The organism is Bartonella capreoli, assembly GCF_902813205.1.
In the GTDB taxonomy this organism is placed as follows: domain Bacteria; phylum Pseudomonadota; class Alphaproteobacteria; order Rhizobiales; family Rhizobiaceae; genus Bartonella; species Bartonella schoenbuchensis.
In genome coordinates this window covers 288,358-340,059 of sequence record NZ_CADDZX010000002.1, presented here as the reverse complement: position 1 = coordinate 340,059, position 51,702 = coordinate 288,358, and the positions used below count along the sequence as shown (strand labels likewise).

Sequence of the window (51,702 nt, the reverse complement as noted above, 5' to 3'; positions counted from 1 at the left end):
TAAGAGTAGCAATGTGCGCATTTCTTATCAGCTTAAAGAGGGAAAAACGCTTTCCTTTCTAGCCCCATTTAAGGGCCTAGGTGAGGCGCTTTTCTCTTTGCAATAATAAAATCAAAAAATATGATTTATTGGCGGAATCATAATGTTATCAATTATTGAATTTCATTTTATACAAAATTATCAGTAATTGAGTTTTTATATTTTTAATTAGTGCAAAACATTTTAAGCAATTATTGTACGATAAAAGCTTACTATTTTGACTGAACATAGCTAATTTACTCAATGAATTGTGTGTGAGGTTATAACCTTAAATTAGAGATTGTGAATCAGGTAACAGAAGTGTGTTGTTCTTTTTAAGATTTGGCATATTAATTAAGTTAAATACTCACACGATTGTGTTTTTTGATGTTGAAAGCAGATTGTTAAGAATTGTACTCCTTGATATTTCTCAAAAGTGCTCTTTGCATTTGACTAAGCGGATTACAATTTGAACATTTTTTATCGGTGTTATTTGTATTTTCTAGGCGTTTGAAAATAGGGATGTAAATTTAAGTAATTTTAAAAATCGTTAAAATGAAGAGATTTAGTCCATAATCTGAGGTTTTATATTTTGGAACTTTTGGAGCACTTATTGCTTTAAGGGATATGGCTTAATTTAGCACTTACAATCGAAATACATAATATTAGCATAGGTATAACTATAAGAGATTAGTTTTAGGTATTTGATGAATAATGTAGGTATTATTACTTTTAATAAAACGCTTATTGTCATGAGAGACCAGGAAACAAGAAATTGATCTTTGCAATGGTCTGGAAAGAGTAGTTTAATTTTAGATTTCTGTGTAATTTAAAACTTTATTTGAAAAGTTTAATCTTGCTAATGGTTGAAAGTTTCTAACTGTTGGGTAAAAGAAGGTACTTTGGCAGCATTATTGGTGCACTGTGGTGTAGGGTGTAGTTATAAGAAAAGAGATTGTAAGCGCTAGTAATTATCAAAATATAGAGATAATAAACGACCATGAAAAAAACTATAAAAACATCGACAGGTGGACGTGGTGGTGCGGGATCACATGAGTTATATCAGCGAGTCAAAAAAAAAGCAGGGACCATTAAAGCCTCGTCACGGCGGTGGTTAGAAAGGCATTTGAATGATCCTTATGTTCATCAGTCGAAAGTGGATGGTTATCGTTCACGTGCTGCTTATAAATTAATCGAAATTAATGAACGCTATAAGATACTCAAAAAAGGTCAAAAAATTATTGATTTAGGAGCAGCGCCTGGGGGGTGGTGCCAGGTGGCAGCGCGTATAGTGGGGTCAAATGATCAACGCCCTAGCGTAGTTGGAATTGATTATTTACACGTAGATCCACTACCTGGAGTTGTAATGTTAGAAATGGATTTTTTTCATGAAAATGCACCACAACAATTGATAAGTGCTTTAGGGGCAAAACCAGATGTAGTCCTTTCTGATATGGCAGCACCAACAACAGGTCATCGTCAGACAGATCATTTGAGAACAGTTTATTTATGTGAATCTGCTGCTGATTTTGCTATTTCAGTTCTCAAACCTGGCGGGCATTTTGTAGCAAAAACTTTTCAAGGAGGAGCAGAAAACGCTCTTCTTACGAAATTGAAACAGAATTTTAAAACAATCCATCATGTTAAACCACCTGCAAGTAGGGCTGAATCAGTTGAGCTATATCTTATAGCTCTTAAATTGAAGGAGAAAACCAAAACACAATAATAATTCTTTTTTTTTGAAAAAGTTGGAAATTATTTTACTGATTTGAATATAAAAACATTTCCAAATAATTTTGAATAATATTATGTGTGGTTTTCTTTTTTGAATGGAAAACTGGTAAAATTAATCCATTTTCTATAGAAATAAATATAATTAATTCCTCTGTGTGAGCACTGCCATGAAATTTCTTGATCAGGCTAAAGTTTATGTTCGTTCTGGTAATGGCGGAGCAGGAGCGGTATCGTTTCGTCGTGAAAAATATATAGAATTTGGAGGTCCTGATGGGGGCAATGGGGGGCGTGGGGGTGACGTTTGGGTTATTGTTGTTGATGGGCTCAACACATTGATTGATTATCGCTACCAGCAACATTTTAGAGCAAAAACGGGTGGGCATGGTAAAGGGCGTAATATGACGGGCGAAAAAGGTGAAGATGTTGTCCTTAAAGTACCGGTTGGAACACAAATTTTTGCAGAAGATAATGAGACGCTGATTTGTGATTTAAAAGAAGTTGGCCAACGATATTGTCTTGCAAAAGGGGGCAATGGCGGTTTTGGTAATCTTCATTTTGCTACATCTACAAATAGGGCGCCCCGCCATGCAAATCCTGGTTTAAGTGGAGAAGAGCATACATTGTGGCTGCGTTTGAAACTGATTGCTGATGGAGGATTGATTGGTTTGCCAAATGCTGGAAAATCGACCTTTTTATCGTCAGTAACGGCTGCAAAACCAAAAATTGCAAGCTATCCTTTTACCACGCTGTATCCTCACCTGGGTGTTGTGCGAATTGATGGTAGTGAGTTTGTTTTGGCTGATATTCCTGGCTTAATTGAAGGGGCGCATGAAGGTGTGGGAATTGGTGATCGTTTTTTAGGGCATGTAGAACGGTGCCGCGTTTTAATTCATTTAATTTCTGTTCAAGAAGAAGATGTGGTCAAGGCGTACCAAATTATTCGTACTGAACTTGAGGCGTATGGAAATAGTTTAAGCGAAAAAAATGAAATTGTCGCTTTAAGCCAGATAGATACTCTTTCTATTGAGGAGTGTAAGGCTAAACAGGAGATGTTGCAAAAGGCGATTGGTAAATCTGTTATGATGTTTTCTGCTGTTAGTCATGAAGGTTTAAACAATGTGTTACGCGGTGTCACTCATATGATTGAAATGGAGCGTAAAGGCAATATTAGTAAAGATGAGCAGGGTTAAAAAAGATGGCGGTTGGATTGCAAAAACTTGAGCAATATAAACGCATTGTAATTAAAGTTGGTTCTGCACTTTTAGTTGACCCCCAAATAGGTTTACGCGTTGAATGGCTTCAAAGTTTGATAAATGATATTGTTGTATTACACCAAAAGGGAGTTGAAATTTTATTGGTATCTTCTGGTGCTGTTGCTTTAGGGCGAACATTATTACATCTTCCTAACAGTGCTTTAAAATTAGAAGAAAGTCAGGCGTGTGCTGCTTTGGGGCAAATTGAACTTGCCAAGGCTTATACTGATATTCTTGCTCAACATGGGTTGAGAACAGGCCAAATTTTGCTGACATTATTCGATACAGAAGAACGTCGACGTTATCTCAATGCACGTGCTACGATTAATACGCTTTTACGCTTTAAAGCAATACCTGTTATTAATGAGAACGATACCATAGCAACAAGCGAAATTCGTTATGGTGATAATGATCGTTTAGCAGCACGTGTCGCAACTATGATGGGTTGTGATCTTTTAATACTTTTATCAGATATTGACGGCCTTTATACACAATCACCTCATCTCAATCCAAACGCTGAATTTATTCCTTTTATCGCATCCATTACAAGTGATATTGAGAAAATGGCAGGTGGTTCTGATTCACTTCTTTCTCGGGGTGGAATGAAAACAAAACTTGATGCTGGAAAAATAGCTAATTCTTCAGGAACGGCTATGGTCATTACTTCGGGAAAGCGTATGAATCCTCTTTCTACGCTTGACCAGGGAGAACGTAACAGTTTTTTTGCTCCAAGTAAAAAGCCAGTCAATGCGTGGAAAACGTGGATTTCCGGAAATTTAGATCCATCTGGTATTTTAATTATTGATCAAGGAGCTGTGAAGGCTCTTAAATCTGGAAAGTCATTATTGGCTGCGGGGGTTATAGCCGTTAAGGGAGTGTTTTCCCGTGGAGATACAGTCGCAATTGTTGATGAAAGTGGAGTTGAGATTGCTCGCGGTCTTGTAAGTTATGACAAAGATGAAGCAGCAAGCATTATAGGGCGTAAAAATGAAGAAATAGAACACATTCTCGGGTATGAGTCGCGCTCTGCTATGGTGCATCGCAATGATATGATTGTACGTAATTTAGTTAGTTTTTCTTAAAAGCTAATTTTAATGTATTAATTGCTTTTGATAAATGGATAATTGCATGACTTTAAAAGAAGAGATGAAAGCCATAGGGCAAAAAGCGCGTAATGCTGCTTCAAAGCTTGCAATTCTTTCTGCTGAACAAAAGAAAAATGCATTAGAAATGATAGCTTTGAGTTTGGAAGCTCAGTCAAGTGAGATTTTACGTGCTAATAGTCAAGATTTAGCAAATGCAGTTCAAAATAATCTAAAGCCAGCAATGATTGATCGGCTAAAGTTAGATGAATTACGTTTGCGCACAATAATAGACAGTGTCAGACAAATTGCACATTTTCCTGATCCTATCGGGCAAGTGACAAGCGAATGGACACGCCCCAATGGGTTACATATACGCCGTGTACGAACACCACTTGGTGTGATTGGTATTATTTATGAAAGTCGACCAAATGTAACAATTGATGCAAGTGCTCTGTGCTTAAAATCTGGAAATGCTGCAATTTTGCGTGGTGGTTCAGATAGTTTTCATTCTGCATATGCTCTTTATTTAGCGTTGGTAAAAGGGTTAGAGAAAGCTGGTTTACCTAAAGACGTTATTCAAATGGTTGAAACCACAGATCGTGCTGCTGTTGGAGAAATGCTCAAGGGATTAGATGGTGCAATTGATGTGATTATACCTCGTGGTGGAAAAAATCTTATCGCACGTATTCAATCTGATGCGCGTATTCCTGTTTTTGCACATTTAGAGGGTCTTTGTCATATTTATATTGATAAATCAGCAAATTTAGACATGGCACGTGATATTGTATTAAATGCAAAATTGCGACGTACAGGTATATGTGGAGCTGTTGAAACAGTTTTAATTGACCACCAGGCATTAGACAAATTTCTTCCTGTTCTTACTGCTTTACAAGAAAAAGGGTGTGAAATTCGTGCGACAGAAGATATTGTTTCAATGATGCCAGAAGCTAAATTAGCGGATGAGGAAGATTGGTCTTATGAATACCTTGATGCAATTCTTTCTGTCAAAACAGTTGATAGCGTAAAAGAAGCCATTGCACATATTAAACATTATTCATCAGGACATACTGAATCAATTATTGCTGAGGATATGAAAGCGGTGGAAATATTTTTTAAGCATTTAGATTCAGCTATTTTGCTTCATAATGCGTCGACACAATTTGCAGATGGAGGTGAATTCGGTTTTGGAGCAGAAATTGGAATCGCAACAGGAAAAATACATGCACGTGGACCAATTGGTGTTGAACAATTGACGTCATTTCAATATCAAATTACAGGAAATGGACAGGTTAGACCTTGAATCAATTCCGATGGGAAAATTGTATGCCATATATCGAAAGGTCGAGTGTTGTTGGCCTGTTTGGTGGTTCATTCAACCCACCGCATGCTGGGCATATTCTTGTTGCGAAAACTGCAATTCGGCGTTTACGTCTTGATCAATTATGGTGGATGGTAACTCCAGGAAATCCTTTAAAAGATTGTACACAATTACCATCTGTACACGAAAGAATGCGACTAAGTTTTGAGCTTATTGATCATCCAAAGATTCGTGTCACTGGTTTTGAGAAGGAGATAGGCAGCACGATATCGGTGGAAACGATTACTCATATTCTTGCACACTATAGAGGGATACGTTTTGTATGGGTTATAGGTGCAGATACTTTAGCAACGTTTCATCATTGGCATCGGTGGCGTGATATTATATCTATGCTTCCTATTGCGATTGTTGATCGCCCTTCGGTACGTACGCCAGCGCTTTCTTCTCCTGTGGCACGAACTTACCGTTATTTTCGTTTGGATGAAAGAAAAAGTGCACTTTTACCTTTTATGTCGCCACCAGCTTGGACTTATTTGCATGGACCTTTGTCTTTTCAGAGTTCAACACAACTTCGTTTAAAAGAAAATAATTTTTCTTGAACATTTTATAAGATTCTGCAAATCTCTGTAGGAAAGTTCCTCTTTTTTTTATATTTCGAATGATAAGAAAGGGTATTAACCTGGAAAAAAACTCACAAAAACGCCATCATCTCGCGGAAGTACCGGGAAAAGAAAAACTCTTTTTTGTATCTGATGGTCTTAAAATTATTCTCAATAGTTTAGAAAATGCAAAAGCAGAAGATATTGTTTCTATTGATATTCAGGGCAAATCATCTTTAGCTGATTATATAATTATTGCTTCGGCGCGCTCGCAACGTCATGTGTCAGCTATTGCTGATTATTTGTTATCGACTTGGAAAGATAGTGGATACGGCAAGGCAAAAGTAGAAGGGCTTTCTACGGGTGATTGGGTATTAATTGATACGGGAGATATTATAGTTCATCTTTTTCGTCCAGAAGTTCGTGCTTTTTATAATTTAGAAAAAATATGGCTTGCTCCAAATTTGGACGATATAAAGACGATTGTCTTTGGAGACAATTGATATGCAAATTTCTATTTTTGCTGTTGGACGCGTAAAAAAAGGAGCTGAACAGACATTAACTCATCGTTATTTGGATCGTTTTTCGAAAAGTTCTGGAGTTGTTGGATTTCATTTTAAAAAAATGCAAGAAATATCGGAGAGTCGTGCTCAAACAGCGTGCCAGCGCATGGAAGAAGAAGGTGCAAAACTTTTTGAGGCTTTGCCCGAAAAGAGCCGATTAATTGTATTGGATGAACGTGGAAAATTAATTTCATCACTTGCTTTTGCTGAAAAGTTGGCGTTTTATCGCGACGAAGGTATTCGTGATTTAATAATCGCTTTAGGAGGGCCTGATGGACATAGTGAGCATGTTAGAAATCGCGCTGACTTTCTTTTATCTTTTGGTTTGATGACATGGCCACATCAAATTGCACGTATATTACTTACAGAACAGCTTTATAGGGCTGTGACAATTATGAGTCATCATCCATATCATCGTTTCTAGCTTTTTGTGTGATTTTTGGTATCTATTATTCCAATTTATTAATATTGTTTTAGTTGACACCGTTTAAAGCGTTTTATTTGATATGATTGTGCTTAACAGTTAGGCAAATGAAGCAGATTCTTCATGAAAAAATGCGATATTTTATATAAGCCATACATAATATTTATACTACTGATGTTGAGTATAGGGTCTTACTCACCTGTATCATATGCTGAAGATAATGATAGTCGTGAAGCAGCGCATAAAATGTTGATAGAAATTCTCCAAAATATTTCTGTATCACGTGAGCGTATTGCTTTTCTTGAGCGCCGAGTTACTCGTTTAAAGAAAGATCAACGGACTTTAACTGATGAATTAGTAAAAGTAGCTAAAGCGGAATATGATATAGAGCGTAATATTACTGAAAAAAAAGAAAAGCTTGAGGAACTTATAAAGCAGCAGGCACAAGTACACAAAAATTTAAAAAACAGCCATACTGAATTTGCAGAAGTGTTAGCTATTTTGGAACGAATAGGGCTAAATCCACCTCCTGCTATTATAGTGCAGCCTGAGGATATATTGGCTTCTATACGTAGTTCTGTGCTATTGGGATCTGTCATTCCTAAGATGCAGGAAAAAACGCTGGTTTTATCCGCTAATCTCAAGAAATTAACCGATTTGAGCTATTCCATTACTGCAGAATGTACGGCTTTAAGAGATGAGATGCAAAATCAAGCTGAACAGCGAAAACATTTAGAGCTTTTATTAAGTGAAAAAGCAAAATTACAAAAAAAATCGGAAAAAGAACTTGTAGAACAACGACAGAAAAATAGTGTTCTTTCTAAGAAGGCTCAGTCTTTGGAAGAATTAATTTCACAGCTTGAATATGAATCACAGCTTAGCGCGGATTCATCAACACAAACGCAGAAGAATATTCGATTGTTAGAAAAGCTTAATTTTGAACGTCAAAAAGGCTCTTTGCTTTTACCTGTATCTGGAAAAAAAATTCAGCGGTTTAATAGCGGTTCTCATGCTACACGCTTTGGTGAAATAATTGAAACAGAACCAGCGGCTTTAGTAACAACCCCTACAAATGCTCTTGTTGCTTTTGCTGGAACATTCCGTTCTTATGGGCAGGTAATTATTCTCAATGTTGGAAGTGGTTATTATATCATTCTTGCTGGGATGGAAAAAATAAATGTAACTCAAGGACAATTTGTTTTTGCAGGTGAGCCTCTTGGAGTGATGAGTACACAATTTATTGCAAGCACAGTTACATTAGATATAGGTAAAAATGCTCTAATGCTTTACATTGAATTTAGAAAAGATGGAAAACCTGTGAATCCAACTCCTTGGTGGCGGACTGAAGAATTGAAAAGGGACCAAAATGATTCGTAAAGTTGTTTTTTTAGTTGTTGGGGTGTTACTCAGCGCCAGCTCGATGATTGTGGTACAATCTGTTTCTGCAAATAATGAAAATAATACTTATAAACAACTAGCTATATTTGGTGATATTTTTGAACGAGTGCGCGCCCAATATGTGACAGTTCCAGATGATAAAAAGCTTGTTGAAAATGCTATCAATGGTATGCTCTCATCGCTTGATCCACATTCGTCTTATATGGATGCTGAGAAAGCTAAGGACATGAGGGATTCTACTAAGGGGGAATTTGGTGGCCTTGGTATTGAGGTGACTATGGAGAAAAACTTAATAAAAGTTGTGTCTCCGATAGATGATACACCTGCTTCAAAAGCAGGTATTTTAGCAGGAGATATTATTTCAAAAATTGATGGCAAAGAAACGAACGGTCAAACATTAAGTGAAGCTGTCAATAAAATGCGGGGTGCCGTTGGAACACCAATTACGCTGACAATTATTCGCTCTGGTGTTGATGAACCGTTAGAGATTAAGATTGTTCGTGATGTCATAAAGGTGAAAGCAGTGAAATATCGTATTGAAAATGATATTGGTTATTTAAGACTCATTCAGTTTAGTGAACAAACTTTTGTTAATCTTAAAGCTGCAATTAAAGATATCCAGTCTAAAATTCCTCAAGATAATTTAAAAGGATATGTTCTTGATTTACGGCTTAATCCTGGTGGTTTATTAGATCAGGCTGTAAATGTTTCAGATGCTTTTCTCAATAAAGGTGAGATTGTATCAACACGTGGTCGTAAAAAAAGTGACGTAATGAGGTTTGATGCTAAGCAAGGTGATATAATTAATGGGAAACCTCTTATTGTTCTCATTAATGGTGGTTCAGCTAGTGCTTCTGAAATTGTTGCAGGTGCTTTACAAGATCATCGTCGCGCTACAATTTTAGGAACACAATCTTTTGGTAAAGGGTCTGTTCAAACTATTATTCCTTTGGGTGAAAATGGTGCTTTACGCTTAACGACAGCACTGTATTACACGCCATCTGGTACATCAATTCAAGGAACCGGAATCACTCCAGATATTATTGTAGAGCAGCCATTGCCTGAGAAATATAAGGGGTATAATGTAAAGCTTGGTGAATCTCAGTTAAAAGGGCATATTAAAGGGAAAAGGGAAAGTGATAAAGGGTCTGGTTCAGCTGCTTTTGTTCCAAAAGATCCTAAGGATGATGTTCAATTGAATCAAGCTTATAAACTTTTACGGGGTGAAATAGTGAATGCAGCATTTCCACCAGATCCTAATAAAGGTATTTTAAAGTAACAATAAATATTTATAATTTACACTTTTATATGGGCTATGCTCTTTTAAGAGGTTATTCAATGGATACAATTGTAGATTTCAAAGCTCTTCCTTATCGGAAAGGCGTTGGAATGCTTGTATTTAATCGTGAAGGTAAGGTTTGGATAGGGCGCCGTTTGATGACCTTTGCTTATGCAAACACTGATGTATCTAAACTTTGGCAGTTACCTCAAGGGGGGATTGATGAAGGCGAAAATCCACTAGATGCTGCACGACGTGAACTTTATGAAGAAACAGGTATCCGATCGATAGAGTTAATTAAAGAAGCACAAAGTTGGTTCTATTACGATTTTCCACAAGAACTTGCTGGGCACGTATTGGGTAGTAAATATCGTGGACAAACACAAAAATGGTTTGCTTTTCAGTTTATAGGAGAAAATTCTGAAATTAAAATTAATCCTCCACCTGATGGTAATAAAGCGGAATTTAACCAGTGGAAATGGGTTAATTTAGAAGAACTTCCATCACTTGTTATTTCTTTTAAGAAACATGTCTATATGCAAGTTGTTAATGAGTTTCGAAATAGTTTTAGATATTTATAAATGTATGATTACAAAAAGCTATTGTTTCGTTGAAATACTTTAGTATCATACACTGCTATTAGAAGTAGTTGAAATGATTCTATTTATGTGAGGAACTGAGTATAAGATGAAAAAATTACTAAATTTCTTTGTAATTTCTGCGTTATTAAGTATTTCTCCTGTAGCATTTGCCCAGAATTCAAAGCCGATTGCTAAGCCTTCTGTAACTACGTTGCCAAATGGTGCTTCTTCGTTAACAGAGACGTATGATTTGTGGAGCGTTAACTGTGGTATACAGGAGGGAAAGAAAGTTTGTTTCATGCTCCGTCAGGAAGTTAATGATCAGAATCGTGTTGTAGTGGCTATGAATATTGTGCTCGATGCTGATGATGTTGTGTCTGGAAATTTGACGGTTCCTTTTGGTATTTTAGTTTCTAAGCCTATTCGTTTACATGTAGATGATTCAAAAACTGTTATTGAAACCAGTGTTCGGACTTGTGTGCCAGCAGGTTGTGTTGTTCCAATAATTTTTGATAAAAGTTTTGTGGCAGCTTTACGCAGTGGAAAGCAGCTGAAATTATCTATGACGGTTGCTGCTCCAGGTGAACCACCTTTAAATGATTTATTCGTTCAACTGAATGGTTTTGGTGATGCACTTAATCGTTTAATCGTCTTGCAAAAATAATTTTCTTATCAAAGAGAAAACGGCCTTTTTATAGGCCGTTTCTAATTTAAAAACAGTTTTTTATAGAAAAAAGAACTGAAGTTACTTGATTAGTTAAGTAGAAGGCAATCGGGTAGTTTTTAAGACTCTTTTCCATTTGATTTTGCTCCTATTTAAAACTGGCTATTATCTTATCTAATATTTGTTGTTTAGTTTTATTATATGGTATGTATTAACGATTAAGCTGTTTAATCATTCTTTTTTTGTGAAAAAAGGGCTTAATTGTAGAGCCATTTTGATAGGTTTGTTGGCATGAATGCACTATATATGATCTTTTATTCTATTGGTTGGTAAAGGAATAAAGAATGATCTATGCATTGCTTCAAGTGATTGATCTCATTCTCAGTATTTATGTTGCTATTTTGATAGCTAATGTTGTCTTTTCTTGGCTTTGTGCATTTAATATCGTAAACATGCGTAATCCCTTTGTTACAATGATAGGGAATTTTCTTTATTGTGCTACAGAGCCAATTTTAGGGCGTATCCGGTATTTTTTGCCAAATCTTGGAGCAGTTGATATTTCGCCTCTTATAGTATTTCTGATTATTTATTTTATTCGTATTTTTATGTGGCGAGCTTATGTAGGTTTATTCTTATAAATATGAGAATATTACACCAGATAGATAAAGATGCTGTACCGTATTGATTCCAGTGGCTTAGTTTTATTCGTGCGTTTAATTCCAAAAGCTTCAATGGATAGCATAGTAGGGGTTGAGAGTAGAGATGGTGAAACACAGCATTTAGTTATACGTCTTCGTACTGTTCCTGAAGATGGCAAGGCAAACAAAGCATTAATTAAATTTTTAGGAAGGCAATGGAAAATACCGCCTTCTTATATTTCTCTTAAAAGTGGTATGACATCACGTTATAAACAGCTTCGTTTTTCAGGATATGTAGAAGAACTTGAACAGAAACTGCAACTTATGAGCAATAGTACATTCACAAAAATATGAATGAAAACTGTACAAGCCTGTTTGAACAACAGGCTTTGATTTATTAGAATTAATCTATTTTATTCCTTTGTTGCGTTTGCGATAGCTTCCTTAATCAATTCACGTGCAAAGTTTTTATCACGCCAACCTTCAATTTTAACCCATTTTTCAGGTTCGAGGTCCTTATAATGCTTAAAGAAATGTTCAATCTGCTTTAATGTGATTTTGGGAAGATCCGTATAATCATGAACATCAACATATCGCTGCGTTAATTTTGGGGTGGGGACAGCAATGATTTTTTCATCTTTACCACCATCATCTTCCATAATTAGGGCCCCAATTGGGCAAACATTGATGACACAACCAGGCATGAGTGGACGGGTGTTACAAATAAGAACGTCAAGTGGATCACCATCTTCTGAAAGTGTATGTGGGATGAACCCATAATTGCCAGGATAGACCATAGGTGTATAGAGAAAGCGATCAACAAATAATAATCCAGATTTTTTATCCATTTCATATTTTATTGGTTGGCTACCAACAGATACTTCGATGATAACATTAATATCTTCTGGTGGATTATTGCCAATAGGGATCTCTTTAATATTCATTGTAAATATCCTTTCCGGAGTGAAATCAAACCAAATGCACTAGAATATTTGGTTAAAAGAGTATTGATCAGGTTGAAATTGGTGAACGTGTTTTTTCAAAACGCTTACGTTCGTTCGGGTCTAAATAAAGTTTACGTAGACGAATATTTTTAGGGGTTACTTCAACAAGTTCATCATCTTGTATCCACGATAATGCACGTTCTAATGTCATTTTAATTGGAGGGGTCAATTTTACAGCTTCATCTTTACCAGAAGCACGCATATTGGTTAGTTTTTTTCCTTTTAGAACATTCACTTCTAAGTCGTTATCGCGTGAATGGATGCCAATAATCATACCTTGATAGACTTTAGCACCAGCATCGATCACCATAGGTCCTCGATCTTCGAGGTTAAAAAGTGCATAAGCAACAGCTTCACCATTATCATTTGAAATCATCACGCCATTAGTACGGCCGCTGATATCTCCTTTATAAGGTTCATAAGAATGGAAGAGGCGATTCATAATTGCTGTACCACGTGTATCGGTTAAAAGTTCGGATTGGTAACCAATAAGTCCACGAGTCGGTGCATGAAAGACAAGGCGTACACGATTACCACCAGATGGACGCAGTTCAATCATGTCTCCTTTGCGCTCTGACATTTTTTGAACAACAGTTCCGGAATATTCTTCATCAACATCGATCACAACTTCTTCGATTGGTTCAAGAGTTATTCCATTTTCATCCTTCTGCATAACTACACGTGGGCGTGAAACACTGAGCTCGAATCCTTCTCTGCGCATGTTTTCGATGAGCACTGCAAGTTGTAGTTCTCCTCGTCCTGAAACATAGAAAGAATCTTTATCGGTTGATTCCTCAATTTTAAGGGCTACATTACCTTCCGCTTCTTTCAACAAACGATCACGGATAATGCGGCTTGTCACTTTATCTCCTTCAGTACCAGCAAGGGGGCTATCGTTCACCAAAAAACTCATAGTCACAGTGGGAGGATCAATGGGTTGAGCAGTGAGTGGTTCATTGATGGTGGGGTCACAAAAAGTATCAGCAACAGTGCCTTTTTGTAGACCAGCAATTGCTACAATATCACCAGCAACGCTTTCTTCAATTGGTTGTCGTTCCAGTCCACGAAATGCCAAAATTTTTGAAATACGTCCAGTTTCTAAAAGCGTTCCATTTTGTCCAAGAACCTTAACGCTTTGATTGGGTTTAATAGAACCAGAATGAATTCGACCTGTGATGATTCGGCCTAAAAATGGATCTGCTTCCAGAATAGTGCCAATCATACGAAACGGTCCTTCCGCTACAGTAGGTTCAGGCACATGGCGGATCACAAGATCAAATAAGGAACTCAGTCCTTGATCTTTTGGTCCTTCAGAAGTTTCAGCCATCCATCCATCACGGCCTGATCCATAAAGAATAGGAAAATCAAGCTGTTCATCAGTTGCATTAAGAGCTACAAAAAGGTCGAAAACTTCATTAATGACTTCATCAGCGCGTGCATCAGATCGATCAATTTTATTGATAACAACAATAGGGCGTAATCCTACTTTTAATGCTTTCCCAACGACAAATTTAGTTTGCGGCATAGGACCTTCAGCTGCATCAACAAGCAAAATTGCTCCATCTACCATATTGAGAATACGCTCAACTTCTCCACCAAAATCAGCATGACCAGGGGTATCAACAATATTAATTCGGGTATCTTTCCAAACAACTGATGTAGCTTTTGCTAGTATTGTAATACCGCGTTCTTTTTCAATATCATTTGAATCCATCATACGCTCACTGGTGCGCTGATTATCGCGGAAATTTCCTGATTGTTTGAGAAGTTCGTCCACAAGTGTTGTTTTACCATGGTCGACATGGGCTATAATGGCAATATTACGCAATTGCATAAATTTTCTTCTTTTCGTTTAATGAAATTCCATTTCAGGCAAAGTTTTTGTATTTTTAACTTTGCAGTTTGAAGCCTTTTACAGTTTTTTTTATACTTTTGGAAGAGGAGAACTGTTTTTATAGAGAAGTAGTTGAGAAGATTTCTACAATTTTAAGCGAAAATGCTCAAAAACACCTTTTTATAAAATGGGCATTTTAAAGCATGTACAAAGAATAAATAACGCAAATTTAATTGCGTCATAAAAGAGCTTTAAAGAGCTTTTAGGTTGTTTTGAATATGTTTTTTCTTCTTATTTTAAAGTAAAATTCCAGATAAAATAAGAGAGGCAACAGAAAAATAGATTACAATACCTGTAACATCTACTAAGGTTGCTACTAAGGGAGCCGAAGCACTTGCTGGATCAAATTTTAAACGTTTAAGAATAAAAGGCAGCATGGAACCAGACAAGGAACCGAATGTAACGATTCCAACCAAAGTTGCACCCACTGTTATAGCAATGAAAATCCAATGTTCACCATAATTATAGATGCCCAGTTGTTGCCAGATAACAATGCGCATTATTCCAACGATTCCAAGTAAAAGACCAAGAGACATTCCTGTTGGGATCTCGCGAAGGATGACTCTCCACCAGTCTTTAAGTGTAAGTTCACGTAAAGCTAATGCACGAAGAATAAGTGATGTTGCTTGTGAGCCAGAGTTTCCTCCTGAACTCATAATAAGGGGAATGAATAGTGTAAGGGTGATAACTTTTTCAATCTCTGCTTCGAAATATTGCATGGCGCTGGCTGTTAACATTTCACCAAGAAAAAGCAGGGCAAGCCAGCCACCACGTTTTTTCATCATTCCAAGAAAATTTATCTGCATATAAGGTTTATCTAGAGCTTCCATACCCCCAAATTTATAAGCATCTTCACTCATTTCATCAACCATAGTATCAAGCACATCATCGACTGTTACAATACCAATAACATGGTTACTGTCATCAATAACTGGTACAGAAAGAAGATCATGGCGTTGGAAAAGACGAGCAATATCTTCATGATCTGTAAAGGGTGATATTGTGATAGGTGTATCATGTGTAGAGACATTGAGAATTTGATCATCAGGTGAGGCAAGAATGAGATTTCGTAATGAAACAGCTTTGAGAAGCACACCTGTTTTGGGATCAATGACATAGCTTGTGTAAACTGTTTCACGTGTTCGTTCAACGTCACGAATGTGATCTAGAGTTTTTTTGACAGTCCAATCTGCTGGGATGGCAATAAACTCGGTTGTCATTAATGCACCAGCTGTATGGTTGGGATAACTGGTGAGTTTTTTAAGTTCTGTTCGAGTTAAGGGTTTTAACAAGGCGTAAAGCCGTGTACGGGTCTTTCTATCCATTTCTTGAAAGACGTCTGCAGCAGCATCTGCGGACATACCCTCAAGAATTTCAACAGAACGATTAGTAGGTAGAAGTTCAAGAATAGCTGCTGGTTGTTCGAGTTCTGGTTTATCAAAGAGCTCAATAGCATAATCAAGAGGTAAAAGACTAAAAACAGTCACGCGTTCCATAATATCTAGATCATTGATGATATCAATTGAATCAGCAAAATGACGGTTTTTTAATTCTTCAGCGAGAGTTTCAGGAGAAAGATTTTTAAAGTTGAAGGTTGTTTTTATTTCAGTCATAGTAAAGCGCCTTCCAAAATTATAAGATTCAGGTATATGGATAGGATCAATCAAAGTGATAGAAAACTTAGAAACATCTCTCTGAATTGTTTTTGAGATTGTGAATATTTTAAATAAAGTCAAGGATAGATCACAGTCTATAAACAATTTCATTTTTCAGATAAATGGAGCTTGTTTGTTTTTATGTATCCTATAATAAAATAGTTTTTTGCTTTTTTATTTCTTCTATCAAAATATTGGATTTAAAAATTTGTTTCAGAGCATACTCGATAATTTTTCCAAGATGTTTGTATGCTGAAAGTAATCATTTTGTTTTAAAGCGTATAATGGAGGCGTAGATATTATGACAAAAACAGCAGTTTTAGATTGGAACGGATTTTCAGGACTTCCCGATTTTGCCTCAATAAATGACGATGATTTTAAACCCGCTTTTGAACAAGCTCTTAAAGAAGCCGAAAAAGAAATAGAGGCAATTGCATCTGTGGAAGAGCCTCCAACACTTGAGAATTTTTTGCAGCCTTTTGAGCTTTCTGGCAAGGCACTTGATCGTATATGTTCAATATTTTTCTTACGTTCAGGCGCACATAGTAATGTGTTGATTCAGAAGTTAGAACAAGAATTTACTGTACAACTATCTCGTTATTTTTCGAAAGTTATGATGGATGAGAGGATATTTGTAAAGATGGATACACTGTATATACAGTCGCAGCAGGGTATGTATGGCAGTGAAACGAAGCGCGTAATTGAATTATGGTGGAAGAAGTTTATTCGTAACGGTGCAAAACTTGATGCACAAGGTAAGAAACGTCTTGTCGAGATCAATGAAAAACTGGCTCTTTTAGGCACTACTTTTGGTCAACATGTATTAAAAGATGAAGCTGAATGGATTTTGTTTTTAGAACAAACGGATTTATCTGGCTTACCTGATGATCTTATTGCTTCAATGAAAGAAGTTGCTTGCGAAAAAGGTCGTGAAGGATTTTATGCATTAACATTAGCACGTTCGATTGTTGAACCTTTTTTAAAATTATCTAATCGCCGTGATTTGCGTGAGATAGCATTTCAGGCTTGGTCTAAACGTGGCGAAAATAATGATGATAATGATAATCGAGCGATTATTGTAGAAATGATCACGCTTCGGAATGAAAAAGCCAAATTGCTGGGATATGAATCTTTTGCAGATTTAAAACTTGATAATACCATGGCCAAGAGTGTTAATTCAGTTATGAATTTGCTCATGCCTATATGGGAACGAGCAAAAGTTAGAGCTGTTACTGAACAGACTGAATTACAAAATTTAGCAAAAAATCTAGGGAGCAATGAGCCTTTAGCAGCTTGGGATTGGCGTTATTATGCTGAAAAATTACGTGCTGAAAAATTTTCTTTTAATGAATCTGAGGTTAAACAATATTTTCAGCTAGATCGTATGATTGAAGCATCTTTTGCAGTGGCAAAGAAGCTCTTTGGAATTTCATTTGAAGAAAAAACAGCTGTTATACTTTGGCATCCTGATGTGCGTTTATGGGAGGTTAAACATTCTGATGGTAGTTTACTTGGGTATTTTATTGGCGATTATTTCGCACGTTCTTCAAAACGATCTGGCGCATGGATGAGTCAGCTGCAGTCGCAGCATAAATTGAATGGTGGACAAAAACCGATCATTTATAATATTTGCAATTTTGCAAAGCCTCCTAAAGGGGATGCTGCTCTTTTGTCGCTAGATGATGCGCGTACACTTTTCCATGAATTTGGGCACGCGTTACACGGTTTGCTTTCTGATGTAACATGGCCATCCGTGGCAGGAACATCTGTTTCGCGTGATTTTGTTGAACTTCCTTCTCAACTTTATGAGCATTGGTTGACTGTGTCAGAGGTGCTAAAATCTTATGCTACGCATGCAAAAACAGATATTCCCATGCCACAAACTTTGCTGGATAAGATTATGTCAGCACAGACATTTAATGCTGGTTTTTGTGCTGTTGAATATATTTCATCGGCTTTAATAGATATCGCTTTTCATAAAGGAGTAATAGTTTCTGATCCAATATTGTTTGAGTATAAGGAATTAGAAAAGTTAGAAATGCTTGACACAATTATTATGCGCCATCGTCCTCCACATTTTACACATGTGTTTTCAGGTGATAGTTATGCTGCTGGTTATTATTCTTATATGTGGTCAGAAGTGCTTGATGCTGATGCATTTCAAGCTTTTGAGGAAACTGGTGATGTTTTTAACCCAGAACTTGCTAGCCAATTGAAGCGTTTTATTTATTCTTCTGGAGGTAGTTGTGATCCAGAAGAGCTTTATAAAGCTTTTCGGGGAAGGTTACCTTCACCAGAAGCGATGATCAAAAAACGGGGGCTTTAAATCATACATAATACAGGGTAAGTCCATACCGATTTTTATATTTTAGGTGTTTTAGGTTATGTGCAAATTTTAAATTTATTATGATAGTGTAATAAAAAATTAGAGTTGATATTTTTAACGAGTTTATAGGGAAAATTGTCAGTTTGACTTACTTAGTAGCTATTTACGTGATTTGTATTTTATGAGGTTCTAATTTATTTTGTTGAGTAAATAGCTATTTTGTACCACCTCATAAAGAAGTTGTTGGTAATTTGCACTCAAGATTGTAAACTTAGCTTTTTCTTATAGCTTGAATAAAAGGCTTTGTTTGTCAATAAAATTGTTTCAAATATAGACAAAATATTCTCCTTATATTTCTAGGATTTTCATATAGAATACGTAAAAATTTATTTTTCGTCGTTCAAGGGCAGGTTAGTCTCTATCCATGTTCATAATTTTCCAGAATTATGAAAGTTTTTATCAATTTGATAGCTCTTTGCTCATAGAAATCTATTCATTTTGGCTAAATAATTGCTAAGAATGTTATTGGATATTGTGGTTGTTTTTACTTCACACTTATCACCATAAAATGTGCCTGGCTTATTTTTTCAATGAATGAAAATATGATTTTTTCCAAGAATAATAATCAATCGAAATGAAGCTGGAAGTAGGTATTACAATTTTATGGTGACTGTATTTGTTTTTTACATGCGTACACAATTCAAAAAAGTTTTGCGCTTTAGTTGAGATTAGCTTTGTTGTTATAAAAGAAAAAATAAAAAGAAGGTAAATCAAATATATTTGGTAAAAATGGTATGAGTATCTATTCTAGATCATTGTTTTCTGAGAAGAGACAGAACTTGATGACTTGGGTATCCATTAGCTTCTAAACCATGGCGTAGTTGAAAAGCTTTAATGGCTTGTTTGGAAGCTGTACCAATTTTACCATCAATTTCTCCTTTATAATCTCCAAGTGCAGCTAAGCGAGATTGCAGCTCTAAACGTTCTTGGAAAGTAATAGGTTTGAATGGTCGGTTCCAATCTTGCACTAATCCAGGGTGTCCAGCGATACGATTAGCAAGGAGAGCAACGGCAAAAGCATAACGATCTGCATTATTGTAACGCTTAATAACAAAGAAATTTTTTGTTACCAAAAATATAGGTCCCTCTGGTCCATCGGGAAATTTCAATATTGCAAGTTGAGAAGAAGAAGGAAAAGGTTGCCCGTGTGCATGGCGAACACCTAGCTTTGCCCATTGTTCAAAAGAAAGCCAATCTTCAGGGAGTTTTTTTCGATGTGGCAGTTTAACTTCAACACCCCAAGGGAGGTCAGATTGCCACCCATTCATGTGAAGAAGATTAGCAGCGGTAGCAAGTGCATCTGGAATTGATGTCCAAATATTACAGCGTCCATCTCCGTCCATGTCAATACCATAGGCAAGATAACTCGTTGGAATAAATTGGGTGTGTCCTAATGCACCGGCCCAAGATCCAATGAGTTGAGAACGATGAATGCCACTGTTTTGTAAAATTTTCATTGCAGCAATAAGTTGTGTGTGCGCATATTTTTTACGTTTTTGGTCTGCGTAAGCTAAAGTTGCAAGTGAACGGATGACGTCATGCATCACATTTTTGTTTTGCAAAACTTTTCCATAGCTACTTTCTATAGACCAAATAGCAAGGAGAATATTGCGGTTAACACCGAAACGTTTTTCAATTTTGGAGAGCCATGGTTCCCATGTTTGAGCATGACGCTGTCCTTCCACAATAGCGATATTATGAACACGATTGTCAAAATAGTTCCATGGGGAATCAATAAATTCTGGTTGATATGCCGCTTTTTGTAAAACTGCCGGGTCAATTGCTTCAACAGTTTTAAAAGCCATATCAAATGTAGTTGATGAGATATTGTTGGCTAAAGCTATTTTTTTAAATTCGTTAATCCAGCTTTTAAAATCACGCTCAGTGTGTGCAAATGAAAAAAAAGGCGTTGAAAGAGCCAAAAGAGTGGAGATTACACCAATGATAAAGGCTCTGCGATTTATTAATTTCTTTGAAGAAGAAAATAGACTCAGTGTTATTGGTTTCATCTTTTTATTACTGCCGATTTTAGAATACTTTAGTGTGAAGTAATTTCGTTTTTTGTATTTGGTTTGTAAAGTATACTACCCAGCTAAATCGAAACACTTTGAAAAAGTATTCTGATTATTTAACTATTCGTGTCTTTTATTATAACTAATTTTTATGATAATCCAACCAAAACAGTAAAGCATCTTTTTAGCATTTTAGTTACAACACGGTGATACATTAAATCAGAAAGCTATATAGCAAACGCTATATTCATAATCAGGAGAGTAAGTGTGCGTAAAATTCGGAAGGCAGTATTTCCCGTAGCGGGCCTTGGTACTCGTTTTCTTCCAGCAACAAAAACAGTTCCTAAGGAAATGCTGACTGTTGTTGATAAACCTATTATTCAATATGTTGTAGATGAAGCACGTGAAGCGGGCATTGAGCATCTTATTTTTATTACTGGACGCAATAAAGCAGTGATTGAAGATTATTTTGATGCGCAAGTTGAATTATATACAGTACTTACTGAACGTGGCAAAAAAGAAGAACTTAAGCATTTACAAGATTTGCAGCCGCAACCTGGCATGACTTCTTTTACCCGACAACAGCAATCTTTGGGTCTTGGGCATGCTCTCTGGTGTGCACGTGAGTTAGTTGGCAAGGAACCTTTTGCTTTATTATTACCAGATATGTTGATACAGGCTAAAAAGAATTGCCTTTCTGAAATGATCTACCTTTATGAAAAAACGGGTGGAGGAAATATTATTTCTGTTCAAGAATGTAATCTTGAAGACGTTCACAAATATGGTATTGTTGGCAAGGGTAAGCAAATTGCAAATGGTTTTGAAATCACAAAAATGGTAGAGAAACCAGAAAAAGAAACGGCTCCATCTAATTTATACATTAATGGACGTTATATTTTACAACCAGAAATTTTTGATATTCTTTCCAATCAAGAACGAGGGGCAGAAAATGAAATTCAGTTGACAGATGCTATGGTGCGGCTTTCAAATGAGCAAGCTTTTTTTGGTTTCCAATTAGATGGATATACTTTTGATTGTGGCTCTACAACTGGTTTTATTGAAGCCAATGTTGCGTTTGCTTTAGCGCGTGCTGATATGCATCAGCATGTTTCTGTTTCATTGAAAAACTTACTTGAAACGATAAAAGCTTAAAAATTATATAGATCTCTGTTTTGATTTCATTTATCAAACTTAGTTATGATGATAGGGTCTTCTAATATGTTGGCTTTACAAGGTGCAATTACATCGGCACTTAAAACTATTTCTCGCGAAAAACAAGGGCTTGAAGCTCTTGAGAAAGCTCTTTCAAGCTATCTTTCAGATTCTTTTAAAAAAGCTGTTCAAATCATTAGTAATGCTCAGGGTCATGTGGTAATTACTGGTCTTGGTAAGAGTGGTCATATAGGAACAAAAATTGCTGCGACTTTAGCCTCAACGGGGACGCCTGCCTTTTTTGTGCATGCTGCAGAAGCTAATCATGGTGACCTTGGTATGATTAGTTCTGATGATGTTATTCTTGCTTTGTCATGGTCAGGTGAAACTATGGAATTAAGCGGCATTATAAACCATGCTGCGCGTTTTCGTATCCCACTTATTGCAATGACATCTGGCGAGCACTCTGTATTAGGGCGAAAAGCTGATATTGTATTATTATTACCAAAGGTAGAAGAGGCTTGTCCTCATGGGCTTGCTCCAACAACTTCCACAGTTATGCAATTGGCAATGGGCGATGCTTTGGCTGTTGCTCTTTTAGAAAGGCATGACTTTAGCGCAACAGATTTTAAAATTTATCATCCTGGTGGTTCGCTTGGTGTAAACTTTAAATATGTGCGCGATATTATGCATCAAGGTGATAGTCTTCCTTTGATTATACAGGGTGCACCTATGACTGAAGCTGTAAATATTTTGGTTGAAAAACATTTTGGTTGTGTTGGTGTTATAAACCAAAAAGGTGAGTTAATTGGAATTGTAACAGATGGTGACCTTGCGCGTAATATTCACTGTGATTTATCAAAATTCAATGTTGATGAGGTAATGACAAAGGATCCTAAAATTGTAAACCCAGATACACTCGTTGGTGCTGCGACAGCTTTTATTAATGCTCATCAGATTGGTGCCTTTTTTGTCATTGAAGATAAAAAACCCGTAGGGATTGTTCATTTTCATGATCTTTTGCGTATTGGTGCTGTTTGAGTTAATAGGTGTCGATATCAGATAAAATTTTTAATAATAAGTCAGGGCGGATTCAATAATAGAAGAGCAATTGTAAATATAAAATTGCTCTGTTAAAGATATTATTGTGAAAAGATTACTTTTTCGCGTATTTTAGAATTGTATAGAAGGTTTATCAGAAAGGTAGTATGTTAATTTACATTGGTTTTAAAAACTCTGTTAAGAAGAAAATTATATCTTCCTATTAGTTATTCTATGTATTTAAATAAAATTTTAATTTTCACTTAAATTTGACGATTGAGAAAGAATTGTAATCCAGCACTTGATGTGCAGAAAAGTTGCATTGTATCATTTGATAACCTACAATAAGCTCTGGATATAGTTCCACGGAGAATTGAGCGGATTTCAATTTCTACATGTTGTGCATTGATGTAATTGTAAGTGCCTTCTGATAATTTTTCTTTTGTGTCTGCTGCGCGTGTTTCAAAATTGCCATTATGGAAAGAGGAAATAATACCATTTTTATCAACCCATTCACCGTCAATTCCAGTTGGTATATTTTCTACAGTTGGGTGTTGTCCATAATGGTGCGGAAGGCTGCAGGCTCCTATCGCCAAAATAGTAGTTGTAAGACATAAAATGCGGCAGATATGTTGCATTTGTTTCACTCTATTTATTTTACTATTGCTTTTCAATTATTTATAATAAACTTAAGATTGTTATTATTAAGTTACTTTATTAATTAATATTAAAGCTTTTGCTGAAAATTAATGAAAAAGCAAAGAATTAGAAAAAATATCTTAATTTTGTTAATTATTAAAATAATAAATTTAACACGTGCGATACAAAAGGTAAAATATTTTTTATGATTCACAATAAGTCTCATATTAATATTGTTTAGTAGTCTCAAAGGAGATTATTAAATTATGGTTGGCCCTATTCTTGTTGCGAGTGAAGACCACGGCAAGCGTATAGAGTTTTCTACTATGCTCCGAGATCTTGGTTATCGTGTCATTGAAGCGGAAAATAGCTTACGTACGATCGATCTTTTACATAGACGTAAAAATGTCATGCTTGCATTGCTTGATGTTGTTATGAGTGATTTAAGTATAAGTGATTTGATTACGACAATTAGAGCTGCTGGAGTCTCTGTTCCTATTGTTGTTATAGCAAAACAAGATAATCAAGAATCACTTCAAAAAGCCTTAAGAGTTGGAGCTATTGATTATTGGATTTATCCGGTTACACCACTACGATTGAGAATTACATTGAATAATCTTTCACGTACTTCTGCGTTAGAACGTGAAGTTTATTATATCCAACGACGAAATAAAAATTATTTACGATTTTCTGATCTCTATACAAAAAGTAGTATCATGCAAGCGGTTTTAGAACAATCGAAAAGTGCAGCTATTTCCCAACAGAATCTTTTGATAAAAGGTGAAATAGGAACTGGTCGTGAAACGTTAGCGCGCATTATTCACTGTGAAAGCTTATTTTCAAAAGGGCCTTTTGTCTGTTTCCAGTGTTTACCTGTTGTTGATCCAGAGCAAGAAAAACACATATGGTTTAAAGAATTTTTACCACTGGTTTCTTCTATTGAAAAGGGAACTCTTTGCCTTTGTGATATTGATCGGCTCGAGCCCATACAGCAAAAACGTTTTGCACATTATCTTAAAGAGAGAGAAGAGGCTATAAAGAATGAACAGCCTCCTTTTCGTATTATTGCCATATCAACGTCACAACTTGAGGATCTAGTTAAAGATGATGTTTTTTTTCATGGTTTATTTGAACAGTTTTCCCAATTATGTATCAATGTTCCCACTTTGCGAGAATTGAGGGATGATCTTCCAGAAATTTCTCAGCGCTTGATTGATCATATCATTACTGAAACAGGACGATCACATATACATGGTTTGTCGGGATCAGCTATTTCATTACTTATGCAATATGATTGGCCTGGTAACCGTAGTGAACTTGAAAATTTATTATTTCGCGCAGTTTTACTCAGTGAAGGGCCTTTATTAACTGTTCGTGATTTTCCACAATTAATGGGAAGTTCATTACTTGGTGTTCCGAGTATTATGTGTAATCATGTTCAAGAACATTCTGAAAAAAAGTCTATACAATTTTTAAATTCTGAAGGACATGTCCGTACCTTTGCGGAGATGGAGCGCGATATTATTGAAAAGGCAGTTAAACATTATAAGAGACGTATGAGTGAGGTTTCTCGCCGTCTTTGTATAGGGCGTTCTACACTTTATCGTAAAATAGAAGAATACGAGGGTGACAAACAGTCAAAAATAGAAGGAAAATCTATAATAGATTTCCATTCATAAGAATTACTGCTTTTCATAGTAATAATATGAAGATTTCTGTTTTTTCTAAAGTACTGTTTACGATATAACTGACTAAATTTGAAATAATTTTTCAATCGATTTAATAAATATGAAATTTTATTTGAGGGTATTCTCATTAGCTTTATTTTTTAAAGCTTGTGGTATGGAGGTTAAGACTGCATTTACAGATAATAAACAGACATTTCATACTTTCTCGCGTCAGATGCAGAATTTTAGAATCACTGATGTGGTAGGTTATATTTTTTCAAGTAAATAATAAAATTCTACTTTATTGTATTAATTGAATGATAAGAACGTTGATTTTAGTGTTAGAGTACGTATTTATGAGTGTGCAATAGCTTTTAAAGTAGAAAGTGTATCACTTTGATTCTGTTAAATATTATTATCGGATCTATTATCTTTTTTACTACAGCATTTATGTTGGCAATTTACGCTTATGGCTGTTTTACCAAAAGTGCGATAAAGGAGTATTCTTATGCGTTTGATGTTGAGAAAGATGCGACCAAGCTTGATCGTATAGTGAGTCGATTAGCAAAAGAGACAAATGGATTAGGGGGAGACAAAGATGCTCTTTCACTCATTACTAGCAATTTAGATGCGTTTTGTGTTCGTACAATGGCAGCAGCACAGGCTGAGCGCAGTCTTGATCTGATGTATTATATTTGGGACGATGATTTAACAGGGCGTTTGTTACTTAGTGAAGTGGTGGAAGCGGCTGATCGTGGTGTGCGCGTGCGTCTTCTTTTGGATGATATTAATGCTCAGGGACGTGATCCAGCTTATATTGCGCTTAATAAACATCCTTATATTGAAGTTAGAATGTTTAATCCAGGACGAGCACGCAGTGGTGGTTTACGTCGCGGTTTAGAGATTATATTGCGGGCACTTGTTGTAACACGCAGAATGCATAATAAAGCTTTTATTGTAGATGGACGGGTAGCTTTTGTAGGAGGACGCAATATTGCAGATTCTTATTTTGATGCAGGTAAGGAGGCAAGTTTCCGAGATCTAGACCTGATGTTAATTGGTCCATCGGTAAAAAAAGTAGAAACTGTCTTTGATGATTTTTGGAATAGTCCTGTAGTTTTGCCAATTCATGCTTTAGTCGTTCCAAAAAGTACAAATAACCTTGATGATTGGAAAGATAAATTGCAAAAATTTCGTCATTCCAAGGTCGCAAAAGTTTATTTAGATTATGTCAACAAATATATCAGTTTTGAATGTTTTATCCAAACGGGAAAGCGATTATTTCTAGCAGATAAAGTTGAAGTTCTTTCTGATCCTCCAGAAAAAGCATTAGGCAAAAAAGTAGGCAATTGGCTGATGGAGGTGCTCTCACAGGTTATTGAAGGTGCAAAAAAAACAGTCCAAATTACATCGCCTTATTTTGTTCCTGGTAAAGCAGGCGCACAGCATTTGAGCAGTTTGGTGTCAAAAGGTATTGATGTTAGAATTCTTACTAATTCTTTAGTGGCGACTGATGTGGTGGTGGTGCATAGTGGTTATGCACCTTATCGTAAAGCGTTATTGAAAAGTGGTGTTAAACTTTATGAATTAAAACCGGATGGAGGTCCCCACCGGTTGTGGTTGTTTAGATCAAGTAAAGCAAGTTTACATACAAAAGCTTTTTTAATTGACCACAAAACTGCTTTTATTGGATCTTTAAATTTTGATCCTCGATCAGCTTCATTAAATACAGAAATGGGTATTCTTTTTGAGTGTGCACCAATTACAGCGATGTTGGATTTGCTTTTTTTAGAAGAAACAACAGGTGAAATGAGTTATTGTTTACGTCTTGGGGATAATGATCGTATTTATTGGGATTTTATTGAAAATGAAAAACGATATAGTATTGATTATGAACCAGAAAGCAGTTTTAGGCGTCGCGCATTTGCAAAGATAATGAGTTGGTTGCCAATTGAATCGCAATTATAGCTTATACAAGAATATATTAGAAAAAATATTTATTTTTCTTTTCATTTTGTTTGTAACATGGCATAATTCATTGTCAAATTCACAGCGCATAAAAATTACAGCTGCATTTTATATTTATTTGCCAGTGTTTTATTATTAAAGGAATTTGGCTATGACAAAAATTGTTGAAACCAAAACAGGTGTATTGGCGCTTACCTTTGATGATGTACTTCTGCAACCTGGCCATTCGCTTGTTATGCCTAGCCAAGTGGATCTTAAAACACGTATTGCAGCTGATATTGAATTGAATTTACCCTTACTTTCTGCCGCAATGGATACGGTGACAGAATCGCGTTTAGCAATTGCTATGGCTCAAGCTGGGGGTCTTGGTGTTATTCATCGCAACATGTCCCCTACAGAGCAAGCTGAAGAAGTCCGTCAAGTGAAAAAATTTGAATCCGGTATGGTTGTTAATCCGGTAACAATTGGGCCAGATGCGACACTGGAAGAGGCAAAGAATTTAATGCGCTCTCATGGTATTTCAGGTATTCCTGTTGTTGAAAATGGAGCTAAGGGCGGGATTTCTGGTAAGCTTGTTGGTATTTTAACCAATAGGGATGTGCGCTTTGCATCAGATCCAAAACAAAAAATCCGTGAATTAATGACGCATGAAAATTTAATCACAGTACGTGAAAATGTTCAACTGGATGAAGCAAAGTGTCTTTTACATTATCACCGTATTGAAAAATTATTGGTTGTAGACGAGCAAAATCGCTGTGTTGGTTTAGTGACAGTCAAAGATATTGAAAAAGCGCGGTTACATCCGAATGCTACTAAAGATTCTCAAGGTCGTCTACGTGTTGCAGCTGCCAGTGGTGTAGGGGATAATGGAATTGAACGAGCTGAACGATTAGTTGATGCAGGCGTTGATGTATTGGTGATTGATACAGCTCATGGACATTCTCAGCGTGTGTTAGAAACGATTGAACGTATTAAAAAAATGGCACTTTCTACAACTATTATGGCTGGTAATGTAGCGACTGCGCAAGCAACACAAGCTTTAATTGATAGTGGTGCAGATGCGGTAAAAGTTGGTATTGGGCCTGGCTCTATTTGTACAACGCGGATTGTTTCGGGCGTTGGTGTACCTCAGCTTTCAGCTATTATGGATGCTGTAGAAGTTGCTGATAAAGCAGGGATTCCCATTATTGCTGATGGTGGTATCAAAACTTCAGGTGATTTTGCTAAAGCTTTGGCAGGCGGAGCTTGTGCCGCTATGATTGGCTCTCTTTTAGCTGGTACAGATGAAAGTCCTGGAGAAGTTTATCTTTATCAGGGTCGTTCTTTTAAAGCTTATCGGGGTATGGGGTCTGTTGCTGCTATGGCGAGAGGATCGGCAGATCGTTATTTTCAAGCTGAGGTTCAGGATGAACTTAAACTGGTACCTGAAGGTGTTGAGGGGCAAGTTGCTTATAAAGGTCCTATAGCATCAGTTCTACACCAGCTGGCTGGTGGATTACGTGCTTCAATGGGCTATGTTGGAGCACAAGATTTAGTTGAATTTCGTAAAAAAGCAACATTTGTTCGTATTACGAATGCTGGCCTTTATGAAAGTCATACACATGATGTTTCTATTACGCGGGAAAGCCCAAATTATCGTGGTCCTGTTTGATAACTAAATTTGGCATTATTTTTATATCAATACCACAAGTTCTTTTAAAAAAATGATATGATATTTATCATTTGTGCGCAGTCTTGTATATTGCGATTCCAAACTTACCAAAAGAAGGAATTGGGTGTTACTATTCCAATTCCTTCTAGCAGTTATCTTAAAATGAGAAGATTAGCTTTTTATATTTTTCCGTTCTGCTTTTAATTCACAGTGGCGATCGCTAGCCTGATTATTTTGGATGGATTTCTTTCTATTGTGTGAGGATATTGTATTCTGGTTTCTTTTAGATGAAGCCATTTTCCCATTATTATGAGTATTCATTCATTTTCTCCTTTTTAACTATCTGGCCATATGCCAGTATAGAGGAAGGGTGATATCAAATAGTAGTTCCGAGAATTTTTGAAAAAGTTCATCTATGCTTTGTTTGAAATGAGATAAATATAATGGTGGCAAGAGCTTTCCTAAGCAAACAGCCTTTTTATAATGTTAACCGTTTAGTCTTCAAAACTATTAGTTAAGTCATTTAGTGTTTGTTTTTATTTTCCAAGGTGAAGAGAACTTTATAATTCTCGTGCAACCATAACTAGAATAGGCGCTTTATGGATAATAGTCTGAGTTTTAGAGCCAAATAAAAAATTATACATTTTAGAGTGGTGAAAAGCTCCCATAACGAGCATATCAAGATGAAGTGTCTGAATGTTCTGAAGAATCATTTGTTCAAGACTGTCTTCTGTTTTGAGTGGTTCAACTTTAATTTGAGCAGATTGTAATCGCTTTAATGTTTCGTTGAAGCTGTCTTACACAGCTTGTGTTTGCAATTCTGCCATACCTAATACAAAGGTTAGGTTATTAAAAAATTTTCGTGTACAAATAAAATCAATAGCTTTCATGATTAGAGGACCACCGTTAAAAGCTATGAGAATTCTTTGAATTGAACGAAAATGACGTGAAGCAACGAAAATTGGAAGTTCAGAAGAGCGTACAACGTTTTCAAAATTGAGCCCTAATCGTTTTTTATCAGATGCTATTTGTTCAACTTTTTGCGCAAAGAGTGCTTTAGAAAGAGTAGTATCTTGTTGTTTTAAGTCAGATGAATTTAGTGTGTTATTGTCGGTTTGTTGTGTGTTTGGTAAACTAATTTCTTTTTCCGATTTGTCCAAGACGTGCAACAACCGAATTGTTGTTTGCATAAATTTAGCAGCCCATAATGCTAGGTCACATACATGTTTTGCATAAATTGAAGAATCAATAAGAGCGAGTATCGGTTTTGTTATGATATTATGTCCCAATGTTATTGCTTATAGAAGAGACTTATAATCTTCGTTAATATCTACAAGTTATAGAAGTAATAATTCTATTTTTCTTCAGAATAAAATTCTAGCCTACAGTGAGAAGTATTCGGTTTTCAGTGATAAATTTGGGGGTTATTTTAGATTATAGCTGAAAATGAAGAAGATCATTTAAAGTTTTTAATTTAATTATTTATTGATAGCATTTGAATAGGAGAATGAATTGCGATTAGGTGGACGTTTGCAAGCAGCAATAGATGTTCTAAAAGAGATAGAGATGCGGCATCGTCCTGCAAGTGAAGCTCTGAAAGATTGGGGGCTTTCTCATCGTTTTGCTGGAGTAAGTGATCGTGCAGCAGTTGGTACAATTGTTTATGATGTTTTAAGACGACGTTATTCATTACAATGGCGTATGGATAGTGATGATATTCGAAACATAGCTTTTGGAGCTTTGTTAGATACCGGAGCAATGACCATTGAACAGATTGATAGCACTTTAGAAGGAGATCGGTTTGCACCACAATTATTAGCGCTTAAACAGCGTTATTCATGGCAAAAACGTCAGCTTGTTGATGCACCAGACTATATTCGTGGTGATATTCCCCAATGGTGTCAAGCTTATCTTCAACCCTTATTTGCCGACAATTGGGTAACTGAAGCTGCTGCTTTAGCAACACGTCCTCCGTTAGATTTACGAGTGAACAGTTTAAAAGCAACACCAGAGAAAGTGCTTAAAGAATTAGCAAAAATAAAAGTTCAATCTTTTTCATGGTTTCGGCAAGCTTTAAGAATTGCACCAATTGAAAAATTTGGACGTCATCCTAATGTGCAAGCTGAACCTGCCTTCCAAAAAGGGCACTTTGAAGTACAAGATTTGGGATCTCAAATTGTTGCTCATCTTACAGAAACAAAAGCAGGTATACAATTATTAGATTATTGTGCAGGAGCTGGTGGAAAAACATTAGCTTTGGCTGCCAATATGAATAATCGGGGGCAAATTTATGCTTATGATTCAAATAAAGTCCGCTTGGCTCCTATTTTTAGTCGTCTTCGCCGAGCTGGTATCCATAATGTACAATCACGGGTGCATGTAGAAGAATTAAAGCCATTAGTAGGTCAGATGGATATAGTTTTATTAGATGCTCCATGTAGTGGAACAGGAACATGGCGCCGTCGCCCAGATGCAAAATGGCGTTTGACACCAGAACAAATAAAACAACGCCAAGAAGAGCAATTTGCTATTTTGAATGAGGCATTGGTTTATCTTAAATCAAATGGACGTTTAGTTTATATTACATGTTCTCTTTTTATAGATGAGAATGAAGAGCAAATTTCCCGTTTTCTTCAACAACATTCCAATTTTTTTCCTATAGATTTGCGTGCACTTTGGCAGCGACATTTTAGTTCTTCAACTATACAACCAATATTTTCGAGTTATGGATTGACTTTATCGCCAGCATCAACTCAGACAGATGGTTTCTTTTTAGCTGTTTTACAAAAGAAGCATTGAAGATATATTTCCACGTTTTTTATTTCAAATTGTATAACAATGATATTTTTCTAATGCCAAAAGGCTTGTGAAAAGAGAAAGATTAAATCATAAATCTCATTTGCTATTCTTTGCAATTATTGATTGGTTTTCTATGAGTACATCGCATTCAAATACTATTCTTATTATTGATTTTGGTTCACAAGTTACACAGCTGATTGCACGGCGAGTGCGGGCAATAGGCGTTTATTCCGAAATTGTTCCTTTTCAATTGGCTTTAGAGAAGTTCAAAAGTATTAAACCTAAAGCTGTTATTTTATCAGGTAGTCCTTATTCGACAGTTGATGATGGCTCACCGCGTGCTCCGATAGAAATTTTTGAAGCCGGCATCCCAGTTCTTGGTATTTGTTATGGTGAACAAATCATGTGTGTTCAACTTGGTGGAAAAGTTGAAGCTGGACATGAGCGTGAATTTGGACGTGCTTCTTTGGAAGTAAAAGAAGAAAGTGCGCTTTTTGATGGTGTTTGGGAAAAAGGGTCATCTCAACAAGTATGGATGAGCCATGGTGATCGTGTAACAGCTTTGCCAGAAGGTTTTCGTGTAATCGGAACATCGCAAGGTGCTCCTTATGCTGCCATTGCTGATGAGAAACGGCATTTTTACGCAGTGCAGTTTCACCCTGAAGTTGTTCATACACCAGATGGTATAAAACTTTTGCAAAATTTTGTTTATAAAATCTGTGGTCTTAAAAGTGATTGGTCCATGGCTGCTTATCGTGATCAGGCTATAGCTGCGATTCGCAAAAAAGTCGGAAAAGGTCGGGTGATCTGTGGTCTTTCAGGTGGGGTGGATTCATCGGTTACAGCTGTATTACTTCATGAAGCGATAGGAGAGCAACTGACATGTATTTTTGTAGATCATGGGTTGATGCGTAAGAATGAAGCTGAAGAAGTTCTTACATTGTTTCGCGATAATTATAATATAAAGCTTGTTTATGTTAATGCTGCTCATAGGTTTATCAATGCTTTGAAGGGTGAAACAGATCCAGAGAAAAAGCGCAAAACTATAGGTCGCCTTTTTATTGAAGTTTTTGAAGAAGAAGCAAAAAAGGTAGGTGGTGCGCAGTTTTTAGCTCAAGGAACACTTTACCCAGATGTTATTGAAAGTATTTCAGCTGTTGGTGATGGGATAACAATTAAAAGTCACCATAATGTGGGTGGATTACCAGAGCGAATGAATATGCAACTTGTAGAGCCATTGCGTGAATTGTTTAAAGATGATGTCCGCTCTTTGGGGAGAGAATTAGGTTTGCCTGAGCAATTTATTGGCCGCCATCCTTTTCCAGGTCCCGGTCTTGCGATTCGATGTCCAGGTGGAGTAACGCCTGAAAAACTAGAAATTTTGCGTGAAGCGGATGCTATTTACCTTGATGAAATTCGTAAAGCAGGCCTTTATGATGAAATTTGGCAAGCTTTTGCTGTTCTTCTTCCTGTTCAAACTGTTGGTGTTATGGGTGATGGACGCACTTATGAATTTGTTTGTGCTCTTCGTGCTGTAACATCTGTGGACGGTATGACTGCTGATTTTTATCCGTATGATATGAATTTTTTGGGCAAGGTAGCAACGCGTATTATTAATGAAGTTCGAGGTATTAATCGTGTTGTTTATGATGTAACTTCAAAACCTCCTGGTACTATTGAATGGGAATAATTAGAATCAGATGCAAGTGTTTGAAGAATCAAAAGCTGTTGGGGAGTGGCATTTTAGGTAATTGAAAGAAAAGAATAATTTCTTAGAAGGAGTATTCTGGGGTTGATATTGCCTTTAATCCTTATTTTTATTCTCTTTAATTGAGTTTGGAAGTAAAAAATAATCTATGTTTAAACCAAAAATTGTTGCTCATCGTGGTGGAGCTAATCTCTATTCTGAAAATACACTTTCAGCGTTTCGTCATGCAATTGCGTTGGGAGTTGATGAAATTGAATGTGATGTTCATCTCCTTAAAAGTGGTGAGGTGGTTGTATTTCATGATTTTTGCCTTGAGCAATTGGTAGGGCAAAAAGGGTATATTCATGATATTGATAATGAAACACGCAAGCAACTTTGCGTAAAAGGCAGTACTGAGTCTCCTCCTTTACTAGAAGAATTATTAGATCTTTTAGTGCCAACAAACGTTGCACTGCATCTTGAAATCAAAACATGTGGTGCAATTGAGCGCGAATATATTTTATCTCAAAAAGCCCTTGGATTGATTAATAGCCGCAATTTGGCAAAAAGAGTTTCAGCAATCAGTTTTGATTCTACTTGTTTGCGCCCTTTTATTGAAGCAGGAATACCATCTGGTCCATGTATAGATAATTTTGAAGGTGATATGTCTTACCAGTTTTTTAAATGGAAAAAATTAGGGTACTCTGATCTGAGTTTAGATGGTTCAATTGTATCGCGAAAATTTATTGAATCTGCACTTGATGCTGGCTTTACTGTCGGTGTTTGGACAATAAACGGGAAGGCTCGTTTATCACATTGGCTTGATATGCCTGTGCATTACATTACAACAGATCAACCTGATCTTGCTTTACAATTACGTTCACAAAAATGAAAAATAGTCTTATACATCATGACAAAGACGAAAATTAATTAAGTAAAGAGCTTTCTAAAAAAGCTTATGAGGTTTAAATTAAGCTTTATTAATTATGTGCGTTTTCCTGTAATCTTGTTAAAAGTATGAAAACTTTGATTAGGAACAGTGAAATTTAATTGTTGCCCATAATTACTTGTAAGGCGCTCTTTTATATCAACTGTGAAAACGGTATTATTCCAACGTGTTAAGACATGACACCCTGTTCCTACAGGTTTGATAAGTTCAATATACGTATGAAAAACGGGGCCTTTGTCTGGATGCTCACCCAACAAAATTGCTTCCGGTCTAAATGCTAAAATATCAGTTTGTTCACTACAAGAAAATGAACTGTTTAAATGTTGTTCTAGAGCTTGACAATCAAGAAAATTCATAGGGGGAGAGCCAATAAAATTTGCAACAAATATTGTTTCTGGATAATCGTAAATTTCCATTGGTGTTCCAATTTGTTCGATAGCTCCTTGATTCATGACGACTATTCTATCAGCCAGTGTCATAGCTTCTAGTTGATCGTGGGTGACATAAAGGCTAGTTGTTTTTAGTGAGCGTTGTAGTTTTTTTATTTCGATACACATTTGTGTACGTAATTTTGAATCAAGGTTTGAAAGTGGCTCATCAAAAAGAAAGACACGTGGTTGACGAACAATAACACGCCCCATTGCAACACGTTGGCGTTGCCCTCCTGATAATTGTTGTGGTTTGCGATCAAGAAATGGCTCTATTTCCAAAAGTTTTGCAGCATGTGTCACACGCCTCTTAATTTCTTCTTTGGGTGTTTTTCTATTTTTAAGGCCGTATTCCAAGTTTCCACGTACTGTCATATGTGGATAGAGTGCGTAATTTTGGAAAACCATAGCAATGTCACGATCAGCCGGTTCATAATCGTTGATATGTTCATTATCAATATAGAGCTCACCTGAAGTGACTTGTTCGAGCCCAGCAATAATGCGTAATAAAGTTGATTTTCCACATCCTGAGGGACCAACAATAACAAGAAGTTCGCTATCAGCAACGGTTAAGTTTAAATCATTAATGACCACAGTGTCATTGTCATATTGTTTTTTTATATTTGATAACTGAATGATAGCCACGGCTATTTCTCCGTTTCAATGAGGCCTTTAACAAAAAGCCGGTGCATGCAGATGACAACTAAAACAGGTGGTACCATAGCGACAACTGATACTGCCATAAGGATATTCCATTGAGGATCATGTTGAAGTGATTCTACAATAAGTTGTTTCAGGATAATAAGAATGGTTTGGTGGTCTTGATCTGTCATAACAAGTAAAGGCCAGAGATACTGTACCCATCCATAAACGAACATAATAATAAATAAAGCAGCTATATTATTTTTACTAAGGGGTAAAAGAATATCCTTAAAAAATTTAAATGGTCCTGCACCATCAACGCGAGCAGCTTCTAAAAGTTCATCGGGAATAGTCAAAAAGAATTGACGAAATAAAAATGTAGCAGTTGCCGAAGCAATCAATGGAATAATCATTCCACTGTAAGTATTTATCATGTTTAACTGTGCAACGACTGCATATGTCGGAATAATACGAACTTCTATAGGTAACATTAATGTGACAAAGATCAAAACAAAAGCCGTTTTACGAAAAGGGAAGCGCATATAGACAATTGCGTAAGCAGAGAGGAGCGAAATAATAATTTTTCCAACGCTAATACCAATTGCCATTATGAGTGAGTTTATTAAAAGTGGTAAGAGGTTTGGAAGACCATGTTGCGCAAGACCATCACCAAAAATTATTTTATAATTTTCTAAAGTGTATTGCCCTGGTAAGAGAGGGATTGTTCCCGAGCTAAATGCAGCTGAGTTATGAGTTGAAGCAATAATAGCAACGTAAACTGGAAAACAAATAATGATAATGCCAACAATGAGGATAAGATGGGTCAGAAATGTCAAAAAAGGGCGATTTTCAACCATAATTTCTTTCCTTAATATTGTACACGGCGATCAATCCAGCGAAACTGGATAAGTATTAAGCCAGTAACCATAAACATTAAGATTATTGATTGCGCTGCTGATGCACCGATTATTTGGTTTCTAAAACCGTCGTCATATATTTTATAGACAAGCGTGGTTGTTGCATGCGCAGGTCCTCCAAAAGTTATATTATCAATAATGCCGAATGTATCAAACATGACATAATTGATGTTGATAACAAGAAGAAAAAAGGTTGTTGGTGAAAGTTGTGGGAAGACTATAGTCCAAAATCGTTTAAAAGGACCAGCACCATCAATAGCAGCTGCTTCTATTTGAGATTGTTGTATAGATTGAAGTCCAGCTAGGAAAAAGAGAAAATTGTAGGAAATTTGTTGCCAGCTAGCAGCAATCACAATAAGGATCATTGCTTGAGTACCATTAATGCGGTGATTCCAAATAATATTTATTTTCTCAAGAAGAAAAGGAACAATTCCAATAGTTGGGTGGAAGATAAACAACCATAATATACCAGCTAATACGGGGGCAACCGCATAAGGCCAGAGCAAGAGTATTGTATAAGCCTTTTTTGCATGAATAACGCGATCAGCTGAAACCGCTAAAAGAAGCGATATCATCATTGAAACAATAGTAACAGAGACAGAAAATATTATGGTTGTAAGAAATGATTTTATATAAATTGGATCAGAGAGAACTGTTAGGTAATTTTCAAACCCAATAAAAGTTGTGGTTAAACCAAATGGATCTTCACGCTCAAAGGATGATTTTATTGCTTGGGCAGTAGGCCAAAAGAAAAACAAGAAAGTTATAGCAAGCTGAGGAAAGAGTAGACAATAAGGGAGTAGTCTATTTTTAAAATATGCATGTTTTTCTTGCATTTGCGGTGCTCTTTAGTAAGAGGCGTTGGAAAAGAAATTAAAAGAAAGTTGGAAAAATCGGCTTTTAAAGTCGAATTTTTAGCTTTTAACAATAATTGTGAAATCTTAATGATTAGCTTTTTCAAATTCACGTAAAAGCTTATTGCCACGTTCAACCGCTTTATCCAATCCAGCTTTAGGTGTTTTAGAGCCGTTAAGAATAGCTTCCAATTCTTGATCAAGGATAGAACGAATTTGTGGCAAGTTACCAAATCTTATTCCTTTTGAGTTCTCTGTTGGTGGATTGAGATCAATTTGTTGAATAGCGATATCTGCACCTGGGTTTTTTTCATAGAAATGTTGTTCTTTGTTTAGCTCATAAGCAGCTTTTGTGATGGGAAGATAGCCTGTTGTTTGGTGCCATTTTGCTTGATTATCTGTCCGCGAGAGGAATTTAAGAAAGGCTGCTGCTCCTGCATATTCTTCAGGTGTATGACCTTTTAAAATCCAAATAGAAGCCCCCCCGATAATTGAGTTTTGTGGTGTATTTTGCACATCAGCATAATAGGGCAGCATACCAACTCCAACATTAAACTGAGCTGCTGAAATGATGCTGCTAAGCGATCCTGAAGACTGTATAAAGATTGCACAATGTTGTGCCATAAACATTGGGGCTGAATCTAATGCACCAGCTGGGCCACCGTAGCGAAAAATACCTTGATCTGACCATTTTTTAAGATCAGTCCACATACGTATTTGCAAAGGTCCATTCACGGTTAGTTCTGAATCAAGCCCATTAAAACCGTTTTCTTTTGTTCCAAAGGGGATATTATGCAATGCTGAAAAATTTTCCAAACCAATCCATTGGGCTGCATAAGCCATTGTAAAACCACAGCTTGCTGCTTTACTGTCGAGAATTTTTTGGGAAAAATTTTCGATATCTTGCCATGTTTTGGGTGGTTGTTCTGGGTCAAGTCCTGCTTTTTTAAAAATGTCTTTATTATAAAAAAGAATTGGTGTTGAAGCATTGAATGGCATGGAAAGCATCCGTCCTTTCTCATCAGAGTAATAACTACTGATGGTAGACAAATAGTCTGCAGAGTTAAATTCTTGCTTTGTGTCATTCATGAGTTGATAAAGTGGATAAATTGCACCTTTTGCAGCCATCATGGTACTTGTACCAATTTCATAAATTTGGGCAAGAACGGGCTGCTGTTTTCCGCGAAATGCTGCAATAAGTGAGACCATGCTTTCTTCATATTCTCCACGAAATGAAGGAATAATTTTGTAATCAGATTGGCTTGCATTAAAATCATTAATTAAATTTTCTGTTTGTTTTCCTAGCTCACCGCTCATAGAATGCCAAAAACTGATTTTTGTTTGCGTGAAACCCGTTGTTGCTGCAGTCATAACAATTGCAAATGCTGCTGCGGAAAGATAAAAACGGTTCATGATTCACCTTTTTTAAGTTAATGGAACACAGTTCTTTCAAGATTATATACTATGATGTATAAATAATACCATGATGGTTCATTTCAGAAATACGTTAATTTATTTAAACATGAACCATAAAAAGGTCAAACGAATTTGTATAAACTTACTAGTTTTACCGTTTTTAGAAATATTATGCCAATAAGTATAAGTAATTGACTGCAATAATTCAAAAAAGAATAGAGGCCTGATCAAAGATGAAATCAGGCGGTTTGTTTAGATAAGAATATACAATATTTATTATCTTTCAGTAAGATGCCGTTGAATTTTTGTAATGTTTGTTGATAGTTTTGAATGTTATTTAAAAGTTGTTTTTCACGTCTTAGTTATTGACAATTTGAGTGGTCTGCATTGCGTTGATGATAGTGTTAACGTTGTATTGCATCATACTCAGATAAGTTGCTGCAGGGCCGTTTTTTTCCGATAATGCATCAGAATAAAGAGTGCCCCCAATTTTCAAATTTGTTTCTTTTGCAATCTGTTCTATAAGGCGGGGGTTGGAGATATTTTCAACGAACAATGCAGATGCTTTATTGGCTTTAATTTGCTTAATAAGGTTGGCAACATCTGCTGCGGTGGCTTCTGTCTGTGTTGAAATACTTTGAGGTGCAAGTATAGTAAAATCATATTCATGAGCAAAATAACTAAAAGCATCATGAGATGTAATAATGGTACGTTTATCTTTTGGGATGGTCGCAATTTGTGTTGTGATAGCTGTTTGCAGTGTATCGAGTTTTTGGAGATAAGCATCAGCGTTTTTGTTATAGCTTTCACATGATTGGTGATCGATTGTACAAAAAGCAACAGCAATATTTTTGACATAAATTTTTACATTAGAGATAGCTTGCCAAGCGTGTGGATCAATACTGTTGTGATGATGGTGATGTTTTGTACCGTGTTCTTGATCTTTAAGTGTAAGTGCGGGAATGTTGGCACTAGCTTCAATAAGAAATGCTTTTGTATCGCTTGCTGCGATGAGTCGGTTAATAGAATCTTCTAGATGAAGTCCATTTACAAAAATAATATGAGCGTCTTTAAGAACTTTTACATCACGTGGAGTGGGTTCATACGTGTGAATGCTTGCATTAGGGCCAACTAGAGTTGTCACAGAAATATGATCACCTCCTACATTTTCTACCAAGTCTGCGAGAATGGAAAAGCTTGCGACAACTTTGATCTTATTATTTGCAGTGGCAGAAGATGAAAAAAAGGGGAAGAATAAAATAAAGCAGAGCAAAGCAAGCTGTTTAACACGTGTGTGCATATTATTTTCCTATGATGAAGAAGAGGTATAAAAAAGACGAGGGAACCGTACTGCAATAAGGCCGCGTGGGCTTATGAAGCAAGAGAGAATATAGATAAATCCTGCAACTAAAATAATAGTAGGGCCAGAGGGAAGTGACATGTGAAAAGAAAGTAATAGACCAAATGCGCTAGAGATTATTCCTAAAATGATAGATAGCACACAAATAAATCCTAGCCGCGAAAGCCAAAAACGAGCTGTGATGGCTGGAATCATCATAATGCCGACTGACATTAAAGCTCCTAGTGAGTGGAAACCACCAACCAAATTAAATACCGTCAGTCCAAGTAATAATATATGGATATATTTTCCTAAGGGAGAAAGTGATTTAAAAAACAATGGATCAAGGCTTTCCATTATAAGAGCACGCCAGAAAATACACAGACTGCTCATTGTTATCAACATTAAGGTGGTAATTAACCAAAGGGCTTCTGTGTCAATAGAAAGAACTGAACCAAATAAAAAATGAAGAAGATCAACAGTTGATCCTTTGAGTGAAATAATAATAACTCCTCCTGCCAACGCAATAAGGTAAAAGACTGCCATTGATGCATCTTCTTTTTGAAAGCCATTGCGTGAAATTAAGGCAGTTGCTAACGCGACAATAATGCCCGCTATGATTCCACCAATAGCCATAGGAATGAGGACAAACCCATAAAATAGAAAGGAAATTGCGACACCAGGAAGAATAGCATGAGACATGGCATCGCCTATTAAGCTCATTCCACGTAGTGTTAAAAACACGCCAATAGGACAGGCGCTAATGGCTAATAGAGTCGAACCGATTAAGGCATTTTGCATGAATTTGAAATCAATGAAAGGTGCAAGGAAAAATTCGTACACGTATTGTGATCCAATCTACTTAGAATCATTGATAGGGAAATATTGTTTTGATGAATTGTTAGGAGAAAAACTGGGTATAAAAAATGGCATGCTATGATGGTCACTAGGGGTGAGGAGTGGTGTCGTTTCTCTATAAAAGGCACATTGTTTATTGATTTGAATCGTTTTGGGAAAATGCTCTTGAACAATAAGAGGATCATGCAGTGCCATAAGAACAGTTCGTCCTTGTTTTTGCCAATGGGTAATTAGTGCAAGAAGATCTTTTTGGGTATTAAGATCTACACCGTTGAAAGGTTCATCAAGCAATATGATATCAGAATCCTGTACAATGATACGTGCAAAAAGAGCACGTTGTAATTGACCATTTGATAGTGTATCAAGCGAGCGATTAGCGAGCTCTGTAAGCCCAACTATTTCGAGTGCATTTTTAATTTTATCTTGATAAGAGCGCTGGTTTTTCAACAACCCACAAAAAGACCACAGCCCTGTCTTTATAAGCGTTTCTACATTGATTGGAAACGTTCGATCAATTTCACACTGTTGGGCAAGATAAGCGATACGGCTTTTCATTGGTTTTACAATTTTTCCACTAATAGGCTTAATCAATCCTGCAATGGCTTTAAGCAATGTAGATTTTCCAGAACCGTTATCACCAATTATTGCGATTAATGAGTTCACTGTTAATTTTGCTGAAAAATCCTTTATTATCGTCCTATTTGCATAACCTAGTGTTACATTGTTGAAATATAAGCACATATCCATACCATTTTTATTCTTTCTCTATAAGTTATGTTATATAGTTACATTTGTCAATGAAATGTTATATCATTGCATATGTTTTTGAAGGTTATATCCTTTGATGGGAAGATCGTGGAAAATTCACAATAATGGTTGAATTTTTCTTGACGAAATAACGTACGTGTATACTATATATAGTATAGAAATGATTGATTGTTTTAAATGAGCGCAAATGGGAATATCACGCATTTTTGAAGCTCTGATTGCTTCTACAGTATAGCAAAAATTATATTATGAATAATTGGGTAGTAGTTCCGCTAAAGTGTTTGTTTAGCGAGGGAGGGTCTTTTTGTATTGTTTGTAAATCGAAAACCTTTTTGCAATGTAAGAAGTCTAGAGGGATATAAGAAACATCCTCTTACTATTTTTATAAAAACAGTAAGAGAGGGGAATGGAAAATGAGTAAAGTAAGATGTTAAAAATGTTGTTGTGTAAATGTTGTTGTGAAATGACCATTTGTTAGCATCAAGTTTTTATTATTTAGTAATCAAGTATCATAACTTAATATTTAAGTTTGTATTTATTTGTAACTAAAATATAGCTGCAATGATTTTACATGAAAGTTGCTTGCTGTTTTTATTATTTTGTAAGTATTTGTATAAATTGTCAGAGTAGACTTTTTTAGGTTGTTTTTTTGAAATATGAAAGTTGAAGAGAATGTCTATAACTATTTATAGTAAGCCGTCTTGTGTCCAATGTAATGCTACTTATCGTGCTTTCGATGCTAAAGGTATTAATTATCGTGTCGTTGATATTTCACGTGATGAACAAGCCTATAATTTTATTCAATCTCTAGGGTATCGTCAGGTTCCTGTAGTTGTATGTGGTGAAAATCATTGGTCGGGCTTTAGACCAGATATGATTAATGGTCTTTGTGGCTAATGGGGCTTATTGTCTATTATTCGAGTGTAACGGGTAATACTGAGTATTTCGTTTCTCAGCTAGGTCAACAGCTTTTCAAAATTGATAAAAAAAAACCATCTGTGTTAGTTAGGGAGCCTTATATATTGGTCGTACCTACCTATGCAGATGGAGAAGGTAGGATGGCGGTACCAAAGCCCGTTATTCACTTCCTTAATGAAATAGAAAACCGTAAATTAATTCGTGGAGTAATTGGAGGTGGAAATCGTAATTTCGGTTGTAATTATAGTTTAGCAAGCAAGATTATTTCTGAAAAATGTTTTGTGCCTTGCCTTTATCGTTTTGAGTTGCGTGGAACAGATGAAGACGTTATTTTTGTTAAAAAGGGATTAGAAAAGTTTTGGAAAAAATAAATATGGAAGGGCTTCAGAAGCCGGATCAAATTACAGATTATCATGCACTCAATGCAATGCTTAACCTTTATGATGAAAATGGTCATATTCAATTTGATATGGATCGCCTTGCTGCACGGCAATATTTTCTCCAGCATGTTAATCAAAATACGGTTTTTTTTCATGATTTGAAGGAAAAAATAGATTATCTGATAGAAGAAGGTTATTACGAGAAAGCATTATTTGAGCTTTATGATTTTTCTTTTGTCAAAAAGCTGTTTAAACGTGCTTATGCATTTAAGTTTCGTTTTCCTACCTTTTTGGGGGCATTCAAATATTATACCAGTTATACGCTGAAAACCTTTGATGGAAAGCGCTATCTTGAGCGTTATGAAGATCGTGTTTGCCTTGTTGCTTTATATTTAGCACAAGGCAACAAAACTCTTGCTGAGTGTTTGGTTGATGAGATTATTACAGGGCGGTTTCAACCTGCAACACCAACGTTTTTAAATGCAGGGAAAAAGCAACGAGGTGAGTTGGTATCGTGTTTTCTATTGCGGGTTGAAGATAATATGGAGTCGATTGGTCGCTCAATTAATTCAGCTTTGCAACTTTCAAAACGTGGTGGAGGTGTTGCGCTTTGTTTGACTAATTTGCGAGAAGTAGGGGCACCGATCAAACAGATAGAAAATCAGTCATCTGGTGTTTTGCCTGTGATGAAATTATTAGAAGATGCATTTTCTTATGCTAATCAACTTGGTGCACGACAAGGCGCTGGTGCTGTCTATTTGCATGCGCATCATTTAGATATTATGACATTTTTAGACACAAAGCGCGAAAATGCTGACGAAAAGGTTAGAATCAAGACTCTTTCGCTTGGTGTTGTTATCCCTGATATTACTTTTGAACTTGCACGTAATAATGAGGATATGTATCTGTTTTCGCCTTATGACATTGAACGGGTTGTGGGAAAGCCTTTTAGCGACATTTCTTTGACAGAGCATTATCGATCTTTTGTTGATAATTCAAAAATCCGTAAGAAGAAAATAAGTGCACGTGTTTTTTTCCAGACATTAGCGGAAATACAGTTTGAATCAGGTTATCCATATCTTTTATTTGAAGATACAGCTAATAGAACCAACCCGATAGCGGGCCGTATTAATATGAGTAATTTGTGCTCAGAAATTTTGCAGGTAAATGAAGCAAGTGAGCTGGAAACAGATTTAACTTATCGTACAGTTGGGAATGATATATCGTGTAATCTTGGTTCAATGAATATTGCAAAAGCGATGGAAAGCAGTGATTTTGGTTGGACAGTGGAAACAGCTGTTCGTGCTCTTACTGCTGTTTCTGATATGAGTAATATTGCGTGTGTACCTTCTATTGCAAAGGGCAATTCCGAAAGCCATGCAATTGGTTTGGGACAAATGAATTTGCATGGTTTTTTAGCACGTGAGCGGATTTATTATGGATCGCCGGAAGCTATTGATTTCACTAATATCTATTTTTATACAGTGGCATATCACGTATTGCGTGCTTCCAATTTGATTGCACGCGAGCGTCAGAAAGTATTTGTGGGATTTGAAAAGTCAGCTTACGCAGATGGCAGTTTTTTTACAAAATATATTGAAACAGAATGGAAACCACAATTTCCACTTGTACAAGAGCTTTTTGAGCGTAATAATATAATTATACCAAATCAAGAAGACTGGAAGGAGCTCAAGAAATTAGTTATTGAACATGGGCTTTATAATCGCAATCTTCAAGCTATTCCGCCTACAGGGTCTATTTCCTATATTAATCATGCGACTTCTTCGATTCATCCAATTGCTTCAAAGATTGAAATTCGTAAGGAAGGCAAGATTGGACGCGTTTATTATCCTGCTCCTTATATGGATAATACAAATTTAGATTTCTATCAGGATGCTTATGAGATTGGGCCTGAAAAAATTATTGATACTTACGCTGCTGCGACGCAGCATGTAGATCAAGGTCTTTCGTTAACTTTATTTTTTCCTGATACAGCTACTACGCGTGATGTTAACTGTGCACAAATTTATGCTTGGAAAAAAGGTATAAAAAGTGTTTATTATATCCGTCTGCGGCAAAAGGCATTGAGTGGAACAGAAGTTGATGGCTGTGTTTCGTGCAGCTTGTAGAAGGAAAATTATATGACACGAATTTCAACTAAAAATCCTGTTATTTGCGCTGTAAATTGGAATAAGTTGCATGATGAAAAAGATCTTGAAGTTTGGAATCGTTTAACTGGAAATTTTTGGTTGCCTGAAAAAGTACCACTTTCCAATGACATTCCTTCATGGGCAAGTTTAACAGAGGAAGAGCGCAAGCTGACAATTCGTGTTTTCACGGGTCTGACTTTGCTTGATACAGTTCAAAATACTGTAGGAGCCATTTCACTTATGGCTGATGCAATAACAGAACATGAGGAAGCTGTTTTGACAAATATTGCATTTATGGAAGCGGTTCATGCACGTTCTTATTCTTCTATTTTTTCAACCTTATGTTCAACAGCAGAAGTCGATGATGCTTTCAGATGGTCAGAAGAAAATGCTAATTTACAGAAAAAAGCAACATTAGTGCTTGAACGTTATGAAGCAAGTGATCCATTAAAGAAAAAAATTGCCTCGACTTTGCTTGAAAGCTTTTTATTTTATTCTGGTTTTTATTTACCTATGTATTGGTCAAGTCGTGCTAAGCTGACTAATACAGCTGATTTAATCCGGCTTATTATCCGTGATGAGGCGGTTCATGGTTATTATGTTGGTTATAAATTTCAATTAGGGTTTGCTAAACTTGATGAAGCTAAAAAGCAAGAAATAAAAGACTTTGCTTTTAATATGCTGTTTGATCTTTACAGTATTGAATGTAAATACACTGAAGATCTTTATGACGCTATCGGATTAACAGAAGATGTTAAAGTTTTTATTCATTATAATGCGAATAAGGCATTAATGAATTTGGGTTTTGAGCCTCTTTTCCCACCTGAAGTTTGTCGAGTTAACCCTGCTATTTTGGCAGCTTTATCGCCAAATTCCGATGAAAATCATGATTTCTTTTCAGGCTCAGGTTCTTCTTATGTTATTGGTAAAGCAGTTGCAACCACAGATGACGACTGGGAATTTTAAGCATTAAGTGAAAAAAGAAGTGCGCGAGGTATGCCATTTAAATCTTTGCGCATTTTTAAATATTCGAAACCGTTTTTTTTAAACAAATCGCAGACTTCTTTTTGCTGAGAATATCCGATTTCAACAGCAACATAAGCTTTTTCTTTTAGGTAGTTTGCTGATTCATGTGCGAGTTTTCGATAAAAATCAAGGCCATCTTTTCCACCAACTAAAGCACGTAGCGGATCATGCAGACGCACTTCTTTTACAAGGTTTTGAACATCTTTTTCTAGAATATAGGGTGGATTGGAAACAATAAGATCAAATTGGCCTGTGACAGAAGTAAACCAATCACTAAGCAAAGGTGTAAAACGTTGCGCAATGTCTGCATGCTTTGCATTTTTTGTAGCTGTTTTTAAGGCATCTTCAGAAATGTCAACAGCTATTGCATAAGTTTGAGTAATTTGTTTGAGAATAGCAATAGCAATGGCACCACTTCCTGTGCCCATATCAAGAAAAGTTGCTTTCCCTGTTTTTTCTACCTGTTTTTTAAGAATTGGCAAAACGAGATCAACAAGTGTTTCTGTATCGGGGCGTGGTTCTAATGTATCTTGAGATAAAGTAAGTGATATACCATAAAAATCTCGTTTTCCAATAATACGATGGGTGGGCTCTCCAGCAATACGGCGCTGTATGATTTTTTCTAATTGTGCGATCTGTTTAGAAGACAGACGCATATTTGGTTGCAGAATTCGATCAGTAGGGGTTGTGCCTGTTACCCACTCAACAAGTAGCTTTGCATCAAGATTGGCTTCAGGAATTCCTTGATATTGTAACTTTTCTTGGGTTCTCCGGATGGTACTGTTGAGAGAATGATCACTCACTTGTTATCATCCATTTCAGTAAGGAGTCCTGTCTGATGATTGGAAATAAGTGCATGAATAAGTTCATCAAGATCTCCCTCCATGACACGATCAAGCTTATACAAAGTAAGATTAATACGATGGTCAGTCACACGTCCTTGTGGGAAATTGTAGGTACGAATACGTTCCGATCGATCACCAGAGCCAATTTGAGTTTTACGAGATTCTGAACGCTCATTTTCTGCTTTTTGTCGTTCAATATCAAATAAACGCGCGCGTAAAATTTGGAGTGCACGTGTTCGATTTTGGTGTTGTGATTTTTCTGCTTGTACAACCATAATTCCTGTTGGAATATGGGTGATACGTACAGCTGAATCCGTTGTATTTACATGCTGCCCACCTGCACCAGAAGCACGCATTGTATCAATACGAATATCTTCTGGATGAATTGCAATGTCAATTTCTTCTGCTTCTGGGAGTACTGCAACGGTGGCAGCTGATGTATGAATACGTCCACCAGCTTCTGTTTCAGGGATTCGTTGTACACGGTGAACACCTGATTCAAACTTAAGTTTAGAAAATACACCTTTGCCAGAAACAGTAGCAACAATTTCTTTATACCCACCAACATCTCCATCACTTAATGAAATGATTTCAACTTTCCAGTTATGAGTATTGGCATAACGTTCATACATGCGAAAAAGGTCACCAGCAAAAAGCGCTGCTTCTGATCCACCTGTTCCTGCTCGAATTTCAATAATGGCGCTTTTTTCATCAGCAATATCTTTGGGTAGAAGAAGAATTTGGAGTTCCCGCTCAAGTTGCTCAATTTTTTGACATAATAATGACAGTTCTTCTTGAGCAAGATTACGCATTTCCACATCTGTTTGCTTATCACTAATGATGTTTTTGAGCTCTTCTATTTCTTTGTAGAGAGCATTTAATGTGCGTATAGGAGTAACGATTAACTGTAATTCTGCATATTCAGAAGCTAATTTTATATAAGTTTCAGCATTTGGGCTTCCGGCCATTTGGCTTTCAATTATTTCAAAGCGCTTTTCAATTTGCTTTATACGGTTTTGTGGCAAAGAAACCATGGGCAATATTAGCCTAATTTGTTATAATATTAATAGTTCGTATAATCATCATATGGTAAAGGCTTGATCAAGCAAAAAAACGTTTTTAACTATGAAAACTGTAAAATTCTAAAGCGAATTTGTGTAAAACTTATTTTGCGTGGGCAATTTCTAAATAAGGCACATAAAATCACCAATTTAAGAATTACGTTTTTTCCCATAAAGCTCAAGACGATGGTGAATTATATTGTAGCCAAGAGAATGGGCAATCTCTTCTTGCAATTTTTCAATAATATCAGACTGAAATTCGATAATGTGTCCTGTTTCCACATCAATAAGATGGTCATGGTGTTGGCCATTTGCTTGTTCAAAACGAGATGGTCCACCACTGAAAGCGTGGCGATGAATTGTTCCATTTTCTTCTAATGTTTTCATTGTGCGATAAACAGTCGATAGTGAAATACTAGAATCTATTTTGTTTGCACGCTGAAAAATTTCAAATGCATTAGGGTGGTCATCTGTATCGGTTAAAATATCGAGAATAATACGCCTTTGGCGTGTTATCCTTAAACCTGCAGCTCGCAATACTTGTTCATAGTTTTGTTTTTTGTCCATCTTAACTGTCTACTTCTATGTGAAGGAGCCATGACAATGTTTATATTTTTTTTCTGAACCGCAAGGACAAAGCTCATTGCGTCCAATTTTTCCCCATGTGGTTGGATCATTGGGGTTACGTTCAGTTGGATCAACAAACCTATTTTCTTGTGTTCGAGCCCACAAGAAAGTATCATTTTTTTCATTTTGATTATCAGGAGCAGACTGGTCAATACAGGTTTGCACAGGTGCTGTTGGTTCTGTAGGTTGTTGAATAACTTCAAAACGCATGAGTTTAGAAATAGCATTTCTACGTAGATTTCTGAGCATGGTTTGAAAGAGTTCAAATGCTTCTGTTTTATATTCATTGAGAGGATCTCGTTGGGCATATCCACGAAAACCAATAATAGAACGTAAATGATCTAAATTAACCAAATGTTCACGCCATAATGTGTCAATTGTTTCAAGTAATATAGCTTTATGAAAATAGGCCATAATTTCTGGACGATATTGCTCAGTGCGCTCATTTTCAAGTTTGGTAACGGCTTCTAATACGCGTTCAAAAATTTGTTTTTCAGCAACTCCATCTTCTTTTGCCCATTCTTCCACTGGTAGTTCAAGATTAAAAAGCTGATGCAGCTCTTTTTGCAGAGCTTTCGTATCCCATTTTTCAGAATATGTTCCAGATGGGATGTAGGCTTCTACCAAATTATCAACCACCTCATGTCGCATTTCACTAATTGTTTCCGTCAAATTTTCTGCATTCATAATTTCCATGCGCTGCTCAAAAATAACTTTGCGTTGATCATTCATCACATCGTCATATTTTAACAGATTTTTACGGATTTCGAAGTTTCGTGCTTCAACTTTTTTTTGAGCTTTTTCAAGCGCTTTATTAATCCATGGATGGATAATGGCTTCATCTTCTCTCAACCCAAGTTTTTGCAGCACGCTATCCATACGGTCGGAACCAAAGATACGCATAAGATCGTCTTGAAGCGAAAGAAAGAATTTTGAACGACCCGGATCACCCTGACGTCCAGAACGACCACGAAGCTGATTGTCAATACGACGACTTTCATGGCGCTCGGTAGCAAGAACATAAAGACCACCGGCAGATAATGCTTTTTCTTTAAGTTGCTTGACGTCTTTTATAATTTCTTCAATTTTAGCGGTTCGTTCTGCCCCTTCAGGGATATCCTGTAGCTCTTGTCGAATTCGCATCTCAACATTACCACCAAGCTGTATGTCAGTACCACGGCCTGCCATATTTGTTGCGATGGTTAATGCTCCAGGAACACCAGCTTGCGCGATAATATATGCTTCTTGTTCATGATAGCGAGCATTTAAAACTTTAAAATTGGTAATACCTTCTTTGCGTAAGCGTTCTGCTAGTTGTTCTGATTTTTCAATAGAAGTAGTACCCACAAGGATAGGTTGTCCTTTTTCGTGTGCTTGACGAATGTCTCGCACAATGGCACGATATTTCTCTTCTGCTGTTCGATAGATTTCATCATCTTCATCAAGACGTTGCACCGGAAGATTTGTAGGGATTTCAACAACTTCAAGGCCATAGATATTATTGAATTCTTCAGCTTCTGTTACAGCAGTCCCCGTCATACCGGACAATTTTTTATACATACGGAAATAATTTTGAAAAGTAATAGATGCTAATGTCTGATTTTCTGGTTGAATGGCTACATGTTCTTTGGCTTCTAGTGCTTGATGCAAACCTTCAGAATAACGCCGCCCTGGCATCATACGGCCTGTAAATTCATCAATAATGACGATTTCGCCATTACGAACAATATAATCTTTATCCTGAATAAATAGTTTATGGGCTTTCAAGGCATTGTTGATATGGTGAACAGTAGCAACATTTTCTATGTCATAGAGACTTCCACTTTTAAGAAGCCCGGCTTGTTCAAGCATTTTTTCAATTTTTTCAGTACCAATTTCGGTAAAAATTGTTGTTTTTTGTTTTTCATCTATTTCGTAGTCTTCTGGAGTTAGAGAAGAAATAAATGTGTCAATAAGGTTATAGAAGTCGGTGCGATCTTCTAGAGGACCGGAAATAATAAGAGGAGTACGTGCTTCATCTATGAGAATTGAATCAACTTCATCGATAATTGCATAATGATGTCCACGTTGAACCATTTGGTTAGGGCTAAAGGTCATATTATCACGTAAATAATCAAAACCCAATTCATTATTTGTCGCATAGGTAATGTCACACGCATAAGCTGCTCGGCGAGCATCGCTATTGAGATCATGTAGAATAACACCTGTGCTTAAACCCAAAAATCCGTAAATTTTGCTCATTGCTTCAGCATCACGGCTAGCAAGATAATCGTTCACAGTAACAACATGAACACCTTTTCCTTCTAATGCGTTGAGGTAAACTGGCAAAGTTGCCATTAATGTTTTACCTTCACCGGTACGCATTTCAGCGATACCTCGATCATGAAGAACCATTCCACCAATGAGCTGTACATCAAAAGGACGCATGTTATAAACGCGTTTTGCTGCTTCACGGACAGTTGCAAAGGCTTCCACTAAGAGCGAATCAATAGTTGCGCCTTCAGTTAATCTTTGACGAAATTCGCTAGTTTTTTGGTAAAGCTGTGTATCACTTAATTTTTGGAATTGTTCTTCCAACGCATTAATTTGTACAACTTTTTGGCGAAAAGTTTTGATACGACGCTCATGAGCCGAACCAAAAAGTTTGCGCACAAAAACACCTAAATTGACCATTCCTGGTCCTTTCTTTTATTTATTACCATTGCGCTTGGTCGCTTCAATATTCAAATATATTGTCCCTATTTTGTATCTCTTAAAGGCACTTGATACAATCAAAATGTGGGCAGTATTATCATATTTCTAGTAGGTAACTTCTTTATATTTAAATTTTATAGTAGAGATAAAAGGCTAAATTCATCGTGTCAACTTTAGGAATATTATTTAGTTTATAGAGTATAGCGTGATTTAGGGTATAATATGGTATTTTTCACTATGGTCATGATATATATTATCCGAGTAAAAAAAGATAAAAGGATAAATTCTGTGTTTTTTTAACAAAATTGCTGATTTATTTATCATGTTAGAGATTAAAGTGCTATGATAAAAATTGAAGCCTGCAAGTACATTCATTCTTAAGGGAGTATATTTATGAAATTCAAATTAACAACGCTCTTTGTGACATCAACTTTATTGGTAAGCACGAGTTTGAGTGTAGTGGCTCAAGATCACGTAAAATCTGCACCAAATGATTTGAATACTTTGGAGAAAGCCTCAGTAAAACCAATTGCACCTTCTCATGTTATGGCCATTATTAATGGGAAGAGTATTACAGCAGGTGAATTGGATGAGCTAGCACTTGAAATAAATCCTAATTTGGCACGTCTTTCTGATGAACAGCGTCGTATAACAGTTTTAAAAGCCTATTTAGATATGCAAGCACTTGCTAAAGCAGCAATTGAGAAAGGTATCGATAAAA

At 36.3% G+C, this 51,702-nt stretch carries 44 protein-coding genes and 1 pseudogene (1 of these 45 only partly in view); 27 read left to right on the top strand and 18 right to left on the bottom strand.

Going from position 1 to position 51,702, the window contains the following annotated elements:
* Positions 1-1,018: 1,018 nt before the first annotated feature.
* The 13 genes from J7R05_RS03440 to J7R05_RS03380 all read left to right on the top strand — a co-directional run bounded on the left by J7R05_RS03440 (position 1,019) and on the right by J7R05_RS03380 (position 11,908).
* Complete coding sequence (locus tag J7R05_RS03440; RefSeq protein ID WP_208541198.1) at positions 1,019-1,744, top strand: RlmE family RNA methyltransferase; 726 nt, start codon at positions 1,019-1,021, stop codon at positions 1,742-1,744.
* Between the two features lie 175 nt (positions 1,745-1,919).
* Complete coding sequence (gene obgE, locus J7R05_RS03435) at positions 1,920-2,942, top strand: GTPase ObgE (RefSeq protein ID WP_208541197.1); 1,023 nt, start codon at positions 1,920-1,922, stop codon at positions 2,940-2,942.
* 5 nt (positions 2,943-2,947) lie between these two features.
* On the top strand, positions 2,948-4,087 hold the full coding sequence (proB, locus tag J7R05_RS03430) for a glutamate 5-kinase (RefSeq protein WP_208541196.1): 1,140 nt from the start codon (positions 2,948-2,950) through the stop codon (positions 4,085-4,087).
* 46 nt (positions 4,088-4,133) lie between these two features.
* Positions 4,134-5,390, top strand: coding sequence for a glutamate-5-semialdehyde dehydrogenase (locus J7R05_RS03425; RefSeq protein ID WP_208541195.1), 1,257 nt, complete (start codon positions 4,134-4,136; stop codon positions 5,388-5,390).
* 23 nt (positions 5,391-5,413) lie between these two features.
* The gene (locus tag J7R05_RS03420; protein WP_208541194.1) at positions 5,414-6,007 is read left to right on the top strand and encodes a nicotinate-nucleotide adenylyltransferase; all 594 of its coding nucleotides are present in this window, start codon (positions 5,414-5,416) and stop codon (positions 6,005-6,007) included.
* Between the two features lie 59 nt (positions 6,008-6,066).
* Positions 6,067-6,510, top strand: coding sequence for a ribosome silencing factor (gene rsfS / locus J7R05_RS03415; RefSeq protein WP_208541193.1), 444 nt, complete (start codon positions 6,067-6,069; stop codon positions 6,508-6,510).
* Between the two features lies 1 nt (position 6,511).
* Positions 6,512-6,994: a 23S rRNA (pseudouridine(1915)-N(3))-methyltransferase RlmH gene (rlmH, locus tag J7R05_RS03410; protein WP_208541192.1), complete on the top strand. Its 483-nt coding sequence runs from the start codon at positions 6,512-6,514 to the stop codon at positions 6,992-6,994.
* Between the two features lie 174 nt (positions 6,995-7,168).
* Positions 7,169-8,371, top strand: coding sequence for a murein hydrolase activator EnvC family protein (locus J7R05_RS03405; protein WP_246468204.1), 1,203 nt, complete (start codon positions 7,169-7,171; stop codon positions 8,369-8,371).
* Positions 8,361-9,671, top strand: a complete 1,311-nt coding sequence (locus tag J7R05_RS03400; protein WP_208541190.1) for a S41 family peptidase — start codon at positions 8,361-8,363, stop codon at positions 9,669-9,671. Before J7R05_RS03405 ends, J7R05_RS03400 begins: the two co-directional genes overlap by 11 nt.
* A 59-nt stretch (positions 9,672-9,730) precedes the next feature.
* Positions 9,731-10,252: an RNA pyrophosphohydrolase gene (locus tag J7R05_RS03395; protein ID WP_208541189.1), complete on the top strand. Its 522-nt coding sequence runs from the start codon at positions 9,731-9,733 to the stop codon at positions 10,250-10,252.
* A gap of 106 nt (positions 10,253-10,358) precedes the next feature.
* Positions 10,359-10,916, top strand: coding sequence for an invasion associated locus B family protein (locus tag J7R05_RS03390; protein ID WP_208541188.1), 558 nt, complete (start codon positions 10,359-10,361; stop codon positions 10,914-10,916).
* Between the two features lie 344 nt (positions 10,917-11,260).
* A complete protein-coding gene (locus J7R05_RS03385) occupies positions 11,261-11,554 on the top strand; it encodes a YggT family protein (protein WP_007477906.1) in 294 nt (97 codons plus the stop codon).
* Positions 11,555-11,584: 30 nt separating this feature from the next.
* The gene (locus tag J7R05_RS03380; protein WP_208541187.1) at positions 11,585-11,908 is read left to right on the top strand and encodes a DUF167 domain-containing protein; all 324 of its coding nucleotides are present in this window, start codon (positions 11,585-11,587) and stop codon (positions 11,906-11,908) included.
* 59 nt (positions 11,909-11,967) lie between these two features.
* Here J7R05_RS03380 and ppa read toward each other — a convergent pair whose 3' ends face one another.
* The 3 genes from ppa to mgtE form a co-directional block, all read right to left on the bottom strand.
* Positions 11,968-12,498, bottom strand: coding sequence for an inorganic diphosphatase (gene ppa / locus J7R05_RS03375; RefSeq protein WP_010703413.1), 531 nt, complete (start codon positions 12,496-12,498; stop codon positions 11,968-11,970).
* 67 nt (positions 12,499-12,565) lie between these two features.
* Positions 12,566-14,392, bottom strand: a complete 1,827-nt coding sequence (gene typA, locus J7R05_RS03370) for a translational GTPase TypA (protein ID WP_208541186.1) — start codon at positions 14,390-14,392, stop codon at positions 12,566-12,568.
* A gap of 296 nt (positions 14,393-14,688) precedes the next feature.
* Positions 14,689-16,065: a magnesium transporter gene (gene mgtE / locus J7R05_RS03365; protein WP_208541185.1), complete on the bottom strand. Its 1,377-nt coding sequence runs from the start codon at positions 16,063-16,065 to the stop codon at positions 14,689-14,691.
* Positions 16,066-16,408: 343 nt separating this feature from the next.
* Between mgtE and J7R05_RS03360 the strand changes: the two genes are divergently transcribed.
* On the top strand, positions 16,409-18,433 hold the full coding sequence (locus tag J7R05_RS03360; protein ID WP_208541184.1) for a M3 family metallopeptidase: 2,025 nt from the start codon (positions 16,409-16,411) through the stop codon (positions 18,431-18,433).
* Between the two features lie 812 nt (positions 18,434-19,245).
* Here J7R05_RS03360 and J7R05_RS03355 read toward each other — a convergent pair.
* The gene (locus tag J7R05_RS03355; protein WP_208541183.1) at positions 19,246-20,502 is read right to left on the bottom strand and encodes a lytic murein transglycosylase; all 1,257 of its coding nucleotides are present in this window, start codon (positions 20,500-20,502) and stop codon (positions 19,246-19,248) included.
* 270 nt (positions 20,503-20,772) lie between these two features.
* On the opposite strand from J7R05_RS03355, the gene galU reads away from it, so the two are divergent.
* Together galU and J7R05_RS03345 are read left to right on the top strand one after the other, a co-directional pair.
* A complete protein-coding gene (gene galU, locus J7R05_RS03350; RefSeq protein ID WP_208541182.1) occupies positions 20,773-21,657 on the top strand; it encodes a UTP--glucose-1-phosphate uridylyltransferase GalU in 885 nt (294 codons plus the stop codon).
* A 45-nt stretch (positions 21,658-21,702) separates the two neighbouring features.
* Entirely contained in the window at positions 21,703-22,698 is a 996-nt protein-coding gene (locus J7R05_RS03345) for a KpsF/GutQ family sugar-phosphate isomerase (protein ID WP_208541181.1), read from the top strand.
* Between the two features lie 263 nt (positions 22,699-22,961).
* Here J7R05_RS03345 and omp10 read toward each other — a convergent pair whose 3' ends face one another.
* A complete protein-coding gene (omp10, locus tag J7R05_RS03340) occupies positions 22,962-23,336 on the bottom strand; it encodes an outer membrane lipoprotein Omp10 (RefSeq protein WP_208541180.1) in 375 nt (124 codons plus the stop codon).
* A gap of 267 nt (positions 23,337-23,603) precedes the next feature.
* On the opposite strand from omp10, the gene J7R05_RS03335 reads away from it, so the two are divergent.
* From J7R05_RS03335 to guaB, 3 genes are all read left to right on the top strand, one after another.
* Positions 23,604-25,016 carry a sigma-54-dependent transcriptional regulator gene (locus J7R05_RS03335; RefSeq protein WP_208541179.1) on the top strand — a complete coding sequence of 471 codons (1,413 nt, stop codon included), beginning with the start codon at positions 23,604-23,606 and terminating at the stop codon, positions 25,014-25,016.
* Between the two features lie 384 nt (positions 25,017-25,400).
* Complete coding sequence (locus tag J7R05_RS03330) at positions 25,401-26,972, top strand: phospholipase D family protein (protein WP_208541178.1); 1,572 nt, start codon at positions 25,401-25,403, stop codon at positions 26,970-26,972.
* A gap of 151 nt (positions 26,973-27,123) precedes the next feature.
* Complete coding sequence (gene guaB / locus J7R05_RS03325) at positions 27,124-28,623, top strand: IMP dehydrogenase (RefSeq protein ID WP_078662964.1); 1,500 nt, start codon at positions 27,124-27,126, stop codon at positions 28,621-28,623.
* A 560-nt stretch (positions 28,624-29,183) separates the two neighbouring features.
* Here guaB and J7R05_RS09195 read toward each other — a convergent pair.
* Both J7R05_RS09195 and J7R05_RS03320 read right to left on the bottom strand, forming a co-directional pair.
* A pseudogene (locus J7R05_RS09195) lies at positions 29,184-29,387 on the bottom strand (universal stress protein); the annotation flags it as partial.
* Between the two features lie 33 nt (positions 29,388-29,420).
* Entirely contained in the window at positions 29,421-29,912 is a 492-nt protein-coding gene (locus tag J7R05_RS03320; protein ID WP_246468203.1) for an adenine nucleotide alpha hydrolase family protein, read from the bottom strand.
* Positions 29,913-30,135: 223 nt separating this feature from the next.
* On the opposite strand from J7R05_RS03320, the gene J7R05_RS03315 reads away from it, so the two are divergent.
* From J7R05_RS03315 to J7R05_RS03305, 3 genes are all read left to right on the top strand, one after another.
* A complete protein-coding gene (locus tag J7R05_RS03315) occupies positions 30,136-31,422 on the top strand; it encodes an RsmB/NOP family class I SAM-dependent RNA methyltransferase (RefSeq protein ID WP_208541177.1) in 1,287 nt (428 codons plus the stop codon).
* 133 nt (positions 31,423-31,555) lie between these two features.
* Positions 31,556-33,112 carry a glutamine-hydrolyzing GMP synthase gene (gene guaA / locus J7R05_RS03310; protein WP_208541176.1) on the top strand — a complete coding sequence of 519 codons (1,557 nt, stop codon included), beginning with the start codon at positions 31,556-31,558 and terminating at the stop codon, positions 33,110-33,112.
* Between the two features lie 166 nt (positions 33,113-33,278).
* On the top strand, positions 33,279-34,001 hold the full coding sequence (locus tag J7R05_RS03305) for a glycerophosphodiester phosphodiesterase (RefSeq protein ID WP_208541175.1): 723 nt from the start codon (positions 33,279-33,281) through the stop codon (positions 33,999-34,001).
* A 92-nt stretch (positions 34,002-34,093) separates the two neighbouring features.
* Here J7R05_RS03305 and J7R05_RS03300 read toward each other — a convergent pair whose 3' ends face one another.
* The 7 genes from J7R05_RS03300 to J7R05_RS03270 form a co-directional block, all read right to left on the bottom strand.
* On the bottom strand, positions 34,094-35,131 hold the full coding sequence (locus tag J7R05_RS03300; protein ID WP_208541174.1) for a sn-glycerol-3-phosphate import ATP-binding protein UgpC: 1,038 nt from the start codon (positions 35,129-35,131) through the stop codon (positions 34,094-34,096).
* A gap of 2 nt (positions 35,132-35,133) precedes the next feature.
* Positions 35,134-35,985, bottom strand: a complete 852-nt coding sequence (gene ugpE, locus J7R05_RS03295) for a sn-glycerol-3-phosphate ABC transporter permease UgpE (protein WP_078689473.1) — start codon at positions 35,983-35,985, stop codon at positions 35,134-35,136.
* An 11-nt stretch (positions 35,986-35,996) separates the two neighbouring features.
* A complete protein-coding gene (gene ugpA / locus J7R05_RS03290; RefSeq protein WP_208541173.1) occupies positions 35,997-36,881 on the bottom strand; it encodes a sn-glycerol-3-phosphate ABC transporter permease UgpA in 885 nt (294 codons plus the stop codon).
* A gap of 105 nt (positions 36,882-36,986) precedes the next feature.
* Positions 36,987-38,312 (bottom strand): sn-glycerol-3-phosphate ABC transporter substrate-binding protein UgpB, encoded by a 1,326-nt coding sequence (gene ugpB, locus J7R05_RS03285; protein ID WP_208541172.1) that lies wholly within the window; start codon positions 38,310-38,312, stop codon positions 36,987-36,989.
* Positions 38,313-38,673: 361 nt separating this feature from the next.
* Positions 38,674-39,615 (bottom strand): metal ABC transporter solute-binding protein, Zn/Mn family, encoded by a 942-nt coding sequence (locus J7R05_RS03280; protein ID WP_208541171.1) that lies wholly within the window; start codon positions 39,613-39,615, stop codon positions 38,674-38,676.
* Between the two features lie 9 nt (positions 39,616-39,624).
* A complete protein-coding gene (locus J7R05_RS03275) occupies positions 39,625-40,497 on the bottom strand; it encodes a metal ABC transporter permease (protein WP_208541170.1) in 873 nt (290 codons plus the stop codon).
* Positions 40,498-40,512: 15 nt separating this feature from the next.
* Entirely contained in the window at positions 40,513-41,253 is a 741-nt protein-coding gene (locus tag J7R05_RS03270; RefSeq protein ID WP_208541214.1) for an ABC transporter ATP-binding protein, read from the bottom strand.
* Positions 41,254-41,952: 699 nt separating this feature from the next.
* Between J7R05_RS03270 and nrdH the strand changes: the two genes are divergently transcribed.
* Genes nrdH through nrdF form a run of 4 tightly spaced genes read left to right on the top strand, consistent with a single transcriptional unit; the run spans position 41,953 to position 45,694 of the window.
* Complete coding sequence (gene nrdH, locus J7R05_RS03265) at positions 41,953-42,177, top strand: glutaredoxin-like protein NrdH (protein ID WP_007477950.1); 225 nt, start codon at positions 41,953-41,955, stop codon at positions 42,175-42,177.
* Complete coding sequence (gene nrdI / locus J7R05_RS03260) at positions 42,177-42,569, top strand: class Ib ribonucleoside-diphosphate reductase assembly flavoprotein NrdI (RefSeq protein WP_078662973.1); 393 nt, start codon at positions 42,177-42,179, stop codon at positions 42,567-42,569. The genes nrdH and nrdI overlap by 1 nt, the downstream gene beginning before the upstream one ends.
* Positions 42,557-44,707: a class 1b ribonucleoside-diphosphate reductase subunit alpha gene (gene nrdE / locus J7R05_RS03255; protein WP_208541169.1), complete on the top strand. Its 2,151-nt coding sequence runs from the start codon at positions 42,557-42,559 to the stop codon at positions 44,705-44,707. The genes nrdI and nrdE overlap by 13 nt, the downstream gene beginning before the upstream one ends.
* A gap of 12 nt (positions 44,708-44,719) precedes the next feature.
* Positions 44,720-45,694 (top strand): class 1b ribonucleoside-diphosphate reductase subunit beta, encoded by a 975-nt coding sequence (gene nrdF / locus J7R05_RS03250; RefSeq protein ID WP_010703437.1) that lies wholly within the window; start codon positions 44,720-44,722, stop codon positions 45,692-45,694.
* Here nrdF and prmC read toward each other — a convergent pair.
* The 4 genes from prmC to secA form a co-directional block, all read right to left on the bottom strand.
* Positions 45,691-46,557, bottom strand: coding sequence for a peptide chain release factor N(5)-glutamine methyltransferase (gene prmC, locus J7R05_RS03245; RefSeq protein WP_208541168.1), 867 nt, complete (start codon positions 46,555-46,557; stop codon positions 45,691-45,693). The two genes, nrdF and prmC, sit on opposite strands and share 4 nt — an antisense overlap.
* On the bottom strand, positions 46,554-47,633 hold the full coding sequence (gene prfA / locus J7R05_RS03240) for a peptide chain release factor 1 (RefSeq protein WP_078689478.1): 1,080 nt from the start codon (positions 47,631-47,633) through the stop codon (positions 46,554-46,556). Before prfA ends, prmC begins: the two co-directional genes overlap by 4 nt.
* A gap of 177 nt (positions 47,634-47,810) precedes the next feature.
* Positions 47,811-48,227, bottom strand: coding sequence for a Fur family transcriptional regulator (locus tag J7R05_RS03235; protein ID WP_010703440.1), 417 nt, complete (start codon positions 48,225-48,227; stop codon positions 47,811-47,813).
* 15 nt (positions 48,228-48,242) lie between these two features.
* Positions 48,243-50,960 (bottom strand): preprotein translocase subunit SecA, encoded by a 2,718-nt coding sequence (secA, locus tag J7R05_RS03230; RefSeq protein ID WP_208541167.1) that lies wholly within the window; start codon positions 50,958-50,960, stop codon positions 48,243-48,245.
* 414 nt (positions 50,961-51,374) lie between these two features.
* On the opposite strand from secA, the gene J7R05_RS03225 reads away from it, so the two are divergent.
* Positions 51,375-51,702: the start of a peptidylprolyl isomerase gene (locus J7R05_RS03225; RefSeq protein WP_208541166.1), read on the top strand. 623 nt of this gene lie beyond the right edge of the window; only the first 328 of its 951 coding nucleotides appear in the window; the start codon lies at positions 51,375-51,377; the stop codon falls past the right edge of the window.

Excerpts from the sequence above, each read along its gene's own strand:
- J7R05_RS03440 (WP_208541198.1), top strand. The coding sequence starts at position 1,019 with ATGAAAAAAACTATAAAAACATCGACAGGTGGACGTGGTGGTGCGGGA.
- obgE (WP_208541197.1), top strand. The coding sequence starts at position 1,920 with ATGAAATTTCTTGATCAGGCTAAAGTTTATGTTCGTTCTGGTAATGGC.
- proB (WP_208541196.1), top strand. The coding sequence starts at position 2,948 with ATGGCGGTTGGATTGCAAAAACTTGAGCAATATAAACGCATTGTAATT.
- J7R05_RS03425 (WP_208541195.1), top strand. The coding sequence starts at position 4,134 with ATGACTTTAAAAGAAGAGATGAAAGCCATAGGGCAAAAAGCGCGTAAT.
- J7R05_RS03420 (WP_208541194.1), top strand. The coding sequence starts at position 5,414 with ATGCCATATATCGAAAGGTCGAGTGTTGTTGGCCTGTTTGGTGGTTCA.
- rsfS (WP_208541193.1), top strand. The coding sequence starts at position 6,067 with ATGATAAGAAAGGGTATTAACCTGGAAAAAAACTCACAAAAACGCCAT.
- rlmH (WP_208541192.1), top strand. The coding sequence starts at position 6,512 with ATGCAAATTTCTATTTTTGCTGTTGGACGCGTAAAAAAAGGAGCTGAA.
- J7R05_RS03405 (WP_246468204.1), top strand. The coding sequence starts at position 7,169 with ATGTTGAGTATAGGGTCTTACTCACCTGTATCATATGCTGAAGATAAT.
- J7R05_RS03400 (WP_208541190.1), top strand. The coding sequence starts at position 8,361 with ATGATTCGTAAAGTTGTTTTTTTAGTTGTTGGGGTGTTACTCAGCGCC.
- J7R05_RS03395 (WP_208541189.1), top strand. The coding sequence starts at position 9,731 with ATGGATACAATTGTAGATTTCAAAGCTCTTCCTTATCGGAAAGGCGTT.
- J7R05_RS03390 (WP_208541188.1), top strand. The coding sequence starts at position 10,359 with ATGAAAAAATTACTAAATTTCTTTGTAATTTCTGCGTTATTAAGTATT.
- J7R05_RS03385 (WP_007477906.1), top strand. The coding sequence starts at position 11,261 with ATGATCTATGCATTGCTTCAAGTGATTGATCTCATTCTCAGTATTTAT.
- J7R05_RS03380 (WP_208541187.1), top strand. The coding sequence starts at position 11,585 with ATGCTGTACCGTATTGATTCCAGTGGCTTAGTTTTATTCGTGCGTTTA.
- ppa (WP_010703413.1), bottom strand. The coding sequence starts at position 12,498 with ATGAATATTAAAGAGATCCCTATTGGCAATAATCCACCAGAAGATATT.
- typA (WP_208541186.1), bottom strand. The coding sequence starts at position 14,392 with ATGCAATTGCGTAATATTGCCATTATAGCCCATGTCGACCATGGTAAA.
- mgtE (WP_208541185.1), bottom strand. The coding sequence starts at position 16,065 with ATGACTGAAATAAAAACAACCTTCAACTTTAAAAATCTTTCTCCTGAA.
- J7R05_RS03360 (WP_208541184.1), top strand. The coding sequence starts at position 16,409 with ATGACAAAAACAGCAGTTTTAGATTGGAACGGATTTTCAGGACTTCCC.
- J7R05_RS03355 (WP_208541183.1), bottom strand. The coding sequence starts at position 20,502 with ATGAAACCAATAACACTGAGTCTATTTTCTTCTTCAAAGAAATTAATA.
- J7R05_RS03345 (WP_208541181.1), top strand. The coding sequence starts at position 21,703 with ATGATGATAGGGTCTTCTAATATGTTGGCTTTACAAGGTGCAATTACA.
- omp10 (WP_208541180.1), bottom strand. The coding sequence starts at position 23,336 with ATGCAACATATCTGCCGCATTTTATGTCTTACAACTACTATTTTGGCG.
- J7R05_RS03335 (WP_208541179.1), top strand. The coding sequence starts at position 23,604 with ATGGTTGGCCCTATTCTTGTTGCGAGTGAAGACCACGGCAAGCGTATA.
- guaB (WP_078662964.1), top strand. The coding sequence starts at position 27,124 with ATGACAAAAATTGTTGAAACCAAAACAGGTGTATTGGCGCTTACCTTT.
- guaA (WP_208541176.1), top strand. The coding sequence starts at position 31,556 with ATGAGTACATCGCATTCAAATACTATTCTTATTATTGATTTTGGTTCA.
- J7R05_RS03305 (WP_208541175.1), top strand. The coding sequence starts at position 33,279 with ATGTTTAAACCAAAAATTGTTGCTCATCGTGGTGGAGCTAATCTCTAT.
- ugpE (WP_078689473.1), bottom strand. The coding sequence starts at position 35,985 with ATGGTTGAAAATCGCCCTTTTTTGACATTTCTGACCCATCTTATCCTC.
- ugpA (WP_208541173.1), bottom strand. The coding sequence starts at position 36,881 with ATGCAAGAAAAACATGCATATTTTAAAAATAGACTACTCCCTTATTGT.
- ugpB (WP_208541172.1), bottom strand. The coding sequence starts at position 38,312 with ATGAACCGTTTTTATCTTTCCGCAGCAGCATTTGCAATTGTTATGACT.
- J7R05_RS03280 (WP_208541171.1), bottom strand. The coding sequence starts at position 39,615 with ATGCACACACGTGTTAAACAGCTTGCTTTGCTCTGCTTTATTTTATTC.
- J7R05_RS03270 (WP_208541214.1), bottom strand. The coding sequence starts at position 41,253 with ATGTGCTTATATTTCAACAATGTAACACTAGGTTATGCAAATAGGACG.
- nrdH (WP_007477950.1), top strand. The coding sequence starts at position 41,953 with ATGTCTATAACTATTTATAGTAAGCCGTCTTGTGTCCAATGTAATGCT.
- nrdI (WP_078662973.1), top strand. The coding sequence starts at position 42,177 with ATGGGGCTTATTGTCTATTATTCGAGTGTAACGGGTAATACTGAGTAT.
- nrdF (WP_010703437.1), top strand. The coding sequence starts at position 44,720 with ATGACACGAATTTCAACTAAAAATCCTGTTATTTGCGCTGTAAATTGG.
- prfA (WP_078689478.1), bottom strand. The coding sequence starts at position 47,633 with ATGGTTTCTTTGCCACAAAACCGTATAAAGCAAATTGAAAAGCGCTTT.
- J7R05_RS03235 (WP_010703440.1), bottom strand. The coding sequence starts at position 48,227 with ATGGACAAAAAACAAAACTATGAACAAGTATTGCGAGCTGCAGGTTTA.
- secA (WP_208541167.1), bottom strand. The coding sequence starts at position 50,960 with ATGGTCAATTTAGGTGTTTTTGTGCGCAAACTTTTTGGTTCGGCTCAT.